The 57,671-nt window shown below is 41.8% G+C and carries 46 protein-coding genes (2 of these 46 only partly in view); 26 read left to right on the top strand and 20 right to left on the bottom strand.

Annotation, left to right across the window (positions count from 1 at the left end; genetic code table 11):
• The 7 genes from hslO to FTU77_RS01355 form a co-directional block, all read left to right on the top strand.
• On the top strand, window positions 1-836 hold the 3' portion of the coding sequence (gene hslO, locus FTU77_RS01385; RefSeq protein WP_078189788.1) for an Hsp33 family molecular chaperone HslO. It extends 40 nt beyond the left edge of the window; 836 of the gene's 876 nt are visible here — the last part of the coding sequence; its start codon lies beyond the left edge, outside the window; the stop codon is at window positions 834-836.
• Between the two features lie 245 nt (window positions 837-1,081).
• Window positions 1,082-1,534, top strand: coding sequence for a DUF2147 domain-containing protein (locus FTU77_RS01380; RefSeq protein ID WP_180048789.1), 453 nt, complete (start codon window positions 1,082-1,084; stop codon window positions 1,532-1,534).
• Window positions 1,535-1,818: 284 nt separating this feature from the next.
• On the top strand, window positions 1,819-2,283 hold the full coding sequence (locus tag FTU77_RS01375; protein ID WP_168377964.1) for a DUF2147 domain-containing protein: 465 nt from the start codon (window positions 1,819-1,821) through the stop codon (window positions 2,281-2,283).
• Window positions 2,284-2,471: 188 nt separating this feature from the next.
• Window positions 2,472-2,936: a DUF2147 domain-containing protein gene (locus FTU77_RS01370; RefSeq protein ID WP_168377965.1), complete on the top strand. Its 465-nt coding sequence runs from the start codon at window positions 2,472-2,474 to the stop codon at window positions 2,934-2,936.
• A 141-nt stretch (window positions 2,937-3,077) separates the two neighbouring features.
• Entirely contained in the window at window positions 3,078-4,040 is a 963-nt protein-coding gene (locus FTU77_RS01365; protein WP_180041045.1) for a DnaJ C-terminal domain-containing protein, read from the top strand.
• Window positions 4,041-4,050: 10 nt separating this feature from the next.
• Entirely contained in the window at window positions 4,051-4,389 is a 339-nt protein-coding gene (locus tag FTU77_RS01360) for a chaperone modulator CbpM (RefSeq protein ID WP_078189792.1), read from the top strand.
• A gap of 69 nt (window positions 4,390-4,458) precedes the next feature.
• Window positions 4,459-4,722, top strand: coding sequence for a YdcH family protein (locus FTU77_RS01355; protein ID WP_180002890.1), 264 nt, complete (start codon window positions 4,459-4,461; stop codon window positions 4,720-4,722).
• 477 nt (window positions 4,723-5,199) lie between these two features.
• Here the strand turns inward: FTU77_RS01355 and FTU77_RS01350 are convergent, their stop codons facing one another.
• From FTU77_RS01350 to FTU77_RS01325, 6 genes are all read right to left on the bottom strand, one after another.
• Window positions 5,200-6,426 (bottom strand): magnesium transporter CorA family protein, encoded by a 1,227-nt coding sequence (locus tag FTU77_RS01350; RefSeq protein WP_373685803.1) that lies wholly within the window; start codon window positions 6,424-6,426, stop codon window positions 5,200-5,202.
• 180 nt (window positions 6,427-6,606) lie between these two features.
• On the bottom strand, window positions 6,607-8,694 hold the full coding sequence (pnp, locus tag FTU77_RS01345) for a polyribonucleotide nucleotidyltransferase (RefSeq protein ID WP_171262611.1): 2,088 nt from the start codon (window positions 8,692-8,694) through the stop codon (window positions 6,607-6,609).
• A gap of 273 nt (window positions 8,695-8,967) precedes the next feature.
• Entirely contained in the window at window positions 8,968-9,237 is a 270-nt protein-coding gene (gene rpsO / locus FTU77_RS01340; RefSeq protein ID WP_005007057.1) for a 30S ribosomal protein S15, read from the bottom strand.
• 869 nt (window positions 9,238-10,106) lie between these two features.
• A complete protein-coding gene (recD, locus tag FTU77_RS01335; RefSeq protein WP_257222950.1) occupies window positions 10,107-11,834 on the bottom strand; it encodes an exodeoxyribonuclease V subunit alpha in 1,728 nt (575 codons plus the stop codon).
• Between the two features lie 194 nt (window positions 11,835-12,028).
• The gene (locus FTU77_RS01330; protein ID WP_180054280.1) at window positions 12,029-15,799 is read right to left on the bottom strand and encodes a UvrD-helicase domain-containing protein; all 3,771 of its coding nucleotides are present in this window, start codon (window positions 15,797-15,799) and stop codon (window positions 12,029-12,031) included.
• Entirely contained in the window at window positions 15,796-19,581 is a 3,786-nt protein-coding gene (locus FTU77_RS01325; RefSeq protein WP_180054278.1) for an exodeoxyribonuclease V subunit gamma, read from the bottom strand. Before FTU77_RS01325 ends, FTU77_RS01330 begins: the two co-directional genes overlap by 4 nt.
• 179 nt (window positions 19,582-19,760) lie before the next feature.
• Between FTU77_RS01325 and FTU77_RS01320 the strand changes: the two genes are divergently transcribed.
• Complete coding sequence (locus tag FTU77_RS01320) at window positions 19,761-20,282, top strand: hypothetical protein (RefSeq protein WP_168377972.1); 522 nt, start codon at window positions 19,761-19,763, stop codon at window positions 20,280-20,282.
• Window positions 20,283-20,418: 136 nt separating this feature from the next.
• Here FTU77_RS01320 and FTU77_RS01315 read toward each other — a convergent pair whose 3' ends face one another.
• The gene (locus tag FTU77_RS01315; protein WP_168377973.1) at window positions 20,419-21,837 is read right to left on the bottom strand and encodes a phosphate--AMP phosphotransferase; all 1,419 of its coding nucleotides are present in this window, start codon (window positions 21,835-21,837) and stop codon (window positions 20,419-20,421) included.
• A 205-nt stretch (window positions 21,838-22,042) separates the two neighbouring features.
• On the opposite strand from FTU77_RS01315, the gene FTU77_RS01310 reads away from it, so the two are divergent.
• From FTU77_RS01310 to FTU77_RS01280, 7 genes are all read left to right on the top strand, one after another.
• Window positions 22,043-22,756 carry a hypothetical protein gene (locus FTU77_RS01310; protein WP_168377974.1) on the top strand — a complete coding sequence of 238 codons (714 nt, stop codon included), beginning with the start codon at window positions 22,043-22,045 and terminating at the stop codon, window positions 22,754-22,756.
• A 226-nt stretch (window positions 22,757-22,982) separates the two neighbouring features.
• A complete protein-coding gene (gene ubiE / locus FTU77_RS01305; RefSeq protein WP_078192823.1) occupies window positions 22,983-23,927 on the top strand; it encodes a bifunctional demethylmenaquinone methyltransferase/2-methoxy-6-polyprenyl-1,4-benzoquinol methylase UbiE in 945 nt (314 codons plus the stop codon).
• 16 nt (window positions 23,928-23,943) lie between these two features.
• Window positions 23,944-24,612, top strand: a complete 669-nt coding sequence (locus FTU77_RS01300; protein WP_168377975.1) for an SCP2 domain-containing protein — start codon at window positions 23,944-23,946, stop codon at window positions 24,610-24,612.
• Between the two features lie 18 nt (window positions 24,613-24,630).
• Window positions 24,631-26,250 carry an AarF/ABC1/UbiB kinase family protein gene (locus FTU77_RS01295; protein ID WP_180007065.1) on the top strand — a complete coding sequence of 540 codons (1,620 nt, stop codon included), beginning with the start codon at window positions 24,631-24,633 and terminating at the stop codon, window positions 26,248-26,250.
• A gap of 113 nt (window positions 26,251-26,363) precedes the next feature.
• On the top strand, window positions 26,364-26,771 hold the full coding sequence (locus FTU77_RS01290) for a hypothetical protein (RefSeq protein ID WP_180054276.1): 408 nt from the start codon (window positions 26,364-26,366) through the stop codon (window positions 26,769-26,771).
• A 106-nt stretch (window positions 26,772-26,877) separates the two neighbouring features.
• Complete coding sequence (locus FTU77_RS01285) at window positions 26,878-27,957, top strand: patatin-like phospholipase family protein (protein ID WP_180054274.1); 1,080 nt, start codon at window positions 26,878-26,880, stop codon at window positions 27,955-27,957.
• 72 nt (window positions 27,958-28,029) lie between these two features.
• Complete coding sequence (locus tag FTU77_RS01280; protein ID WP_078189807.1) at window positions 28,030-28,344, top strand: hypothetical protein; 315 nt, start codon at window positions 28,030-28,032, stop codon at window positions 28,342-28,344.
• 70 nt (window positions 28,345-28,414) lie between these two features.
• Here the strand turns inward: FTU77_RS01280 and FTU77_RS01275 are convergent, their stop codons facing one another.
• From FTU77_RS01275 to FTU77_RS01265, 3 genes are all read right to left on the bottom strand, one after another.
• Window positions 28,415-30,595, bottom strand: coding sequence for a SulP family inorganic anion transporter (locus FTU77_RS01275; RefSeq protein WP_180054272.1), 2,181 nt, complete (start codon window positions 30,593-30,595; stop codon window positions 28,415-28,417).
• A 232-nt stretch (window positions 30,596-30,827) separates the two neighbouring features.
• Window positions 30,828-32,795, bottom strand: a complete 1,968-nt coding sequence (locus FTU77_RS01270) for a DUF2075 domain-containing protein (protein ID WP_180007251.1) — start codon at window positions 32,793-32,795, stop codon at window positions 30,828-30,830.
• An 89-nt stretch (window positions 32,796-32,884) separates the two neighbouring features.
• Entirely contained in the window at window positions 32,885-35,245 is a 2,361-nt protein-coding gene (locus FTU77_RS01265; RefSeq protein ID WP_180054270.1) for a Tex family protein, read from the bottom strand.
• 335 nt (window positions 35,246-35,580) lie between these two features.
• On the opposite strand from FTU77_RS01265, the gene ompR reads away from it, so the two are divergent.
• The 5 genes from ompR to FTU77_RS01240 all read left to right on the top strand — a co-directional run bounded on the left by ompR (window position 35,581) and on the right by FTU77_RS01240 (window position 41,196).
• The gene (ompR, locus tag FTU77_RS01260; protein ID WP_078189809.1) at window positions 35,581-36,345 is read left to right on the top strand and encodes a two-component system response regulator OmpR; all 765 of its coding nucleotides are present in this window, start codon (window positions 35,581-35,583) and stop codon (window positions 36,343-36,345) included.
• A gap of 285 nt (window positions 36,346-36,630) precedes the next feature.
• A complete protein-coding gene (locus tag FTU77_RS01255; RefSeq protein WP_180024744.1) occupies window positions 36,631-38,091 on the top strand; it encodes an ATP-binding protein in 1,461 nt (486 codons plus the stop codon).
• Window positions 38,092-38,297: 206 nt separating this feature from the next.
• Window positions 38,298-39,815: an acetyl-CoA hydrolase/transferase family protein gene (locus FTU77_RS01250; protein ID WP_180007250.1), complete on the top strand. Its 1,518-nt coding sequence runs from the start codon at window positions 38,298-38,300 to the stop codon at window positions 39,813-39,815.
• A gap of 126 nt (window positions 39,816-39,941) precedes the next feature.
• The gene (locus tag FTU77_RS01245) at window positions 39,942-40,361 is read left to right on the top strand and encodes a GNAT family acetyltransferase (protein ID WP_078189811.1); all 420 of its coding nucleotides are present in this window, start codon (window positions 39,942-39,944) and stop codon (window positions 40,359-40,361) included.
• A 148-nt stretch (window positions 40,362-40,509) separates the two neighbouring features.
• The gene (locus FTU77_RS01240; RefSeq protein WP_111885832.1) at window positions 40,510-41,196 is read left to right on the top strand and encodes a DsbA family protein; all 687 of its coding nucleotides are present in this window, start codon (window positions 40,510-40,512) and stop codon (window positions 41,194-41,196) included.
• Window positions 41,197-41,273: 77 nt separating this feature from the next.
• Here the strand turns inward: FTU77_RS01240 and FTU77_RS01235 are convergent, their stop codons facing one another.
• Window positions 41,274-41,474 carry a dodecin family protein gene (locus FTU77_RS01235; RefSeq protein WP_067761311.1) on the bottom strand — a complete coding sequence of 67 codons (201 nt, stop codon included), beginning with the start codon at window positions 41,472-41,474 and terminating at the stop codon, window positions 41,274-41,276.
• 237 nt (window positions 41,475-41,711) lie between these two features.
• Between FTU77_RS01235 and FTU77_RS01230 the strand changes: the two genes are divergently transcribed.
• The 5 genes from FTU77_RS01230 (at window position 41,712) to FTU77_RS01210 (ending at window position 45,632) form a co-directional block, all read left to right on the top strand.
• Window positions 41,712-41,960 (top strand): glycine zipper domain-containing protein, encoded by a 249-nt coding sequence (locus FTU77_RS01230; protein ID WP_218947234.1) that lies wholly within the window; start codon window positions 41,712-41,714, stop codon window positions 41,958-41,960.
• 233 nt (window positions 41,961-42,193) lie between these two features.
• Complete coding sequence (locus FTU77_RS01225; RefSeq protein WP_180022687.1) at window positions 42,194-42,382, top strand: hypothetical protein; 189 nt, start codon at window positions 42,194-42,196, stop codon at window positions 42,380-42,382.
• Between the two features lie 351 nt (window positions 42,383-42,733).
• Window positions 42,734-42,913, top strand: coding sequence for a hypothetical protein (locus FTU77_RS01220; RefSeq protein ID WP_180007056.1), 180 nt, complete (start codon window positions 42,734-42,736; stop codon window positions 42,911-42,913).
• Window positions 42,914-42,924: 11 nt separating this feature from the next.
• Window positions 42,925-44,373, top strand: coding sequence for a hypothetical protein (locus FTU77_RS01215; RefSeq protein ID WP_180054268.1), 1,449 nt, complete (start codon window positions 42,925-42,927; stop codon window positions 44,371-44,373).
• A 98-nt stretch (window positions 44,374-44,471) separates the two neighbouring features.
• Complete coding sequence (locus FTU77_RS01210; RefSeq protein WP_180054266.1) at window positions 44,472-45,632, top strand: hypothetical protein; 1,161 nt, start codon at window positions 44,472-44,474, stop codon at window positions 45,630-45,632.
• 68 nt (window positions 45,633-45,700) lie between these two features.
• Here the strand turns inward: FTU77_RS01210 and FTU77_RS01205 are convergent, their stop codons facing one another.
• From FTU77_RS01205 to FTU77_RS01180, 6 genes are all read right to left on the bottom strand, one after another.
• Window positions 45,701-45,976: a hypothetical protein gene (locus FTU77_RS01205; RefSeq protein ID WP_180054264.1), complete on the bottom strand. Its 276-nt coding sequence runs from the start codon at window positions 45,974-45,976 to the stop codon at window positions 45,701-45,703.
• A 153-nt stretch (window positions 45,977-46,129) separates the two neighbouring features.
• A complete protein-coding gene (gene htpG / locus FTU77_RS01200; protein WP_111885837.1) occupies window positions 46,130-48,049 on the bottom strand; it encodes a molecular chaperone HtpG in 1,920 nt (639 codons plus the stop codon).
• A 117-nt stretch (window positions 48,050-48,166) separates the two neighbouring features.
• Window positions 48,167-48,514: a lysozyme inhibitor LprI family protein gene (locus FTU77_RS01195; protein WP_180054262.1), complete on the bottom strand. Its 348-nt coding sequence runs from the start codon at window positions 48,512-48,514 to the stop codon at window positions 48,167-48,169.
• 156 nt (window positions 48,515-48,670) lie between these two features.
• Complete coding sequence (locus tag FTU77_RS01190; protein WP_111885838.1) at window positions 48,671-49,282, bottom strand: OmpW family protein; 612 nt, start codon at window positions 49,280-49,282, stop codon at window positions 48,671-48,673.
• A 307-nt stretch (window positions 49,283-49,589) separates the two neighbouring features.
• Entirely contained in the window at window positions 49,590-50,957 is a 1,368-nt protein-coding gene (locus FTU77_RS01185) for a Na+/H+ antiporter family protein (RefSeq protein WP_180007047.1), read from the bottom strand.
• Window positions 50,958-51,054: 97 nt separating this feature from the next.
• The gene (locus tag FTU77_RS01180; RefSeq protein ID WP_180054260.1) at window positions 51,055-51,930 is read right to left on the bottom strand and encodes an alpha/beta fold hydrolase; all 876 of its coding nucleotides are present in this window, start codon (window positions 51,928-51,930) and stop codon (window positions 51,055-51,057) included.
• 128 nt (window positions 51,931-52,058) lie between these two features.
• Here FTU77_RS01180 and FTU77_RS01175 point away from each other — a divergent pair, with 128 nt between their 5' ends.
• On the top strand, window positions 52,059-52,541 hold the full coding sequence (locus tag FTU77_RS01175) for a DUF4442 domain-containing protein (protein ID WP_180054258.1): 483 nt from the start codon (window positions 52,059-52,061) through the stop codon (window positions 52,539-52,541).
• Window positions 52,542-52,591: 50 nt separating this feature from the next.
• Here FTU77_RS01175 and FTU77_RS01170 read toward each other — a convergent pair whose 3' ends face one another.
• From FTU77_RS01170 to rpoC, 3 genes are all read right to left on the bottom strand, one after another.
• Complete coding sequence (locus FTU77_RS01170) at window positions 52,592-52,948, bottom strand: DNA transfer protein p32 (RefSeq protein ID WP_078192840.1); 357 nt, start codon at window positions 52,946-52,948, stop codon at window positions 52,592-52,594.
• A 130-nt stretch (window positions 52,949-53,078) separates the two neighbouring features.
• On the bottom strand, window positions 53,079-53,621 hold the full coding sequence (locus FTU77_RS01165) for a hypothetical protein (RefSeq protein ID WP_180002852.1): 543 nt from the start codon (window positions 53,619-53,621) through the stop codon (window positions 53,079-53,081).
• Window positions 53,622-53,781: 160 nt separating this feature from the next.
• Window positions 53,782-57,671: the 3' portion of a DNA-directed RNA polymerase subunit beta' gene (rpoC, locus tag FTU77_RS01160; RefSeq protein ID WP_180054256.1), read on the bottom strand. 310 nt of this gene lie beyond the right edge of the window; only the last 3,890 of its 4,200 coding nucleotides appear in the window; its start codon lies off the right edge, out of view; the stop codon is at window positions 53,782-53,784.

Raw genomic sequence — 57,671 nt, 5'->3', positions numbered from 1 at the left:
CTGTTCGTGGAGAAGTGGTTCATCTTGAAGAAGCCCTACAAACGATTCTTGCACAGCGTGACTATGCACCTGCTGTACAAATTCTCTTGGGTGAAATGCTCAGCGCGACTGCCTTGTTGGCCAGCACCTTAAAAATTAAAGGTCGTATTAGCTTACAAATTCAGGCTGCAGGCACTTTTAAATGGGCAATGGCGGAATGTAATCATCTCGGTGAAGTTCGCGCACTTGCAGATTATGAAGAAGACCCGCACTTTCAAACCGCTGAAGACAGCAGCACGGTACTCAAAGCCTTGGTAAACCCAGTACTTTTCATTAATATCGAGCCTGAATTTGGTGAGCGTTATCAAGGGATTGTACCTTTAGACAAACCGACTTTAGCGGGTTGCTTGATGCAATATTATGATCTATCTGCACAGATCCCGACACGCATCGTCTTAGCAAGCAGCAACAGCCGTTCAGGTGGTTTACTGATCCAGTTATTGCCGCGTAACAGCGAAGAAGAACAACGCCGAGTTGATGAAGATCTATGGCCACGTTTAACCATGCTGACCGAGACATTAAAAGCAGAAGAGTTAACGTCTTTATCTGCAAACGAAATTTTATATCGTTTATATAACGAAGAAGAAGTTCGTCTACCTGAAACTGAAGCCTTAAAATTTGGCTGCACATGTTCAAAAGAACGCTGTGCGACAGCACTTGAACAAATTGGTGTTGCTGCAGTTCGTGAAACTCTAGAGTTTCAAAACCCAATTGAAATGGACTGCCAATTCTGTAATACAAAATATACTTTTACGGCAGAAGAAGCTCTATCCCTTTTTGGTCAACACCTCAGCTAAATCATTGCATGATTAAAAGCCTAAATCTAAGCATCCCTCGGGGTGCTTTTTTGTTGTCCCCGCAAAATTTAGACCTACTACTTTCTTCCGCTTAGTCGAATGGTTGCGAACTTTAGAACCTCAATATGATCAGCTGTATTTGCGATCAATTTTTTTTAGAGTAGAATCGCGCCAGAAATAAAGTCAAAAAAACCAACAAAGCTTTATTTTTTAATAGAAAAATAATGTAAAAAACTGGATAAAATATGAAACTCAAAACACTCGCTATTCCCTTAGCCATGTTCTGCTTTGGCCCAATGACAGCACATGCAGCAGACCTCGTCGGGACATGGAAAACCATAGATGATAAAACAGGCTATGCTCGTGCTGAAGTCAAAATCACTAAATTAAAAGACGGCAGCTATAGCGGTAAAATCACCAAAGTGCATGCCATCCCCAACCGCCCTGTCACCACGATTTGTGAAAAATGCGAAGGTAAACTCAAAAATGCACCCTTAATTGGTTTACCGATATTCTCTGGCTTTAAACATAATGCAAAAGAGAATGCGTACACCGATGGCAAGGTGATCGACCCACTTTCAGGCAATACTTATCAAGGTAAAGGGCAATTGAATGCGCGCGGCAATGTCCTGACACTTCGAGGTTATGTTGGAACCACGCTTCTCGGCCGGACGGTATCTTGGATCCGCGTCAACTAAAGTCGCCATTTGGCTTTCATTGGCATGATGAACTCAACTCCAGACGAGTTCATCATGCCGATAATAATCTACTTTGAGATGAATTCCGACTATTTTACTAGTGCGTAGACGTTCAGCATAAACCTCATTTAGCGCCAACTCGTTCATGTTTTGGCTCAAAATATAAATACCAATTCTTAAAAAATCACTAGAATATTCATATTATTTCAGGCTACATTAAACCCATAATATTTTTATGCCTTTAAGTTTTAGGCATCCGCTTTTTGTGTAATGTGGGTAATTATATGGCTGTTAAATTCCTCCCTTCTATCCTGTTCGGCATGTTCTCCATCTGCAGTTTATCCTCTGCTTTTGCAGCGATTGACCCCTTAGTGGGGACATGGAAAACCATTGATGATCGAACAGGATATTCCCTTGCCGATGTGGTGATTCGTAAAGATAAGCATGACCTGTATTCGGCCACCATTATCCAAAGCCGAAGCGTACCCGGAACAGCAAATGTTTCGACATGCACGCAATGCACCGGTGCTCAGAAAAATAAACCCATGGTCGGTTTAACCACTTTAAGCGGCTTAAGCGCTGATCCAGAAAAGCCCAATGAATTTGTGGGTGGAGTGATGCTCGATCCCAAATCAGGCAAGCACTACAATGCACGCGCTCGTTTGATGAATAATGGCAAGCATTTGATCATCAATGGTCGTACTGAAGGCTCTGCAATTGGACGCAATGTCACTTGGGTCAAAAACTAAGCACGAGGCCTTTAAATCATTAAAGGCCTTTTTTAACTTAAAAATTAGAGTAAAAACTCCATATTAAAGCAGTGTTTTAAAAAAATCTGCCAAATACATCACAAACCATCACATTGATTTTGTAGGGCTTTATATATAAATTAGGCAACTTACTCTAAAAACACAATTCTGAATTTTCAGGGGATGAAATGAAAAAAATATATCAACAATTATTTGCCGGAATAGTACTTAGCACTTTGTCAGGATTGTCAATCGCTGCGGAAACCGATCCGCTAGTGGGTAAGTGGAAAACTGTCGATGACCGCACCGGATATTCACGTGCAGACGTTGAAATTCGCAAAAAAGCCGATGGAAGCTATGAAGGCATCATTGTCACCACACGCAATGTCCCTGGCACTGAAAAAATGGGCGTCTGCTCGAACTGCCCAGGTGAATTGAAAAATAAACCTTTTATCGGCTTGCCATTTATTTGGGACTTTAAACAAGATCCAAAAAATCCACGTGAATTCCAAAACGGTAAAGTTCTGGACCCGATTGGTGGAAAAATCTATAAAGGCAAAGCAAGACTTAGTGCTTCAGGAAAACATTTAACTATACGTGGGTATGTTGGTGTATCTGTGATTGGTCGTAGTGTCACTTGGATAAAATATTAATTTTAAATGTGTTTTTAAAAGCCTCCTCGTGAGGCTTTTTTATTGTCATGTTTTGAAACAATATGCTGCAGTTTGCCCCTATGACAGTTTGATGAACCCTTCTATATTGATTAAAACATGATTAATATTTATACAGAGAGTATGCCAGACAATCACTATCAAACTTTAGGGATCGCCCGAGATGCTTCGGCAGATCAAATTAAAAAAGCCTATCGAAAATTGGCGCGTAAATATCACCCTGACGTCAGCAAAGAAGCTGATGCCGAAACGCGTATGCAAGCGATTAATGTTGCATACGACACTTTAAGTGATGCCGAAAAGAAAAAACAATACGATTTTGAACTCGATCATCCTCAAGGATTTGCTGGGTTTAATGCTGGCAACCAAGGTGGTTTTGACCAATCTCAGTTTTATCGCCAATCGACGAGTGATGGTCAGCATGCGGACTTTAGTGGATTTGAAGACTTGTTTGGTCGTTTTGGGCAAGGCTTTGGTGGCGGTGACTATCAGTATCAACGTGCAAACCGCCAAACCAAGAGCTTCCGTGGTGAAGACCAACACGCCAGTTTAGAAGTGGATTTAGAAATCGCATTTCATGGTGCAACGCAGAATATCACCTTGCAGATTCCGAGCTTAAATGCCCATGGTGAGCCTGAAGTTCAACGTAAAACCCTACAAGTCAAAATTCCTGCAGGCATGAAATCAGGTCAACAAATTCGACTCTCGGGCCAAGGGCAAGCTGGCTATAACGGTGGAGCTGCTGGTAATTTATACATTGAAATTTTGTATAAACAAACCGAGCAAACCCGTGTAGAAGGTGCTGATATTTTCCAACAACTGAATATCAGTCCTTGGGAAGCAGCATTGGGTCAAAAAATTGCATTTACCAGTCCTGATGGCAAAACATTAGAGCTACAGATTCCTAAAAATGCGCGTACTGGACAGCAGCTACGATTAAAGGACAAAGGGATACCAAACAAAACACCCGGACAGCTTTACCTGGTTTTAAATATAGTGATACCAGCTGCACAAACAGAACAAGAGCAACAAGCTTATGCGGCTTTTGCTCAAGCTTTTCCGTCATTTAATCCACGACAGTCTTAAGGAGAGCACCATGACAACAATTCATTATCGTGAAATTGTCTGTGACGGATGTAAACAGACTGAAATCGTAGACGAAAAAAGTAGTTTTGATCTACAACACTTTGCCTCTGCCTGTGGGCAAAGTCCAGAATGGGTTCTGCAACTACTCGAATACGATATTCTGCCTAGCCGTTCAGAAGACAGGATTCATCAATTTTTTGGCGATGATATATCTCGCGCACGGCGTGCCTATCGGCTTCAACGAGATTTCGATGCCAGTTTTACTGCGGTCGCCATGATGCTCGACCTGATTGATGAAGTCCAACAACTACGTCGCCAAGTGAAACACCAACAGCTTCATTCGCACTAAATGTATTCGTGAACGCTCTGTCCTGCAGGGCGTTTTTCTTTTTTCTTGTAGAGGAAATGATCGACAACCATGAAAACACGAGATTGCAATAAAAAAGTCAAAAACATGTTTCCTGAGTACCGTGATTTGGTCACTCAGTTACGTGATGAAAATCCGCATTTTGCGCGGATCTTTGAAGAACATGATGAGTTGGATCGCGAAATCATTCAATTGGAATTAGATCCTGTTAATCACTACAACACGGATATTGAGACCATTAAGCGTAAGAAATTAAAGCTAAAAGATGAAATTTATCGCTTACTGAAAAGTAATGAAAATGATGATATCTCTTGAGATATCGACTCGTATAGGGGAATTTTCATGATGCATGTCGTTCGCAGTACAACCCACGAGGCTAAGCAATTGAATTGCTAAGACCATAAGGATCGGTCAAATCGCGTTGTACTGCAGATTCTTTAAAAAACAAAATGTAAAACAATTACATCATGACAAAGGATTCATCATGCACATGCATCATGTCCTATTGGGTGGCATTACTCAGTTTCAGTAGTCTATTACATGCCAGTGATAAACGAGTATTTGAAAAACCATGGATGACCAAACAGGATATTCACGCGGTGATGTGACCATCGTCAAAAATGCCGATGGGACGTATAGTGGAACACTTACTGCAATACGCCCAATGCCGTACAAGCCCTTGGTCGAAGTGTGCTTAAAACGCAAAGGCAAACTCAAATATGCACCCTTGGTGAGTCTCGAAGTTATCAAAGGATTTAAAGCAGACCCATCCATCAGAGAAGCTAACGCGAACTATTTGAGTTTCGTCAGCTTCTCAATTTCTTTCATAGTTTTAACCGTACCTTTGACTGTGCCCTTCACCGTTTGTTTAATTGGTTCATAATCCATAAACCAAAACAAATTCATGTGTTGATCGTCATGTTGCTGTGCCAGCATATCAATCACACTTTTTTCGCCACGCCCCACCAAATGCCGTCGATAAAAATAATACAGCAGTAAAATCGTGGTCATCAACATGATACCAAGCATGATCCAAAAACCGGTTGGCGATTTGAGTCCGGGAATAAACTCAAAGTTCATACCGTATATACCAGTTAATAAGGTTAATGGTGCGAAAATCGCCGTAATAATCGCTAAAATACGCATATTTTCATTGGTTTGGTTGGCAACGGCTGAAAAATGCAGATCAATGGCGGCCTGCACGGCACTGCGTAATCGTGTGGTGTGTTTTTGAATGCGTTCGATATGACTGGTTAAATCATCTACGCGAACCAGCATGATATCCTGCTTTTCACTGCGCTTTTTGCCTTTCAAATGCGGGTAATTATCCACAACTTCATCACGCAGTTCTTGCAAGGCTTCAATTTGCTCTTCACACAAGTTTTCCACTTGCTGAAAGGCCATATTTTCCTGCAACAGTTGATGCCACTTGGTAAACCGTCGATGCCCTTGTAATAACTCTTGCTGCCAAAACTCGACACGGCGCGTCAAAGGAACACGTAAATCCAAGTATCCATCCACCATATTATTCAGTAAGCGCAATGCCAAATCTAAGGGCGTCATGGCTAATTTTCGTGGTTTATTTTGTTCATCAATCGGACGAGAAATTAAGGTTTCAATCCGCTGGATATAACTTTCAATGGCTTTGTTGCCCTTTTCACGAACCGTAATCAGCACTTGGGGCGTGAGCAAAAAACTGATCGGGGTAGTCGCCAAACCAAAGACCCGCTCATGCTTTTCAAGCGCGTCGGCGCCTGCAACAATTTGGTCATCGGGGGTGACCATTTTTCTAAAAATTAATAAATCGTAATCATCGAGTGTGTCAAAGGCACACGGATGCTCTAGATTTAAAATATCCCACAGATGATATTCATTGACCCGTAGATCACACGCCTGAATAATCTCACGCTGCCATTGCTCAGGGCGGTTGACGACATCTTCACGGGTACAATCAATCCAAATAAACTCAGGCTCAAGTTCAGGATGATGCTCACATTGCACTTGGTCTTGCACATAGATATGCGCGGCTGTTGGATGCTAAAAAAAATAATAGGTTTGCATATCTCATTTATTATTGTGTTTACTTTTTGCATGATGCCATAAAAAAAGCCTTGAGCAAGTCAAAGTTCATACTCTGACTGCACTCAAGGCTTTTTAGAATCCATTCACAGAGCCGAAACCCTGTGAATCAACAAACCATTAAGCTTGTTCGATGTCTTTCATGGTTAATTTGATACGACCGCGGTTGTCGACATCAGCAACTTGTACTTTGATCTCTTGACCTTCAGATAATACGTCTGAAACGTTCGCAATGCGTTCGTTAGAAATTTGAGAGATGTGAAGTAAGCCATCAGTACCTGGAAGGATGTTTACAAACGCACCAAATTCAACGATACGAATCACTTTACCAGTGTAGATTGTACCTGGTTCGATTTCAGCAGTAAGCGCTTGGATTTTCGCAACAGCAGCAGAAGCAGCCGCTTTAGTTTCACCAAATACGCGAACTGTACCGTTATCTTCGATATCGATTGCTGCTTTAGTTTCTTCAGTGATCGCACGAATCGTTGCGCCGCCTTTACCAATCACATCACGGATCTTATCAGGGTTGATGTTGATCACTTGGAATGTAGGCGCGTGCATAGAGATTTCAGGACGAGCGCGTGAAATCACTTGGTTCATTGCATTTAAGATGTGCATACGACCTGCATACGCTTGGTTCAATGCAACTTCCATGATCTCTTCAGTAATACCTTCGATCTTGATGTCCATTTGAAGTGCAGTAATACCGTTTGCAGAACCTGCTACTTTAAAGTCCATGTCGCCAAGGTGGTCTTCGTCACCCAAGATGTCAGAAAGAACTGCGAAACGCTCGCCTTCTTTGACTAGACCCATTGCGATACCCGCAACTGGCGCTTTAAGTGGAACACCTGCGTCCATAAGTGATAGAGAAGCACCACATACAGAAGCCATTGAAGATGAACCGTTAGATTCAGTGATGTCCGATACGATACGGATCACGTACGGGAAGCGGTCAGCTGCTGGAAGTACAGCTTGTACACCACGACGCGCTAAACGACCGTGACCGATTTCACGACGTTTAGGACCAGATTCACGACCAGTTTCACCTACAGAGTATGCAGGGAAGTTGTAGTGCAACATGAAGTTGTCAGTTTTCGTACCCGCTAATGTATCTACCATTAACGCATCACGTGTATTACCCAAAGTTGTTGTTACCAACGCCTGAGTTTCACCACGTGTGAATAATGCAGAACCGTGAGCACGGTCTAACACGCCAACTTGTACGTCAAGCGCACGAACTGTTTTAGTATCACGGCCATCAATACGTGGTTTACCTGACAAGATGTTGTCACGTACTGTACGGTATTTCAGGTCTTCGAATAATTCAGCTAAGTCGTCAGCGATACCGTCAACGTCTTCTTCTGGAACGAATTGAGCAACAGCTTCAGCTTGAAGCGCATCAAGTGCTGCATAACGATCGTGTTTAACAGCGATTGTGTATGCTTCAGAGATTTTCGCTTCAAACGCTTCTTTTAATTTTGCACGAAGGTCTTCGTTTTTCGCAGGTGCAGTCCAAGTAGACTCTGTTGCACCAGCAGCCGCAGCAAATTCTTTAATCGCTTGGATCGCGATTTGCATTTCGTCATGACCGAACAATACAGCGCCAAGCATTTGGTCTTCAGAAAGTTCTTTCGCTTCTGATTCAACCATCAATACTGCAGATTCTGTACCTGCAACCACAAGGTCAAGGTCAGATTCTTTAAGCTGTTCGTGGTTCGGGTTAAGGATGTATTCACCGTTGATTAAACCAACGCGCGCACCACCGATTGGACCACGGAAAGGCGTACCCGCAATTGCAAGTGCAGCAGATGTACCTAACATTGCAGCAATGTCAGCATCCATCGTTTTGTCAGAAGAAATCACAGTCGCAGTCACTTGGATTTCGTTGTAGTAACCTTCTGGGAACAACGGACGGATTGGACGGTCGATTAAGCGTGAAATAAGAGTTTCAGCTTCAGACGCGCGGCCTTCACGTTTACCGTAACCGCCCGGGATACGACCTGCAGCATATTGTTTTTCTTGGTAGTTAACAGTCAATGGGAAGAAGTCTTGACCTGCTTTAGCTGTTGGTTGAGCAACAACGGCAACAAGAACTTGTACACCACCCATAGTGATGATTACAGTGTTCGCTTGACGCGCAACACGACCTGTTTCTAGGACAACTTGATGCTGACCGTATTGGAATTCTTTACGAATAATATTAAACATCGACATGTTTTATTTTTTCCTGATTTTATTCTAGTGGAGACCCCTAAGGTTTGGCATTCACTCAACGCCCCAAACGCTGCAACATAAATGACAAAGCTTAGAAGCCGACCTCACTAGATATTAAAAACATTAATTAAAAATGCTAATTTGAGACACAAAGAAGGAGCGAATCATCGCCCCTTCCCCATTATCCAACCAAGGTTGGATAGACTTTAGTTTTCAGTAATACAGCACTAAGCATGCAATAGTCCGAAAATAAAAGTTTAAATCGAATTAACGACGTAAACCTAAAGCAGCAATCAATGCGCTGTAACGAGTAGCGTCTTTACCTTTAAGGTAGTCAAGAAGCTTACGACGTTGGTTAACCATACGGATAAGACCGCGACGGCTATGGTGGTCGTGTTTGTGCTCTTTGAAGTGACCTTGTAAATCATTGATTTGAGCAGTTAAAAGAGCTACTTGAACTTCTGGTGAACCAGTGTCGTTTTCAGCGCGAGCGAATTTTGCAACGATCTCTGCGCGATCTGCGTTTGTTAAAGCCATTCGATTTCTCCGAGATGCTTATAAAGTTAACTTTTGATACGAATCAACTGATAAATCAGCTGACTGCCGTGCATCACTACAGCAAGTGCATTATATTAAGGGAAAATCGTCCCAATTGCAAAAAGAGATGGCCGACTTCGTCAGGTTTTCATGACGATAATAGCGCCTTTTTTTTCACATCGATTCCATTATAAATTTTTTATATGTTTCGATACTTTATGCGACACAAAACCGCATATTTCTAACATGTTGAATGCGATGTCATTGAATGAATTTTAAACTGATTTTTTGATATATTTTGCCACTCGATGTTTAGCATGCAAAACTCAAAGTGGAATGATTAAAAAAAAAGCCCGAGCTAGGCTCGGGCTTTTTTGCGCTGTAGTTTCTTCTTTTTTAGTTATTGTTTTATTATTTATTGTTTTATGTGGCGCTTTTCCGCGTCCTTATGTCAAACATTCCATGTTTTAACTTGCACTTCCTTATGTGGTAGATTTTGCCACAACGGCTATTAGATAAAAGTCGTATTTTTCGTATCTATATGTAAGCTTTTTCGTACATCAGTTAAGCTCTATTTCTTTTCTGTTACAGCGTATAGGCATTTCTTATTTTCCAGACATAAAAAAGCCCTGTAGTCTCTCCCAAAACTACAAGGCTTAGCGGCTGTAAGTTTCCTATTTCCTTACTTCACTGTAAGTTCGCTGTCTTTTGACGTTATTCTTATACTTTTGCGATTTTACTCAACCATCCGTGTTGAGTTCTTTTTCTGTGAAGTCATCTTCTCAAAAAGCTCTAAAAAGCTCTATGCGCAAATCTCCTGAATCGATGTAAGCCATTTCTTACAAAATACGGTACATTTTGCCTAGGCTTTACAAAGGTAGGTGATTGTTAATTTTTTCTAACAGACCACTAACTCGCGCTGTTCTTTTTATAAGCGCTTTTGCCAATGCATCTTTTGCAACAAGCAAACTCACCACTTTTTTGGCACGAGTGATGGCGGTATAAATCAGCTCTTTACTCATCATTTCGGTAGCATGATTTTCCAAAACTACCGCCGTATGGGTAAATTCAGAACCTTGAGACTTATGTATGGTCAAGGCATAGGCGGTTTCTATACTTTTAGGTAACCGTGTTGCCACCACCCATTTATCCAAACTTGGAAAATAAACCTCAAACTGCGACTTTTCCGTCATCGGTCGTTTTAAGCAAATCCCGATATCACCATTTGATAGTCCAAGTTGATAATCGTTATAGGTCATCATGACTGGACGACCGACATACCAATCCCCTTGTTTCAACACACCCAAGGTATTTAAGACCCGAAGTTCAATCTGCTGATTGAGTTCGTGTAAGCCTAATTTTCCATGTCGAATGGCCGATAGAATCCGATAATCATCAAAATAGCGAATCAATTGGGCTGACCAATTTGCATATTCAGCGGGTTGCTCTGGCCATTGTTTTAACCACGCCACATAGGGCTGAAAACCATACATCAGTTGATCATAATATTTTGCCCAATGTGCCGCACTGTTCGTAGCGTCGGGGAGATATTGCAACTGAATCACATCGCTCATATTCGGTGTCAGTTGAATCGGCTGAAGTTCGGATGCAGATACCACCTGATGTTCGAATTTCGCCAGAACTTCAGTGGTTGTTTGCTGTTGTTCTTGTTGTTGAATAAAACGAGCAAACTCACCAATGGCTGCACCCTGTACAAAACGGCGGCTGGTCTGTAAATGGGTACGGTTGGCTTGTAAGGCATCGACATCCTGAAGGTTGGCCAAAACAGCGCCAACATCGACCGAAGCCAACTGTTCTGCATCCCCTAAGAGAATCAGCTTGCTGTGTTGAGGGATTGCCGCGAATAGCATCTGCGCCAAACTTAAATCCAACATGGAGGCTTCATCGACCACAATGACGTCATAGGGTAAGCGTTGGCGCTCATTAAACCGCGGGATAGCGCGCGTCCCTAAACCCAATAGACGATGCAAAGTTACGGGTTTCAAATGTTTGTGAATAATCGAATAATGCTGCAATGCAGGATCTTTAAACGCTGCTTGTAAGGCTTCTTCCATTCGCTGCGCCGCTTTTCCTGTCGGCGCTGCCATCGCAATTCTTAAATTTGGATTTTGCTCATTCAACACGGCAATAATCCGAGCCAAGGTATAGGTTTTACCTGTCCCAGGCCCACCGGTAATGATATTAAAATTGTGCTGACACACCATGTGCAGTGCTTGGATCTGATGGGGATCGGTCAGTAAATCCTTTTCGATATTAAGCATCTGCGTTTGATTGAGATTTTGCTCTGTTTGCTGTTTTAAACGTGCAACTTGCTTGGCTAAAGCATTTTCTAATGCCCAATAGCGATAAAGATAAAGTCGCTGTGAATCAAAAATAAAAGGCGCAACAGGTGTTTTTTCAGCTTGCTCATGCTGAACCATCTGAGCCAAACATTGAATCTGCGCATCTTCGGCCAAAATACAACTATCGCCTTTTTCCACGGCTTGCATCAATTGTTGAATTAACTGATTTGCAGCAGGATGACTGGCCTGATTGGGTAAATAATGTTGGATTAAATAGTCAATCCAATCCGGCAAAACCGCATCTAAATCAGCTTTTTCTTGGGTATTTTGGGGAACTAAAACCTGTTTTTCTACAGTATTTTCTTGTCTCGCGTGCAAAGGCTGTGCTGATAAGGCTTTTTGATCATTTTCCACACAGTTATCCTCAAACTTATCCACAATGCAACTTATTGTTTCAGCGTGAATATTTTTATCTTTTTCGTGCTTATTCACGTTTTAGCCACAACCTTTTCGCTCAATATTGCATCGAGGTTTTGAATGAATGTATCCGCCGGCTTCCAGTGATATACCCCACGATCGGACTGTCCATCCATACCGCGAAGATACAAATAACTCGCCCCACCCAAATGCTGCTTCATGTCATAGTCTTTCATCACGGCTTTCAAATAACGATGTAGGGCCACCAAATATAAAGCCGCCTGCAACCAGTAACTAGAATGACTCATACTTTCTCGAATATAGGCATGATTATAATGTGCGGTCTGATCGCCTAAGAAATTACTTTTATAATCGGCAATGTGATAACGCTGACCATCATAATATACCAAGTCAATCGACCCCGTCAGATAGCGTGCTGTAAACACATCATTCAAATCTTGTATCCGTAAATCTGGCTCATTTAGGCTTTCAAATAGCATGCGTATTTTACGTATTGCCAATGCACGATCTGCCATACTTAAATGAAAGTCCATTTCTGAACGATATTCACCATCGTTTAACTGATGCAGGCTAAAACCATCATGCAACGGTGTATGAATGATTTGACTGTACCATTCCTGCATTTCTTCAATCAGTTCAGCTTCGTCTTGTTCAGGGTTCGCCGTTTGCCCAAACTGTTTAATCAAATTTTGCAATATTTGCGGCGAATCAAACTCAACATCACTATGAAAACGCGTTGCGATGGCTTTGGCCAACTTATCTTCTGGGGTGCTAAATCGAACTTTTTCCATCAACTTGTGCAAGAAACTTCCGGGCTTGGTTCCCTTTGGAAAGTGCCGTTTAATCCAACTAATTTTCTCTGCAGTTTCTGCTTCAATAATTTCAAGCTGTTCCACTTCATCGGCAGCACTGTCTTCTGGCTCGGTCACAACCGCTGCCAATTGGTCACGTTGTATATGTGTCTTATGTGCCGTACGCGTGAGCGCGGTAAAACTGGTGGTTTCCCGTGGATAAAAATGGCTGTTGGGAATTTCTTCCGCGTCTAATACAACAGTTTCAACCTGAGTCTGAGTCAAAATTGGTGGTGCTGCACGCAAAACATCAGCATCCACACTTTCTGTATGTTGGAACAGATCAGGTTCGCTTCCACGCCAAAAAGTCAGTCCTGAACGCGCTTCTGCCATTTGTTTCTTTTCTACTTCATGATGACGTAGCACGGCATAGACACGATAACTGGCACGGGTCAACGCCACGTACCACAAGCGATGATGCTCTGCTTCATTGCGCGCATCATTTTGTTGAATATCATCTTCGGGTAAGTCCGAAGACTTCACGGCAATCACACGTTCTAACCCAAGGCTTTTTTGCTGATTGTCTTTAAGGGAAAAATTCAAATTGCCTTTTTCACTTAAGCCTGCATTTGCTCCCAATAAAAATACACAACCAAACTCTAAGCCTTTGGATGCATGAATCGTCATCAGTTGCACCCCCAATTGCCCAGTCAATTTTCGCTCTTGGGTACTTTCATTATTGATGCCTAAATTGATTTGGCGAATAAACCATTGATAAAGCTTATGTGCACCTGTGTAATGTTCACTTTGCTGACTTAATAATTCTGCGATATGGCGTAAATTCACCACTGTGCGTTCATTATCTCGACTTTGCCTAGCCACCAAACGCGTCCACACCTGAAAGACCGTCATGCAGCTATTCCACGCGCTGCGGAATCCTTGCTCATTCCAAATTTGTCGGATCTGTTCGAGTTTTTCGATAATTTCGCTCAGCCCATCTGCCTGCTGTTCGAGTGCGACCAGTTGTTTCAGATCAAAACCCAATAAACGGCTCAGCAGCGCACGTTTCACCTTGGCTTCTTGATAAGGATTTAAAATTGCGGTCAGCAAAGCGGCAACGTCTTGTGCGACGGAACTTTTATAGACGCTGTCCCGTGATGCTTTATAACAAGGAACACCCAGTTGCAATAAACATTGTTGCACTTGCTCTAAGTCGAAATGGTTTTGCCCTAAGACCGCAATATCGTTTGTTGTCAGTGCTCGCTGGGTATTGTTGTCTTGAAAATATAAATGTCCTTGCTGCGCTTGGTTGAGCAATGACTGAATCTGCCAAGCCACTTGCTCAGCTTCATTCAGCGTTTCATCCAAAGCCAACCAACGCAGAGGTTGTGGATTGACTTGATCATGATCAATCAACGGCGGATGCTCACGCTCACCTGCTTGAATCGGGGTGTATTCAACTTGCTCACCAAAGTCCGTTTGCCGATGAAACAAGGCATCCACCACTTCAACCAAGTTTTTGACTGAACGATGGTTTTTGTTCAAGGTATAACAACGTCCACCCTTGGTTTGAATATCATGACGCGCTTTACGATAGGTCAGCATGTCACCGCCACGGAATCCATAAATCGCCTGTTTGGGGTCGCCAACCATAATCATACAGCCCTGATGTAAGCGCTCCTTGACCCGCCAAATACTGGATAGCATGTCATCTTGATCTTGGTTGGTGTCTTGAAATTCATCGACTAAAATCAGCGGATATCGTGCCAAAACATGAGCGGCAAAACTGTCTTTCCCTGCGGCTGAGCTTTGCTGTAAGGCTTCCGACAAGGTCCGAATTTGTTGTGAAAAGGTGGTTTCCCCAGCGTGGGACAACACTTGAGGCAAACGCTTTTTAACTTCCTGTGCCAAATAAAAGTTTAGAAATTGTTCTGCTTGATTGATATGTTCATAAGCATTGAGCACCGCTCGGAGTTGTTGAACAAAAGCATGTTGATAAAATTCTTTTGAGATATCCGGCTGTTCTTCAACGACTTTGTCTTTAAAGACACGTGGCTTAAATTCAGTTTTATTCGGATCATAAAACAATGAACGAATGGCTTTCATTGTCTGTTGTAACACATCGGACTGAGTCAAAACCCCTTGGCTACCCGCAGCTTCAAAGTGCTGTAAAAACTCGGGAATGCGTGTGTTAAAGGTGACAAAAAATGCCCCTTTATTAAAACGTCGAGCATCCACCAGGTTTTTATAATGACTTGTGGCATCAAAACACGCTGCAAGCTCTACACGAGCGGCAGGCAGCATTTGCGCAAGCTGATGACACATCGCTTCAAAATGCGCCAAGGCATTTTCGGGTAATTCAGGGACGCGCAAATCCACCGATGGGAAGTTTAGACTTTCCTTTACTGCGCCCAGATAGTATTCAGGGCCTTTCAACTGATGATTCAACATCAAATATTCAATCAAATGTGCAGGCTGCTGCTGGATCCAATCTCTTAATAAATCATGAATGATCCGTTCAATATGCAGGTCTTCATCATCACTGATTTGCACCTGTTCGATACGACCACTTTCAAAGGCAAATTCACGTAATAACTTTTGACTAAAGCTGTCTAAAGTTCCGACAAAGAGTTCTTCATATTGTTGTAAGACCACGTTCAGACGATTGTAGGCATAATCTAAGTGATGCCCATGATCTTTCAGCACTTGCTGATACAAGGGGTCACTCAAACTTTGCTGAAGTTCGGCCAACTCACCTTGAGATGCCGCGAGCAGGCCATAAATAAAGTCACGGGTTTCTTCAATCCGCAGTCGTACCCGCGCTTTGAGTTCCGCTGTGGCTTTACGTGTAAAGGTGGTGGCAATGACCTGATTTGGCATATAGCGATCGAGAAAAATCCGCACCATCAGACTGGAAAGCGTATAGGTTTTCCCAGTACCCGCAGAGGCTTCAATCCAGTGCAGTCCGGTAAAGCTCATGTCTGCAATCGGGTTGGTGGACATTTTCATCGCTTGCTGTGGCATATTCATTTTTTCACCTCAGGCTTGATGACATTAAGTTTTTTTAGGCCGTCATCCGCCTCGGTATCCATCACATGATATAAACGTTCTGCATAATAACGACAGGACAATGCCAGAAGTTCATCTGCCGCTTGTTGCTGTAAAATAAAGCTCCAATCACGATGGTGGCTATTGGCTTCATTCGACTCCAACTCCACTCCACCAAAACTATGATTTTTCAGCCATTCCTCTTGAAGCTTTGCAAAATTATCAGGCATGAGTTGGCCTGTTTCATTTTCCACCCAAGTGCATTTTTCTTGGCGAATTAAGGCAGCAGGCAGCACCACAGGACGTTTTTGTGCATGTTTCCACATCGCCACCCATTCACTGAGCTGCAGCTTGGCTTGTGCAGAGCTTAATCCACAACAGACTATGCTTTTATCATTACAAATCACTTCACGACGATACGTCGCGCCCTCATCGCCTAAGTCTAAATAGCTCAACCACAATAGATATTCGAGCCAGGTTTGCGTCTGACGCTTAGGCTTTGCCCCAGACGCCATACAGCTTAACCAATGCATACTCTGAGAGTCTTCAGGCACGGTGATACTCAGTATCAAATGCGGTTCAAGCTGTAAGTTTTGTAAGGTGGTCGCGGTTACACGGCGTCCATCCAAACGCTCTAATAACTGTGCCTGCTCTTGCAAACTGAGCTTCCAAGTCGCTATTTGGCTATGTCCCACAGGCAGTACATCTTGGAACAAGGCCATATCGGGTTCAGCTGAGGTCGTAGAGTTCTGATCCTCTGTTTGATCGACACGAGAGGCAGGCTGCACATAATGCTTTTGCAATAAGTCACGGACATGATATTGCTGTAAACGGTCCAGCAACAAAGGCTCTTGCTGCGGCAATTGGTCACCAGTATAGACACTGGCCACGCCAAGCGTTTTCAAATATGCACGGGCAGGAAACACCACATCTTTAATCCATTCCTGACCATCTAATACCCGTACTTCTTGCTCATCATGCACAGGATAATCACGGTTAATCCACGATTGGCGTTGTCCCGACTGATCTAAAATATGTTCCGCCACAGCAAACCATTGATCTTTATATCGTAAGTTTTTCGACTGCTGAAAACCCATCGGGTCAAAAGGCTGCAAAGGATAAATATGGTATAGCGGCTCGAGCTGCTGTGGAATGCGTAAGCCATCCAAATCCAGCATGGCATCATGGGGTTGGTTCAATTGCTGCGGCTGAATCATCCGTGCGAGGAACTGGCTAAATTCATATATCACGGATGATGGCTCCCGACTTTCACCATCATTGACATCAAAGCCATTATAGAAAATCCACAAGGACTGTCGGGCAAATAACAAGGCATCTAAAAATGCACCTTTATCATCTTCCAAACGAGAGCGATCACCCAAAACCGGTTTAAACACATCCATCAAATCAAAAGGCACTTGCTGATCACGACGCGGAAATTTGCCGCTATCCATGTTCATTAACACCACCAATGAAAATGGGACTTGGCGGATTTTCCCCATGTCCGCAAAGGTCACTGATCCTGTCGGTTCGATCTGATCGGCAGAGCTATCGATGCCTTGTTGTATTTCTTTGAGCAGCAAAGATAATGGCAAATTAAAGCTGTTTGGGAGCGACTCAACTTTATCACTTTGGGCATTATGCAGACGTTGCGTCATCGCACGCATCACACTGCGAATGGTTTCAAATGCTCGACCACTGGCTTCCACAAAAGGCTTTAAATCTGCATCTAATTGTTGCAACCACACTTTGACAGTCTGTGTGCTGAGATTCGGATTGAGCCAATCTCGACGCGCACTGATATCTCGGTAGATCTGAATTAAAGTTTGAACCAACTCAAAATCACTACTCGACACCCCTGCAAAACTTAAGGTGTCCTCAAATACGGCATGTTGTGGTATCGCAATTCCTAAAGCTAAACGGTCTAATGCAAATTTAAAGGTATAACGATAATCTCGGTCTTGCTCGGACAAATAAGCCAACATGTGCTGTTCGTCTAAACCACGACGGAAACCGGCTTGAATCAGCAGTTCCATCATACGTTCCATTTGCACATGGTCGAGCTGATACAGTTCTTGCACCGCATTCAAATTCAGCCAATCATGAAAATCTTCTGCGGTAAAACGACCTTGGCTAATTTCAATGCGTCCAACGAAAGCTTGCCATGCATTTTGAATATCTTGGCTGACCACCCCTGCAATTTTGACTGGGATATAAGGTAAATCCACCGCACTGCGTCCCATGCCACGAGTCGTCGAAAAGACCGTCCGAATATGCGGTTCCAGTTCTTTTAAATTTGGCACCAATACCAAGATATCACCCGGATGGCGTGGCTCTTGTTCCGAGCCTTCGGCCAACCAATATACCAACTGCTCACGTAAAACTTCTAACTGACGCAGGCTAGAATGACAGACATGAAATTGAATCGATTCATCTGCCCCCGCGAGTGCATATTGATGCTGCTCGGGTTCTTCTAAGGTCATGATGTCATATTGAATTTGAGCGAGCAGTGTTGTCGGCTCGGTGTCTGGAAAAATATCTTCCCAGCCTTCGCCACCAGACATATTCACCAATAATGCAAAGTTATCCCGCGCACGCTTGCCTAAACGCGTCAGTAATGAATGCTGTGATTCACGAAATTCGGCATTGGTCGTACTCAGATAGGCCTGAATTTGCGCTGTGCTGACATTGGGATTTCGCTCAATATAACGCTGTTGTAATTTCAAGTTATAACGATCTTTCCAAACTGGATCGACCATGTCTGCCCAATACTCACGCGATGGGTTGAAATACAACAAATGTACTTTGGTATACGCCGCCAAGCGATATAAAAATTTCAGTTGTGCAGGTGGTAATTCTAAGGTCGTAAAAACAAAAATTTGTTCAGGCAAACCGTTATAGGTTTGATGACGCTCATCATCATCGCGTTCATCATCCTCAGCATCCAAATCAAACTGCTGCTGCCGATTTTGCTCAGCACGCGCCAAGGCAAACCAAAATTTATTGTCTATTTCCTGACGGTCATTAAAGTCTTTTTGGAATACTTGATGCCATAACCAACGCTGCCAATGCTCCAGTTGTCGAGCCTGCGTCGGTAGATATTCATCGGCTTGTTCAGGTTTCAGACCTGTGAGTTGCATGATATTTAAAGGCTGATTGTGACTCCACGCCTTCAACCAATCGGTATCGCAATGTGGACAAATCCAGTGCTCAACACCTTCATCTGGGGTATGAATACAACTGCCACGAAAGGCCATGTAGTTGGTAAAAAGCCGAGTGACTTGAGCAGCGATCCAGTACAACATTTCTTGCCGCTTTTGCTCACGTTTTTTTCGATCTGAGAGCTGTGCTGTGCTGTCAAAAATACGCTGAACTAAGGGCTGAACATCTGTCGGAATCTGTGCTGCATCAAACTGATCAGCTGCAATAAAAACCGCTAAAGCATTATAAATACGCCATTGCATAATCAACGGCGGCATGTTGATACCTTTAATCCGCTCTCGGTCTTGTTTATTCGGCAAGGCCCAATCGTAGGCTTTCCACTGCAACCCTAAAATTTTACGATGATGCTTAATATTGGCACTAATACTGATTTTTTCAGCAATTTGTTTTTCTAACCATGCAGCAATGGCTTGATCGGGCACCACGATATGTCGTTCTTGCAAGACGGACAAAGCATTGGTCGATTGATTCGATTTCAATTTTTCTATTAGACAATCCACCAAAACTTCGATTCGTTGACTTTGAATTACATGTATTGCCATGGATTACCTTTACAGCCTGAGTGACCAACTACTACAAAACAACAATGATTATTTACTATACATCTTGGGCTGTCTATGCGACTTTGACAAGAGAATAGATTGCAAAAAATGCTTTTAAACAAGTATCTTAATGATACTTTATGAGAAAAAAACCAATCCAGTATCAAGGGTATCTGCTTATGAAAATTGATAACATTCCTGATTCCATCGACCCTAACTTAAATCTGGACATTATTCGCGCTGAATGCTTAGAGCTCGTCAAAAAACGTGCTTATTTTTCAGCAGGTGCAGCTATTATTCCTGTGCCATTTTTGGATGTGGTGATTGACGTCGGAATTTTGTCACAGCTCATTCCAGAAATTAATGCGCGTTTTGGTTTAGCGCCAGATCAAATTAGTGTGTATGATCCAAAAACCAAACAAATTCATTGGACAGAACTGCGTAAACGTGGTGTCGAATTTTCTGGTTTAGTGGTTGCACGAACCGCGATGAAAAAATCGCTAAATAACATTGCAGCAAAATATATTACCAAACAAGTCACTAAATTTATTCCATTAGGTGGACAATTGGTGGCAGCCAGTTTGGGTTATATTGTGATGAAAAAAGTCGCTGAAACCCATGTAGAAGAAAGCTACCAATTGGCGAAGCGTATTCAACAGAAATTTCCGAACCAACCTGTCCCAACGCCGAACAATGTTTAACGGCGATATCTAGCGCATCAACATCGTTTATAAATCAAAGTGATCTAAACCATAGATCTAAAGATGAAGTAGATCTGAAAATGAGCTAGTTTTGAAAATGAAAAAAGCCACGAATATCGTGGCTTTTTTCATGCATTCAATCTGCTTTCAATTGCGCTAAGATCGTCTCTAATACCTGTAAGCGCGCACTATGTTTGTCATTGGTCGCGATCACATGCCACGGCGCATATTCTGTATCCGTACGTTGCAACATATCTGCGGCAGCTTTGAGATAGTCATCCCAACGGTCACGATTCCGCCAGTCATCTGGAGTAATTTTAAAACGCTTATGCGCGGTTTCTTCTCGAGCTTTAAACCGTGCAGCTTGCTCATCCTTTCCTATGGCTAACCAGAACTTGATAACGACCGTTTGACTGTCATATAAGTCCTTTTCAAAACGGTTGATTTCATCATAGGCCCTCTGCCATTCAACCGTATTGGCAAAGCCTTCAATCCGCTCAACCAAGACGCGACCATACCAACTGCGGTCAAAAATCGTGATTTTCTCTTCAGGGACAATTTTATTCCAAAAGCGCCATAAGTAAGGACGGCGTAGTTCATATTTTTCAGGTGCTGCTATGGTATGAATTTCATATTCGCGTGGGTCTAACTTTTTAACAATACGTTTAATTGCTCCGCCTTTCCCTGCGGCATCCATCCCTTCAAACACGATCACCACGTTGCGTGAATCAAAACGTAAAGCTTCAGCCACCTTACGGCTTAATTTTTTTAATTCTTTTTTATAATCGGCTTCATCAGCGACGGCTGTACTTGGCTCCAATAAAGCCTGTGGTGTTTTGGCTTGTTTCCAACGCCCTACCGCTTTAGTTTCATGTGTTGGACAATGTTTTAAAGTGCGTAAAATATACTGTGCAAATTGCTGATCACGGACTTGCTCATCTTCACAGTCGATAATGATCCAGTCATGACTAAAACGCTGACGTAAACGTTGCAAGTTGTCATATTGTTTTTTATTGCGCCAATCTAAACCATGCAATTTATGCCAACGCGCTTCACTCGGGTCCATTTCATCCAAACGTTTTTGTAAAGATTTCCAAGATAAATCGAACCAGACCTTAATCACATCGACATGATTATTTTTTAGGTCTTGTTCATAGGCTCGCATGTTCTCGACATATTCATCAAATAAGGTTTCATCCAAAGGCTTCGACACATGCATGGCGGTACTGAGCAAATCACTGTACCAGTTTCCAAACATCACCATGATTTGCCCTTCGGCAGGAATAAACCGTGCATAAGACTGCCAAAACGTTTGTTTTTGATTAAACATGATAGGGGCATCCGCTTTCACCATTAAGTAGCGTGGATCGACCCATTCGCGGAGCTGTTTGACAGCCTCTCCCTTACCCGCAAGCTCGATTCCACTCACTAAAATCAACATGCTTTTGGCATTGGGCTGACGGCTGGTATTTTTCAGTTGATACTGCGCTTCAATCAGCTCAACCGAGAGTTGTTCTTCATCCATCAATTGAAATTCTGTTTCTTTTAAGCTCATGGCGGACCCTTGGTTTTATTCTGTTTTGAGTATAACCATGCCCTTCACCCCACAACAATGCTTTCATGTATATGCTGAAATGGAAAATATGACCGTTTCTGCAACAAACTGACTCAGATTGACCTGTAATTTCGTCACTTTGTCATAGCCCTAAGCTCCAACACCCACTAAGATTCAAACATCTAAAAAATAATTGAGACACTCAATGTCCAAACTTGCAGTATTAGATGATTTACTTGAACTGTATTACCAGTTGAACTACCACAAAAAGCCAGAAATTTTACAGCGTTTACAAGATGTCCAGCAGTGGCAAAAACAACGTATGCAACGCACACATGCCGTACAATTTGCTGAAAAACACTATGTGCTGATGTCTGAATATTTTATTAATCGTTTATATGGCGGTCCTGATTTTGATGCATTAGCAGCACAAATTGCTCGTCTCACGCGCTATGCACACAAAGCTGAAAAATTGATTCCAGACAATGCCATAAAGACTGGTACTTCGGGCGTACAACTTGCCATTTTAGCCGTACAGCTTGATGAACAAGTGGCCATGCAATTATTAGAAGATTATCCATCCAATCTGCCCTTAACCGATGAAATGATGCGCCAGACTTATCTTAAGCTCGATCAGGGCAAGGACCGTATGTTACAGCTGCAACTATTGGACGATTTAGGTCGTAATTTAGATAAATATATGCGCTCATTTATGGTCTATACCGCCTTTAAGATGTGCAAAGGTGCAGCAATAAAATATAACTTCGAAGTGATGTATGACTTTATGCAAGATGGCTTTCTCGCAATGAAACCACTTAAGTCAGCAGAAAAATTTGTGCGTGAATTTACCACTGTAGAACGTCAAATCATTGACCGTGTACATGCTGGAGACCCGAACCCGTTTCAGCCTGCGACCTAACAAAATTATCATCCCCATTCAGCCCACATTTGATATAAAACAAACAGGGCGTTCAAGGCTGAATTCAGATTTTTTATAGGGGTTTTGCAAAGCAATTACAGCAGCCCCTTATTTTTTCTGTATATTATTCACAACAAATGCAAATGACTGCTGTATAACAACAGAGAATCTGTCATCATGCTTACAAAGTAACATTAACCCTATTTATAAGTTAGGAGTGACTCTAATGTCTAACGAGAATCAAACGCCTGTCCCTACACCTGAGTCGGCACAAAATACAGACAAAGCGAGTCCATTCTTAACTGAACCTTTACCACAAGGGACAGCGCAAGGTCAGCAACAATCTTTAGAACAACGTCTGACCGACACACCTGTGACAGGTTCAGTACCCAAATATAATCTGCCACGTGGCGCGAACACAGGTAATGTTGGGCCAACCACACACTTTGGTTATCAGACCGTGAGCAGCGAAGACAAAGCGCAAAAAGTCGCGGAAGTTTTCCACTCAGTGGCTGCAAAATACGACATCATGAATGATTTAATGTCATTTGGTATTCACCGTCTATGGAAACGTTTTGCCATTAACATGTCAGGTGTTCGTCGCGGTCAGCACGTACTGGATATTGCAGGCGGTACAGGTGACCTTGCTAAAGTGTTCAGTCGTGAAGTTGGTCCGACAGGTCATGTGGTGCTTTCAGACATTAACGAATCGATGCTCAATGTCGGTCGTGACCGCCTCATTGATGCTGGTTGTACCAATGTCGATTTCGTTTTGGCCAATGCTGAAACTTTAGAACCTTTTGCAGACAACAGTTTTGACCTATTAACCATTTCATTTGGTCTACGCAACGTGACTGACAAAGATGCTGCTCTTGCTGCAATGTACCGCGTTCTTAAGCCAGGTGGTCGTTTACTGATTTTAGAATTCTCTAAACCGGTATTTGAACCATTCTCAAAACTGTATGACTTATACTCATTCACTGCATTACCAATTATGGGAAAAATCGTAGCAAATGACTCTGAAAGTTATAAATACCTTGCAGAATCAATTCGTATGCACCCAGACCAACGTACTCTTAAAGGTATGATGGAAAATGCGGGCTTCCAAAACTGTGATTACCACAACTTAACGGGTGGTATCGTGGCTGTACACCGTGGTTTCAAACTTTAATACTGCAGGCTGAACTATGTGGTCGATTCTCGCACTTGGTGCAGTTGAACGCTTAATTCATCATGTCATTGATTTGGATGCTATTACTCGCATCCAACTGAATGAATTGCAAGGCAAAATGCTTCGTGTGGTGATCGACTCACCACAGTTGTCGGTGGATGTGTTTTTTGACGATCAGAAAGTTCGCTTAGAACCGACGCCAACAGGACATACTGAAACCGCATCCATCTTTGAGCAACGCCCTTTCGAGCAGCAGTTAAACATAACTGAAGCAACGGCGACCTTACATGTCAAAACGGTCGTCGAGCTCCTCAAACTGCTGTTGGCTGAAGATGTCGGCAATATTCCATTGCAAGGTGATTATCACTTATTGCAGGATATCCAGCGCATTATGCAGCAAGCTGAGCCTGATTTAGCTTCGCATCTAAGCCCTTGGATTGGTCCAAGCCTTGCGCATGAAATTGGTAAGTTACAACTTGCACCCAAACATCTCAAACGTACTTTACAAAGCCATTTGTTCTTTGCTGAAGACGCGTTAAAAGAAGATTCAGGCTTGCTTGCCCCACGCTGGCAAATGGATGACCTGAATCAAGACACCCGAATTTTGAATCAAAATCTGGACCGTGCAGAAGCAAAAATTCAGCAGCTGCACAGCCAAATTGACTCATTACAAGACAACACTTAAGACTAGGTAATTGCATATATGATTCCGCACGTTTCACGTTTACTCGACCTTTGGCGCATTGCTGCGCACTATAGACTCGACACGTTGTTTCCTGCGGAAGAATTACCGGAAAAAGCCCGTCATATTATTTCCCTCATTCGTATACATCCTGCAGCACGTTTAAGCAAAGAACGTAAAAATCCACTGAAGCTAAAACAAGCTTTAGAAGATATGGGACCTTTGGCCATTAAACTCGGTCAATTACTGTCTACCCGTCGTGACTTGATTCCACCTGAAGTTTTACAGCAATTGGTGCTTTTACAAGACCGTGTAAAACCTTTTTCAAATGACGTTGCCAAAATGCGCATTCAGGAATCACTCAAAGCCGATGTTAATACCTTATTTGCACGCTTTGACGAGCAACCTTTAGCCGCAGCATCTATCGCACAAGTGCATACTGCTGCACTGCATGATGGTCGCGAAGTCGTAGTGAAAGTGGCTCGCCCGAATATTCGCAATCAAATTCTGCATGATTTTGAAATATTAGAGTGGCTTGGTCAGTTCCTTGAAAAACGCCTAGAAGCCGCTCGTGCCCTGCATCTGTCTGAAATTATTCAAGACTACCGTCAAATTATTCTCAATGAATTGGATTTGACTTTAGAAGCGGATAACACGCGTCGTATGCGTCATTACTTCACCGGTTCAAGCATGATGTACGTGCCTGAAGTCTATATGGACAGCCGTGATGTCATGGTCGAAGAGCGTATTACGGGTGTACCAATTTCAGATATTGCGACCTTTGATCGCTTGGGCATGGATCGTAAAGATTTAGCCGAAAAAGGGCTCACCATTTTCTTTACCCAAGTGTTCCGCGACAACTTCTTTCATGCAGACATGCATCCGGGGAATGTCTTCGTCGAAACCATCAATCCAAGCAATCCACGCTTTATTGCCTTGGACTGCGCGATTATGGGTGAGCTTTCAAAGCACGACCAAATGACCGTAGCACGCATGCTGCTTGCGGTTATGAACAGCGACTTTATGCAGCTGATTCAAATCGTGCATCAAGCGGGTTGGATTCCACCGGGTACAGATCAAGATGCATTAGCACGTGAAATGCGTCGTACGGTTGGCCCGATGGTCTCTAAACCAATGCATGAATTGGACTTCGCCGGCATCCTGATTCAAGTGATGGATATTGCGCGTCGTTTCCATTTAGAGATTCCGCCACAACTGATGTTGCTGCTCAAAACCTTGGTCCATGTCGAAGGTTTAGGAACTGATCTCTATCCTGAATTGGATATTTGGAGTTTGGCAAAACCAATCCTCACCGATTGGATTAAAGCGCAAATGAATCCGCAGAAAAACTTAAAAGAACTCGGACAAAAAATTCCTGACTTACTTTTAGGTGCGCAAGATTTACCAACGCTGATGATCGACAGTCTGAATGGTTTAAAAAATCAGTCGGCTTGGCATGCCAAACAACTGAATGAACTGCAAAGCATGCGCTTGCAAATGGAACATCAGCAAAAACGTAGTTGGGTTTTTGGCAGTATTATGGCCATCTTCCTCTCCATCGCGATAATTGCGCCATGGTATGTTTCCATCGTATTAATTGCACTTTCAAGCTTACTTGCCATTTGGCGTGTGTTTAAATAATCTTTGTATTTAAATAATATGTTGTATCCATAGCTCCTTTAAGCCTTTTGACAATAAAGGGCTTAAAGCTATAAAAACAAAAAAATTCAAAAATTTGAATAAGGCTGAACGCCATGTCATACAGTTATTTAGGGGTACTGTATAGTCGAAATCCACTCCGAGCATGTGCAACGGCCTTGCTGTATAGTTTTTCGACCCTGCTCGATGTGCTAGTTCAATTAAATATGCACATGCCTTTCCTAAACTGGCAACCGCCAGCCAACACCACTCTGTATCGGATGCAGCATAGCGCTGCATTTTGGTGGATTATTTTCTTCAATGCACTTCCCTGTTTATTCCTACTTTGTTTACCACAGCAAAAGCTGATGGCAGGGTTAAATTATTGGTTATTTGTTGAGGCCGTGATTTTTATCATTAACTTTTTTGCGTGGGCGGTCTTTCCAATGGCAACATGGGCAATCGTCTGCCTCAGTTTGTTTCAATTGCATCGGCATAATGAACAATTATTACAGCATTCCTGAGCGACGCCCTGATATGACTGAGAAGTCATTTGTCGTAAGTTTCAGCCATTGGGTCTGTGCAAAAACACACTAGAATAATTCTACGACTGTATTTTAAGCGACTGCCATGACTCAAATTTTGCAAAAAAGACCGCCTGCGCTCAATATCCGTGCTGGCCATTTAGCCCGCCAACTGATTGAACAAGAGGGTTTAAACGCTGCTCAAGTGGATATCCTGCCCGGTGCTGCGGGTGGTCCGAAAGGCATTGGTATTCAAGGTTTAGATCAGGCGATTTTTGCTGACTTTTTGCCACGCGCGCAACAAAAGCGTACTTTAATTGGTTCATCGATTGGCAGTTGGCGCTTTGCCAGTATTGCTGCTGGGGGAGCCATTGAAGGGACGAAACGCCTCTCTGAGCTGTATACCAATCTGAGCTTTCATAAAAAGATGAGCCGTCAAGAAGTCAGCGATGTGTGTCGTGGCATGCTGATCGATTTGATTCAAGGTCAAGAAGCGGCACTGGTTAATCACCCGGATTATCACCTCACTGTGCTTTCAGTCAAAGCTCAGCATATTTTCCAAAGTGATAAAGCCCTGCCTCTGTTAGCCTCTGTCGCAGGGATCGTGGGCACGACAGCGCTCGCACGTAAACACAGTCGTTATTTCATGCAGCGTGTAATTAGTCAGCCTGTGTCAGGTCATCAATTTACCGTGGCGGATGATGGCTTTACCACGCATTACCATGCATTGACTCAAGACAGTGTCATGCCGTGGCTTATGGCTTCTGCATCTATTCCCGGTGTCATGGCCGCGATACGTGATATCCCTGATGCGCCACAAGGCAGTTACCGCGATGGCGGCCTGATTGACTATCATATTGACCTACCCTTCCAAAGTCAGGGCATCGTGCTGTATCCACATTTCACGGATAGCATCACCCCAGGTTGGTTTGATAAATTATTTAAACGCCAAGCCAATCCTGAAAATCAGGCGCGTACCCTGTTACTGTCACCTTCACAAGAATACCTTGCAAGCTTGCCGCTTGGCCGACTGCCTGACCGTAAAGACTTTACCCTCAAAGGCTTAGACAACCAACAACGCATTAAAATGTGGAATCAATGTGTGGCTGAAAGTCAGCGTATGGGCGATGAGTTTTTGGAGTTGGTTGAAAAGCAACATTTCCCAGCAGTCATGCAAGCACTCTGAGCGTTACAGTAATCTCTTGCGAGGGACGCTATAATCCTATTTCAAAATTTTGAGCTTATTTAGTATAGATTTATGCGGATATTTTTAACTGTTTTGCAGTATGCCTGCATCGCTTTTGCACTTTTCCTTGTTTATCAAGTGTCAACCGCCTTGATCAGCGGCCAATACGATTTAATGGAAGTGGTGGCAGATGTTGGTACGATTTTAATTTGTATCGATTTGGCGGTGTTTTTATTTACCAGTAATGCAAAACAAGGCATTAGCATCGAAGACTATGCGAAACAATTGGAACAAAAGCCGTCAAAATTGGTATATGTGACCCGTAAATTGGGACATTTCGGTATTTTGCTGATCATTACCAGTTGGATCGTACCGATGATTCGCTAGTGTATTTTAGTTCAATAAAAAGGATCATCATGTGTTCATGATGATCCTTTTTTATGTCATCAGATTTTATTTATCCGAAGAAATTAACCCGTCCAGTTCTTACATCATACACTGCACCAACAATCGCCACTTTACCTTCTTGCACCAATTGCTGTAGCACTTCACTATTTTGCAAAATATAGCGGATGTTGTAATGCACATTCATTTGCGTCACTTGCTCTAAAAATGCCGGACTCAGCGTTTGTGGTTGCATCAATTCGGCAACACGCGATACAGACTCATTGAGTGGCCCCAGCACATATTGAATATGCGGCATACGCGTCAGGCTCTGTATCGATTGACCAGCTAAATACAACTGACAAGCACTGCTAACCGCACCACAGTCCGTATGACCAAGCACTACGATCACTTTGGCGCCTTTGGCTTCGCAGGCAAATTCCAATGAACCCAAAACTTTTTGCCCCGCGACATTCCCCGCTATGCGCAAACTAAATAAATCACCAATTCCAACATCAAAAATCATTTCAGTCGGCGCACGAGAATCCATACAACCTAACACTGCCGCAATCGGATGCTGCCCTTCTTCTGCGGTCACCCGCAGTTGACGATAGATATCTCGTTGCAAACGCTCATTTTGTACAAAACGTTCATTGCCTGCTTTGAGCAAAGCGAGCACGGCCTCTGGCGTCAAACGTTGCTGTAAAGCTGCGGTACTGATATCTATATCTAATGCCGCCTCCTGCGCATCGGCATAGTGTGCCTTGAAACCAATCAACTGTACTTGCACTTTACGCTGCACAGCCTTTTCCTGTTGGTACTCTTGAATGAGTTGGAAAATATCAGCATCCATATCACTCACATGTGTGGCATCAATCACCACTTGTTCACCGCGATGGATATGTTCCAATGCCGAGATTAATGCCGACCGGTTGAGAAAACTGACTTGTGAAGGCAATTCAATCCGTGTAATCACCCCATGTAAATGATGCTCTTTATACACCTTCAGCCCCTTATTAAAATTGGCGTATAAAATGAAGGCCGCACTACTGGCTAAACCAATCAAGATTCCGAGCAATAAGTCTGTGAATAAAATCGCCAATAAGGTAATAATAAAAGGAATAAATTGTTTCCAACCTTTTAAATACAGCTGTTTAAACAATTTGGGATGTGTCAGTTTAAAACCTGTGAGGATTAAAATTGCAGCTAATGCTGAAAGCGGAATCATGTTCATCAAAGGCACTAAACACAGCACGGCAAACAAGAGCAACACGCCATGAAAGATAGCAGAACATTTACTTTTAGCTCCGGCACTGGCATTGACCGAACTACGGACAATTACTGAAGTTAGCGGCATCCCGCCTATAGCGCCCGAAACGACATTACCGATGCCTTGCGCCCATAACTCTCGATTGGGGGGTGAAGAGCGCTTATGCGGATCTAATTTATCTGCTGCTTCTAAATTTAATAAAGTTTCTAATGACGCCACAACCGCCAAAGTGATAGCACCCGTGTAAATCAGTGGATTATTTAAAGCGGTCCAATCTGGAAAGATCATCACATTTTGTAGTTGATCCCAAAGATTTGGAAGTTGGATGAGGTTCGATGGATGAACTGCATAAGACGAACCACTGAGTACCAACACAGCATTGCACAGTGCAGCGAGGACTACAGCAACTAAAGCAGAAGGCAGAACCCACTTTTTGCATGGGCTCTGCTCCCATAGCAACATCAGCACAAGGCTACCGATACCGATCAGAACGGCACCGATATCCCATTGCAAATCGAGCGGCTGTGACTGCCACAGCACAGACCATGAAAATTGGTTCAAGCCAAATAGATAAGGTATTTGACTCCCAATCAAGATCAGTCCGATGGCTGCCAATAAACCCAATATGACATTGTTTGGAATAAAGTTGGCAAAGAAACCGAGCCGAAATATGCCAAATCCAATATGTAAGATACCGGCAAAAACAATACACAATAAAAAGGCGGCATAGTTGCCACCGAGTAGTTCAAGCTGTACCAAAATGACTGCTGTTAAACCTGCTGCTGGCCCTGCAACACTGATATGTGAGCCACTCAATGCTCCGACTAAAATACCACCGACAATGCCGGCAATAATGCCAGAGAGAATCGGTGCGCCAGAAGCCAATGCAATGCCTAGGCATAGCGGTAAAGCTACGAGAAATACCACTGTTCCAGATAAAAAGTCGTGAATATGAAATCGATGTCGTTCAATTTTAGATGTCATCATTTTACCGTTTATAATAAATATCAAATAATTAGATGTAAGTATGTAAAGCCTAAAGTTTGTGACCACTTTATGGCGTGACTTATATTGTCTGACAATCGAACGATTCTATAGTGTGTTTTGATACGTGATTTGTGTGATTTTTACACTTTATTGCGAAGTTTAAGATTCAGCTCATTTATCTTTGATAGGCCTTAAAAGAAATAAAAAAACCTCCCAAATGGGAGGTTTTTTATAGCGTATTGAAACCACATTGCTTCAAAAAATTATACGTCGAATCATAATATTTCTTGGGACGAGTCCAGTCACTGTCATCTACAGATGGTATATACAACACCATACCTTGTCGCGCCCGAGTCAGTAGCACTCGATATGCATTTAACAGGTATTTCTGCTTTTCAGTTTGCCTTATATTTTGCCATCGACTACCTTTAAAGGCTTGAAATTGCCAATCTTGATCAAAATAAAAATTAATATCCCATGCCACGCAACTGTAATCTATTTCCAAGCCTTGCACATCAAACTCAGTTGCAATATCTTCCAAATAATACGCAGAACGTACATCTGTATTTGAATTCAAAAACCAATCTGCAGGTGTTATTTTATTCTTTACATCAATACCTTCGGCTTTTAAACGTCTGGCACCCGAACTAGCAATAACCCCAAAGCGCTCTGAACCCTTAGCCTTTCTTTTTAACCACTGTTTAGCAACATTAAAATCACGACAAAGCAGAATAGGATAATCTTGGGACATCATATGGTAAGTTTCTTTCGCGGACTTTGCATCACCATCTAATACATGTTGAATCAAATGTGAAACTTGTTCGCTGCGAAATGACCGGACAGAAACAGCAAGATGTAAATCTTCCTCATTTTTTCCATTTTTTTGAACCCAGAATTGTTGTTTAGGATCAGTTAAATAGACTTTATCCTGCAAAATTTTGTTAGAAAAGTAGATCTTCCATTTCGGGTATTTATGTTCTAATGCTGATAGCCATTCAGAAACACCTGCTTCTCCAGTGTTAATCTCCTGCCCACCACCAATCAGGCAAACAACGACACACCAATCAGCGTGGCGATCCATAACACTAATGAGAAACTCTGGTTCAGACATCGAAAAATTATCAATACCTTTTTTCTGTTTCATAAAGTTTGAAACCTGATCCTTTTGCCAGGCCCTTTGAGCTTCATCAAAAATAACGACTTTTTCGATTGGCACCTCATTTGATTTCAAATAATGATCTCTAAAATGATGAATATTTTGTATAAAGGCTTTGGCTTCACGTTCTGCCTCAGATCGCGTCTTTTTTTCTGTTTGTTGCTTAGCAAGTTCCACGGTATTTCGAACCAATGCTTCACGTAAAACATCAACTAAAGGACCATTTCCAGATAAAAATACAGAATGTTCTTGTTCATTTGTTTTTAAACGCTGGTTCGCAATATTAAGACCGGCCAATGTCTTTCCTGCACCAGGTACACCCGTTAAAAAACAAATCGTTTTTTTATTTGTTAATTTTGCATCTTCAATAATTTGTTCGATTTTTTTCGAAGTGATCGCTAAATTTTTTGCACCGGCATCACTTCTAGAAATTTCATCCACTGTATGACCTTGATATAACGCCTGAGCTGCTTCAATAATTGTGGGTGTTGGTTTATATCGAGACTCAACCCACTGTTTGATATTAAGTTGCGTAAGACCTGCAAATTGATAAAGCGCTTGTTCGATTACAATCCGTAAATTATGGGTGTTACAGCATAAAGTATCTTGATAAGTGGATACCGCTGACCATGACTGTTCACAACTTTGAGCTTGGGTTGAAATTAAAAGTGGTATGACCTTTTGCTGATGACTACCTTCATGAAAATTCAACAAATCCAAACAATAATCTATGACCTGAGTCTTAGCATATTGTGGGTAACTCTTTTCACCTACTTTAAATTCAATAACAAAAATTAAATTACGTATCAAAAGAATGTTATCTACGCGCTTACCCATCCGTGGAATAGAGAATTCAAAAAAGATTTCTCCCTCATCTAAAAAATCCAACTGTTGTTTTAAAATCTCAATTTGTTTTAACCAAGCGTTCTTTTGTAAATCTTCCAATGCAAATTCATGCTGTAGTGCCAAAGCCCCCATAATTTCTTGTTCATTTGTATGTATGAATTGTTGCACTGAACCCTGATAATAACTACGTAACATTATGGTCTTCTAAGTTTATTTAAGCTTTGATTGTTTTAATCTTATATAAAAAAACCTCCCATATGGGAGGTTTTTTTAACAGTTAAAGATTACTTCGAACCTTTAATCCCTGCTTGTAATAACAACGCACCTAAACCACCGATTTTATTTTCTTGTGGTTTCGCTGCTTGAGGTTTTTTATGACCTTGTGGGCGGTCGCCTTGCGGACGGGCATGCTGTGGACGTTTCGCATGTGGCTTACGCTCACCTCGTTGTTCTTGCTGCGTATTGTCACGACGTGGTTGACGTTGTGGTTTCGCTGCAGCAGCACCTTCTGCACGCATAGACAAGTTGACACGGTTACGTTCAACATCGACATTCAAGACGCGAACTTGAACAATTTGACCAGGCTTCACAACTTTGTGCGGATCTGCAACAAATTCATTTGCAAGTTCAGAAATATGCACTAAGCCGTCTTGGTGTACACCCACATCCACGAATGCACCGAAGTTCGTCACATTTGTAACCACACCTTCAAGCTGTAAACCTTCAGTCAACTGAGCCACTTCAGTGATGTCTTCACGGAATTTTGCCGTACGGAACTCTGGACGCGGGTCACGACCTGGTTTTTCAAGTTCAGATAAAACGTCCTGAATCGTTGGCAAACCAAATTGGTCATTTACAAATGCTGCTGCATCGACCTGACGGATAATTTCAGTATTACCAATAATATCTTTTACAGTCGTTGCTTTAGCTTCCACAATTTTTGCCACCAAGTCATATGACTCTGGGTGAACTGCAGATGCATCCAATGGTTCAGAACCATCTTGAATACGTAAGAAACCTGCTGCTTGTTCAAAGGTACGTTCGCCTAAACGAGGTACTTTCTTCAAACTTTGACGGTTATCAAAACGACCATTTTCTTTGCGGAATTCAACGATTTGCTGTGCAATCGATTTGTTTAGACCCGCGATATAACCCAAAATAGCAGATGATGCAGTGTTGACATCAACACCTACTGAGTTCACACAGTCTTCCACAACCGCTTCTAGCGTTTTTGCCAAACCGGTTTGGTTCACATCATGTTGATATTGACCCACACCAATCGATTTAGGATCAATCTTCACAAGTTCAGCCAATGGATCTTGTAAACGACGTGCAATCGATACAGCACCGCGGATCGATACATCTAAATCTGGCAATTCATTTGACGCCAATTCAGATGCTGAATAAACAGATGCACCCGCTTCAGAGACAGACACACGAATCAAATTCAAATCCGTATTCGCAGCCATCATTTCAGCCACAACCGCTTCAGTTTCACGGCTTGCAGTACCATTACCAATCGCAATTAATTCAACATTGAATTCGCGGCAAAGGCGCGCAAGTTCAGCAACTGAACCTGCTTTATCTTCTTTCGGGGCAAACGGGTAAATAGTGCTGTGTGCAAGAACATCACCTGATGCATTCACAACAGCCAATTTCACACCCGTACGGATGCCAGGGTCTACACCCAATGTGCAACGCGCCCCTGCAGGAGCAGAAAGTAATAAATGACGTAGGTTTTCAGCAAAGACATCCATCGCTTCAGCTTCAGCAGCCAAACGTTTTTCAGTCAATAATGAATGTTCAATCGCAGGGCGAACTTTACCAAGCCAGAATAATTTTGCAGTTTGTTTTAAGAAATCTGCACGCGCTTGTGGTTGTGCTGTTTCTAAATTGTATTCAGTATCAATACGAGCCAATGGTGCATCATCTTCACCATCGACTTTTAAGCCCAAGACATTTTCTTGACGGCCACGGAGCATCGCCAATAAACGGTGTGAAGGGACTTTATTTAAGCTTTCAGAGAAATCAAAGTAATCACGGAATTTTTTACCGACTTCTTTTTTCTCATCGCTTGCAACTAAACTTTTCAACACTGCAGTTTTCGCAAATGTCGCTTTTAGCTCAGTGGTTAATGCAATATTTTGTGCCCAGTCATCAATTAAAATGTGTTGAATCGCATCTAATTGGCTTTCAACATCAGCATAATCTTCATGACTAAAACCAGCTAAAGCTTCGGTTGGGTCAACCGCTTCATTAAAGATTTTTTCAGCGATTGGGCCTAAACCCGCTTCTTTGGCTTTAAATGATTTACTGGTACGTTTTGGACGGTACGGTGCGTAAATCTCTTCTAAAGCATTTTTAGTTTCTGCTGCATTTACGCGAGCAAGTAAGTCATCAGATAACTTGTTTTGTTCTTTTAGAGATTCGATTACCTTTTCACGGCGCTCAAATAAATCACGCAGGTAAGTCAGACGTGTATCGAGCTGACGTAATTGAGTATCGTCCAGACCTTGCGTCACTTCTTTACGGTAACGTGCGATAAATGGAACACTGGCACCTTCATCAATGAGCTTGATGGCAGCTTCAATTTGATTTGGACGTACGGCAATTTCTTTTGCCAACTGCTGAACTAAGTCAGTCATCGTATTAGATCCCTGCAAGGATAAGTTCTAAAAGCCATGATTATAAAGACCAAGACCATAAAATCCACAATTGTTTTTATAAATTTATTCGTGGTTTTTAATGCCAATTCATCTCAAATACACATTTTTTTACGAAACTGACTATGAAACAGCAAATTAGCGAGACTTAGACAAGCAAACTGATTCGAACAACATGTATACATTTGGTATCTATGTCTTGATTTTAACTGCAATATTTGTTGCTTTAGAGCATAGTAAATTTATATAAATGAATCGTATACTCAAGTGAAATCGACTTTTTGTTTACGATGACAATAAAGAATAAGGAGCACGTCATGAGTTTAGTTGTACCTGCTGAAAAAACAGATGCCGTACAAGCCGAAACCGACCGAGTCGAACGCATTCTGGTTGTCGATGATGATGTGCGTCTACGCACCCTCTTACAACGCTTCCTAGAAGATAAAGGTTTTGTGGTCAAAACCGCACATGATGCGACTCAGATGGATCGTCTGTTGCAGCGGGAACTCTTTTCCCTGATTGTGCTCGACTTTATGTTGCCTGTTGAAGATGGCTTGAGTATTTGCCGCCGTCTGCGCCAATCTAGCATCGACACCCCGATCATTATGCTGACCGCTCGTGGTAGCGATTCAGACCGTATTGCTGGACTTGAAGCCGGTGCAGATGACTATTTACCAAAACCATTTAACCCGAATGAGCTATTAGCTCGTATTCGTGCAGTACTACGTCGCCAAGTGCGTGAAGTACCTGGCGCACCAAGCCAACAAATGGAAGTGGTGTCTTTTGGTCCTTGGTCACTCGACCTATCTACACGTACCTTAACTCGTGAAGGTCAAGTCGTCACATTGACGACAGGTGAATTTGCCGTACTCAAAGCATTAGTTCAACACCCACGTGAACCACTGACACGCGACAAGTTAATGAATCTTGCTCGTGGTCGTGAATGGGGTGCTATGGAACGTTCAATTGACGTTCAAGTTTCTCGCCTGCGTCGTTTGGTTGAAGAAAACCCAGCACGTGCGCGCTATATCCAAACTGTTTGGGGCGTGGGTTATGTCTTTGTTCCAGATGGTGCTGAATAAGCCAAATAAATAGTAATAAAAAATTCCGCCGTTCATGAGGCGGAGTCTTTTCATTGAACATTAAATTTATCCAATAACCTGCGGTTCGCCTTACTTTTGTTTCGGCAAAAGTAAGCAAAACCATTGTCATACGCAAAACTCGTCTCATTTCTGCTTCATATCAGAATCATCGCAGAAACATAATCTATTCCATGCTTCCTGCCTCGAACAGTTGCGTATGACCTGAACGCGTATCCAACAGGGTTAATTGATCTCACACTCTAAAATTTACTCTAGGGATATAGCGTGAAACTCGAACCCATCGACCCACAGGAATTTACCGACTACGTTACCTACTCCGAAAAAAAACGGACACCTTGGGAACGCTTCCTCGATAAAATCAAACCCCGCTCTGCAGCCATGCGGACCACCGTATTGGTCTTATTTGTGGTGTTTTTTAGCCTGTTTATGTCCTTATGGTTCTTTTGGCGCACACTCTATTTACCCGAAATTCAACAACATGCTCGTTACCTCGCGGTCGAGCTTGAAATCATTAACAATCCTGATTTACGGATTTTTCATAACAATGCCGAAGTGGATGTCGACGACTGGATGCGCAACCGTGTCGGGATCGAATATGTGACCGATCCGAAAGAATTCCCCAATGTCAAAGACAAAGTCATTGCAGAGTTCTTTACCAATCAAATTGAAAAGAAACTGGCCAAAGAAATGCGCATTGATAATGCGACCGTGTATTTCCAATTTAAACCTGACCCACGCATCTGGATTCAAACTCCAGAAATGAATGGCAACTGGGTTCGCGAGCCTTTAAAAACCTATGCCAACTATAGCGCAGAGCTGATTTTAGGCTGGTTATTGGGTATTCCGCTGATTGCTGGCATCATTATCTTAACCTTGGTTCGTCAGCTCAACCGTCCACTAAAACGTTTACAAGATGCGGCAAACAACTATAGTAAACAAGGCACTGCTCCTTATTTAGAAACCAACCATGGGCCACAAGAAATCCGTGAAGTAAACCAAGCCTTTAACCACATGGTCTACACGCTGGAACAAACTGAACGTGATCGCCGCATCATGTTGGCCGGTATTTCCCACGATTTGCGTACTCCGCTGACCCGTATTCGACTCAGCGCAGAAATGATGCCTGATGATGACTTCCTAAAAGAAGGTCTGATTTACGATGTTGAAGATATGGATGCAATTCTGAATCAGTTCATTTCGTATATGCGAGATGGCTCTGATGAGGTTCCGCAAGATACTGATTTAAATGCGCTATTGCAGGAATTAGTGATTCAATTTAAACCTTTAGATATTCGCTTTGAACCTCAAGACTTACCGATTATTCAAGCACGTAGCCTGTCCTTAAAACGATTAATAGGCAACTTAATCAATAACTCAAAACGCTATGGTGCCGAGCCGATTGAACTGTCTACCGAATATGAAGGTGATCATATTCAAATTCGCGTTGCCGATAATGGCGAAGGGATTCCTGAAGACCAAATTGAAGACCTGATGCAACCTTTTGTACGTGGTAATGATGCACGTACCATTCAAGGCAGTGGACTCGGTTTAGCCATTGTAAAACGTATTGTGGATATTCACGAAGGTCAACTTTCAATTCACAATCGAGCAGAAGGTGGACTCGAAGCGATCATTTCTTTACCACTGCAAAAACTCGAAAATGATGAAATATTAAACAACAGCCCATTGGAAAAAATTAAGCAAAGTTTAACTGAACGCTTTTAACAAGCGTTCAAAAAAGCAACGAACAGTTTTGTTTAAGCTTTAACCATTGATATTTTTAACTTTATTATTCAGTAGTTTAAAAAACATAATAAAATCTTATACCCACATTTTTTCAAAAAATTAGACCTTAGCCTAACAGGTATGCAAAATGGCTTTTTTGATCGGTACAATCCGTATCAGTTTTGAGAATTTCACGAGAGTATATGATGTCTTTAGATCGCATCCGTTTAGCTGCCCTTCACGACAAAGTTATCAGCGCAGAAAAAGCTGCTGAATTCATTCAGGATGGTATGACGGTAGGTATGAGTGGTTTCACACGCGCAGGTGAAGCGAAAGCTGTACCTTTAGCGTTGGTTCAACAGGCTCATGCTAATCCTCTTAAAATTACCCTAATTACTGGCGCGAGCTTGGGTAACGATTTGGACAAAAAATTGACTGAAGCAGGTGTTCTTGCTCGTCGTTTACCGTTCCAAGTAGACAATACATTACGTAAAGCCATCAACAAAGGCGAAGTGATGTTCATCGATCAGCATTTGTCTGAAACAGTTGAACAAATGCGTAACCTTCAGCTTAAAAAGCCTGATGTGGCAATTATTGAAGCTGTTGCGATCACTGAAGATGGTGGCATCATCCCTACAACTTCTGTAGGTAACTCTGCAAGCTTCGCAATTTTTGCTGAAAAAGTGATTGTTGAAATCAACACCAACTTAAGCCCAGCATTCGAAGGCTTACACGATATTTATATCCCAACGTATCGTCCAACACGTCAAGCGATTCCATTGACTCAAGTTGACGAACGTATTGGTACACATGCAATCAACATCGATCCTTCAAAAATCGTAGGTATCGTATTTAACAACGAATTGCATGACTCTCCATCTACAGTGACTGCACCTGATGATGAAACTCAAGGTATTGCAAACCACCTGATCGCTTTCTTTGAAAAAGAAGTAGAAGAAGGTCGTTTACCGAAAAACCTTGGTCCATTACAAGCAGGTATCGGTTCAATTGCAAACGCAGTATTGACTGGTCTTAAAGATTCAAACTTTGAAGACTTGATCATGTACTCTGAAGTACTTCAAGACTGTACATTTGAATTGATCGACGCAGGCAAAATGAAATTTGCTTCAGGTTCTTCTATTACGCTTTCTGCTAAATATGGCGAAAAAGTATTTAATAACCTTGAACAATACAAAGACAAACTTGTATTACGTCCACAAGAAATTTCGAACCATCCAGAACTTGTACGTCGTTTAGGTATCATCGGTATCAACACTGCGCTTGAGTTTGATATCTACGGTAACGTGAACTCAACTCACGTTTGCGGTACAAAAATGATGAACGGTATCGGTGGTTCAGGTGACTTCGCACGTAATGCACACTTGGCGATCTTCGTGACTAAATCAATTGCAAAAGGCGGCGACATTTCTTCTGTTGTTCCATTTGCTTCTCACATTGACCATGCTGAACACGACGTTGACATCTTAGTTACTGAACAAGGTCTTGCTGACTTACGTGGTCTTGCTCCACGTGAACGTGCTCGTGCAGTAATCGACAACTGTGCTCACCCTATGTACCGTGATGCGCTAAATGATTACTTCGACCGTGCATGTGCGAAAGGTGGTCAAACACCTCACCTTCTACGTGAAGCATTGTCTTGGCACATCAACTTCGAAGAGAACGGCCACATGTTAGCTGCTCAACCTGAAGTGAAAACTGCTTAATTGACAGTGAAATGAAAAACGCTCTTCGGAGCGTTTTTTTATGGCTTTTATTTTTCAATATGACTTATCAAGTCTGCAAAACTCGACTAATCTAAATTGGTCAAAATACATGCTAAAACAAAAATTATGTTTATTATCCGCCCCTATCTCGAATCTGATTTAGATGATGTGATTGCACTTTGGGAACTGTGTGATCTGACCCGCCCATGGAATAACCCTGAAATTGATATATTTCGAAAATTGGCTCAACGTGATCAATTATTCTTGTTGGCGGTCAAAGATGATCAACTGATTGCAACTGTCATGGGTGGCTATGATGGACACCGAGGCTGGGTCAATTATCTTGCCGTACATCCACATTTTCAACGTAATGGCGTCGCTACCGCCCTCATTCAACAATTAGAAAAACGCTTAATTGCTTTAGGCTGCCCAAAACTTCAATTACTGATTCGCCAAGACAACATTGACGTACAAAATTTTTATGAACAATTGGGCTATGAAGAGGTTGAAGTGATTTGTTTGGGTAAACGTTTAATCACGGATTAATCGTTCGACAAATCTTCATTCAATCCTTGTAACAAAATCAAAAAAAACCGACATTGCGCCATCGAAACAAAAATGGATTGCATTGCTTGGCTTTAAATTTTAGGATTTGCCCCCATCATTTTCCCAGAACATAGAAAAGAGATTTCCCATGCGTGTAGATATCTGGTCAGACGTGGTTTGCCCATTTTGTTATATTGCGAAAAAACGCCTTGAAGCTGCTGCCGAAGAATCGGGTGTAGAGCTTGAAGTGTTTTGGCATAGCTATCAACTTGACGCAGATGCGCCCGCTCGCCTAGAAATTTCTAATACTGAACGTCTAGCTCAAAAATATGGCCGCAGTATTGAAGAAGTTGAAGAAATGCAGCGCAATATTGCCGAAATGGCAAAAGCTGAAGGTATTGAATTTAACTGGCAAAAAGCCAATTCAGGCAATACTTTCAACGCGCACCGCTTGATTCATCTTGCACAAAGCAAAGGTCTCGGCAGTGAAGCCAAAGAAGCTTTCTTCTATAGCTATATGACGCAAGGCTTGGCCATTGGTGAACGTGAAACCTTAGAAGACGTTGCATCTCGTATTGGTCTAAACCCTGTTGAAGTCGATGACTTATTAGACTCAGATGAATTTGCTGATTTCGTCAAATACGACGAAGAAGTAGCACGCGATCAACTTAAAGTTACGGGTGTACCGTTCTTTGTGTTTGAGCAACGCATTGCTTTAGCAGGCGCTCAACCGAAAGATGTATTTAAAAAAGTGATGGACAAAGCTGCGGAACTCCCTGAGCTTGCTCCTACACCTGTCTGTAATGATGAAAGCTGTGAAACACCTGAAAAATAATTCAGCGTGTTCAAACAAAAATCCCCGAACTTCGGGGATTTTTTTTGATCAGTTTTTAACATCAATAAAATTAAAACTTATTCAACCAAGAAGCTGATTTTTAAGTTCACTCGATATTCCGCAATTTTATTGTCTTTCACCACAACTTTCTGTTCATTAATCCATGCACCCTGAACGTTTTTCACGGTTTCAGTGACTTTATTAATTCCCGTTTGAATTGCATCTTCAAAACTTTTTGTGCTACTTGCATTTACTTCAACGACTTTAGCAACAGACATTGTATTTATCCTCATTGTTATGATTTTGAAACTTCATCATATGATTAAGTCGCTTATTTTGGTTATTTTTTAAACATCAAAACAGCAAAATATTACATGTCTTACACAGGAGTGAATTCCACTTCGAGGGATTACAAACTGACCATCATTTATTACATGCTTTCTGTTTAAGCAGTGGTCGCTTCCGATTAGGCTAAAAGCTTCATTCTTCTAATGATCATGCTCGGGAGTAATGTTATGACAATTGAACCTCAAGCAACTTCTGCTGAAACCGAACTATCTACCAATACACCCCCTCAATCAACCACCAACGAGTCCCAAACAGGGAAGAATAGCTTTCTCTCACGTTTTTCTCCGACCGTCAAAGGTGCTGCAATCGGTGCTGTTGCAGGCAGTATTTTGCCCGTTTTTGGTACGATCAGCGGTGCCATTATTGGTGGTATCGCAGGCAAAGTCTATGAAAAGAAATGTGCCAAACATTCATAGATTTTTCATCTATATCTGAGTGATACAACGCTGTCACTCAGCCCCTAAAAGCTCTAGAGCAATAACTCTAATAGACTGTTTTATATAAATATTAATTCATACCGTTTATCTTGCGTTGCCGAATCGATCATTTTTAATTGATTATTTTTTGATATTATTTTCACATAAATTCAAGTGATTAATTTTCTCCCTGACTCAATTTTGAGTCACTAATGATTGATAGGAATACACAAATGAACGCAATCAAATATGCTATGGCTGTTGCTGTGATGGCGCTTTCTGCAACTGTTTCTGCACAAATCGTTTATGTACCAGATTTTCCAGTAAAAAAAGCTGTGACTGCTGAAACTGCCAATGCAGAGAGCCAAGCTCCAGCTGCTGATACAACTGAAGTTGTAACAAATACAGAAAAAAAAGCTTAATTTTTAGCTGATTTTTCTATAAAAAAACCGATGGCTCCCACCATCGGTTTTTTATTTTATGTGCCTTTACTTTGGGCTTTATTCTTTACTTAACATTAAAAATGAACTTCTAAAAGCGCTCGATCGCTGATGATGACTTCAAAAAAATTGATCAAACCATACCGCTATATCTTTTGCAAAACCTATCTTTAAGCTAATGATTTGGTATTATTTTTAAACAAAATGCGCATTAATTGTCATATTTAACGCTTAATTTGTAGAAGCTGACATTTATTTCCATGTTTTTTTTAATGAAATCTCTATAATCAAATGAACTAATCGACTTCTTTATTTTTAAATTTACATTGTCCTATGCAAGAACTTCAGGCACTGATACAAGGAAAAATTTCACCGCAGGTCATAGATATTGAGCACCTGATTGAATTGGCCAATACATATCGAAACCCGAATTCGGCTGAATATAAATTAGTAGAACTTGCAACCAATATTGTATTGGCTAAATATTTAGAAAAAGCACAAAAAGTCCTTTAGGAAGTGGACAAATGAATTTACAAGACAAAGTACAATTAATAAAAGAAATCCATGTACTGACCCATCAACTTGAACATCGTGCTTTGAGTTTTTATGAAACTGCGCTTTCTAAACGTCGGATTCATGAAATTTTTGCCTTATGCGATGAACCGATTTTTCAAAAGCAAATATTAAGTTATCGTGCATTAACTAAGCCACAAATGGCTGCCACTGAATTTTCCAAACAAACGCCATATTCATTGTTATTTCGTGGCTATTTTAACCATGATGCTGCACTTGAAAATGCTTTATATCAATATCCAGAGATGGGTTGGGCCTTGCTGCATGACCATGAATTAGGTTGGCAAGTGTGGATGATTCCAGCCAAACAGCGCACGGCTTTACTCAGTGAATGGGGCAATTTTAACGAATGCTATGATTGGTTAATTGAACAACAACAGCTATATAAATGTTTAATCAGTGATACCGATCTAAGTCTACATACCTTACGCCTAAAGGATGAAATCATCACAGCGCCAAGCTGTGTTGCCGCAAGTGTGGACGACCTACTGCCAATTGAAGCGATAAATAAAGACGGTTCTGTCGATCTAGATCATTGCGATAAGCAAATCAATGAAGCGGATACGTTGCTTGATAACTCAAATACAAATAAACCGGAGCTTTCTGCACCTGATACCGTTCCTCTTGTTCTAATTGAGCAGCCAACACATGCGCCATCGGAGGAACATCTCAACTCGACAATGGCAGGCGTTGAACTTCCTGAACAGGTTCAAATCGCTCAATATGCCGCTCGCGTTCAAACGCTGCAAAACATCGATGCGCAATTGGCCTTGTATGAATTGCAGTTTATAGATCAGCCTGAACTCACAACGCAACTTGATGTTCTATTGCATACGACAGATGGTACAGATTGGAAAAACCAGCCACTGTATTTAGCAGAGCAAATCAATACCGAAGGTCGCTTCATCAAATATCTCTTGTTGTTTGGTGCGCAAACGCAAATGGAAGCCATTCGACTCTCTCAGCTGTTTTGCCAACAACATCAACATGAACTTGCTGCGATTAAAGTCATGACCTGGGACAATCTAGAACAACTATGTGCTGAACCTGATCAGCTCTATCAACAGTCTCAGCAGGCTGAAATGATTTGGTCGCAAAACGACTATTACCCCTTTATCCCGGCACAATTAATTCATACGCAAAAATTCATTCATTTTGATGAACCTGAACCGACGCTACATACCCCGTTGTTATTATTACAAGAACGTCAAAAAATACGGTTAATCCACGGTCAAAAACGCATGGCACTCTTGCGTACCGAACAAGCCCTTCCCTATTTGATCCTCCATCGACAGCAAGGTTTAAATTGGCAGAGCATCCAAAATTTGATCCAACAATTGCCTCAACCCATTGATGTGATTTCGCTTTATCAAGCACTTAAGCAAATGACCGAAGAATAATTGCATTTATTTTGTAGTTTGGCTTGCATTTATCCGACAAAAATAACAAAACTACAGATGCAGGATACTCAGATGATAATTAAATAGAGCCAAAACATATGCATAAAAAACAACAGTACTTTATTCGGACTTTGCTTTTTTCCGCATCAATGAGCTTGATGTATCAAGTTGCTTGGGCCAATGAAACTGATGCTGTCGTCAATGAAACTGAGGGTGAACATTCGCAGGATGTGCCTGTAACTGACCAAAATTCACCGTATATCACGCCAAAGACCTATGATTTTTTAGATCAAATTCCACGTTGGATTGATGCAACACCGACCTTCTTACCTGAACAATCAGATCACCCCATTGTTCCGACAACAGAACAAACGGAAAGTAATAGCTGGACCGATAAGCAACAAAAAAAAGTTCGTCAATGGGCAGATCGCACTGCAGTCAAAATGGACCATTGGTTTGGGAAAAGTGAGCCAGAAAAGCCTGCCAATGCAACCCTACGGGTCATTTTAGATAACAGCTGGGATAAACATGACGGTTACGAAATTAAGCCACGTATACGAGGAAAAATTAAACTCCCGACCTTGGAGAAAAAGTTAAGCGTCGTGTTTGGTGATGACTCTTTGGATAATGAGCTTGAAAATAATGCCGCGATTACCAATGAAAATCCGGATGGACGAAACGATAAACATTATGACAATAAGCAAGCGCGGGATGACAACAGTTCGCTCGCGTTACGTTGGTCTGAAATTTCAGATCGGCTTCCATTTGAAACCGATGTCGATCTCGGCTTACGATCTGGAGATGACCTATATGTCCGCTTAAAAGCAGCTAAAAAATGGCAACTCGACAACGACTTTAGCTTTTTAGCCGAACAAATTTATCGCTATGGCATCGACAGTGAAAATTATCTAAGAACCAATTTAGAATTAACCCATGCCCGTCCAGGCCAACCCTTTATCTCAAACCAATTCAACCTGACTTATGCAGATGCACAGGATGATGATCTGAAATGGGATAACTTCAGTTACCGCCAACACCAATTTTTTAAAGGTAACCGATTCAACTACGGCCTATATACAGGTGGTTTTTACAATAACGATCAACTGCGTTTAAACAGTTGGGGACCCTATGTATCATGGCGACAGCCCTTTCTACGTGAATGGTTTTATATCCAAGGTGATCTCAACTACCTCAACAACCATCGTGACGATAAAAGCCACTTTGTGGGCGCTTTAGTGCGCCTTGAAGCCCTGTTTTAAAACCTCTTTAAACACAGCGAATAAAAAGCCCATCTCAACAGGATGGGCTTTTTTTAAATAACTCAGCTTCAATTTTTCTTAATCACACGCACACGATCATTACGTAGAATACTCGGCTGTTTTTCAGCGACTTTTTTCACTTTAGAAAAACTATACTGAACACGATCATTTCGCATCACACGGCGACTATCTACAAAAGGATTAATATCATATTGTGCGATTTGTTTTGAAACCTGCACACGGTCATTACGCACCATTTTTTGCTTAGCGCTATCTGCCTGAGCAGATTGCATGAGACCCATAGAGAGCAGCGAGCCCACTGCAGCGATCACTAAAATTTTCATCTTAAGATTCCCAACACTTAATGATCGTTATTATAGATTAATTATTTATTTTTAATTTATTTTAAAGATTAAAACATGGACGTTTTTATTCATGTGCTCTATCGAAAAACCAAATAAAAAACCTCCCGAAGGAGGTTCATTTCATATCTACCGTTACTTCAGCAATAAGCTGTTAATCCGTTTGATGTATTGGGCAGGATCTTCGGGTAAACCGCCTTCAGCAATCAACGCTTGATCGAAGATCACATTCGCCAAATCATCAAATTGCGCTGAACCTTCTAATTTTTGTACCAACGGATGGGATGGATTGATTTCCAAGACTGGTTTTGACTCGGGAACCGCTTGTCCTGCTTGTTTTAGCATACGGACCAGTTGCGGTGATAACTCACCCTCAGCCACCACCAAACACGCAGGAGAGTCCACTAAACGTGTTGTTACACGCACTTCAGAGGTCTTATCTTTTAACGCATCCGACAGTTTTTCAACAACAGGTTTAAACTGCTCAGCAGCTTCCTCAAGTGCTTTCTTCTCTTCAGCATCTTGTAGATCACCCAAATCAACTGCACCTTTTGATACATTCTGTAATGGTGTTCCATCAAACTCAAAAACAAATTCCATCGCCCACTCATCCACTCGTTCAGTCATGAGCAGCACTTCGATACCTTTTTTCTTGAACAATTCAAGTTGTGGTGAGTTTTTCGCAGCATTTAAACTATCAGCAGTCACATAGTAAATTGCCTTTTGGCCTTCTTTCATATTGGCTTTATAGTCTGCAAATGATGTTTTCACTTCATCATTATTTGACGAAGCAAAGCGTAATAATTTTAGAATACGCTCACGATTCGCCATGTCTTCGCCTAAGCCTTCTTTTAAGACTGAACCAAACTCAGCGTAGAATTTTGCAAACTTCTCTTGATCAGCAACATCTTCAGATTTCGCCAAACCATCTAGCACCGTTAAAATACGGCGGGCGTTACCTTCACGAATCGTTTTCACGTCGCGACTTTCTTGTAATAATTCACGGCTTACATTAAGTGGTAAGTCTGCGCTATCCACCACACCTTGAACAAAACGTAAATAATTTGGAATCAAATTATCCGCATCATCCATGATAAATACACGTTTCACATAGAGCTTAATTCCTGCTTTAGCTTCACGTGTGAAAATATTGCTTGGTGCGCGAGATGGAATATAAAGTAACTGTGTATATTCCGTACTTCCCTCTACACGGTTGTGTGTCCATGCAAGCGGGGCTTCAAAATCATGGCTCAGGTTTTTATAAAACTCAGTATATTGTTCTTCACTGATCTCATTTTTATTACGCGTCCATAATGCACTTGCTGAGTTAATCGCTTCCCACTCATCCGTCAGTACATATTGACCAGGTTTTGCTTCTTCGCCTTCGGCAGCTTCCTCTTGTTGCCAAACTTCTTTCTGCATCTCAATTGGCAAACTAATATGATCAGAGTATTTATTAATAATCTGCTTAACTTTGTAACGATCTAAATAATCTAAAGCATCCTCGCGTAAATGCAAAATGATGTCGGTTCCACGTGAAGCCTTATCAATTGGCTCTACATCAAACTCACCTGTACCATTACTAACCCAACGTACCCCTTCAGCGGCATTTACCCCAGCACGACGTGATTCCACTGTAATTTTTTCAGCAACAATAAAACCTGAATAGAAGCCCACACCAAATTGACCAATCAATTGTGCATCTGACTTTTGATCACCCGTAAGCTTCGACATAAAATCTTTAGTGCCAGACTTGGCAATCGTACCCAAATGATCAATCGCTTCTTGTTGTGTCATACCAATACCATTATCCGAAATGGTAATTGTCTTCTGCTCTTTATTTAAATGAATACGCACATGTAAATCTGGATCATTTTCATAATATTCAGGATGGTTAATCCCTTCAAAACGTAATTTATCACAGGCATCAGATGCGTTTGATACCAACTCACGAAGGAAAATTTCAGGATTTGAATATAAAGAATGTGTTACTAAATGCAGTAACTGAGCCACTTCCGCTTGGAAGCTGTGTTTTTGAGATTGTTGTTCGCTCATCAGTCTCTCCGTTCATACTGAGTAAAATTATCAATTGCCTATATGAATGGAGGGACTTCACTATTTTTCAATAGTGTGAATGGAAAATTTTTATTCTATCGCACTAAATTTTAAGGTTTAAAAAGGTCCTTGTTTATAAACGCGGTCCATGTAGAGATCCAGTTTTTGCTGCCGCATTTTATATACATCACTTAAACAACTGACATTGTCACGGCACTGATCGCGTAGTTGTAGCCATTTTATTTGTTGATCTTGAATTGCACCACGTGTCCCCATGGGAACCAAATGCCGAATAATCGTATAGGTTGTTGCCATTTTGACATCGGCATCATTAATACTACGGTTATCACAAACCGCATGTTCGGTAATGGTTTTCGCCTTTGTACAGTCAAAACTTGCGGCATAACTTGTCGAAGTAAGATGAGCAATGCCCAAGACCAGCATACCTTGCATAATTTTTTTCATCGTCTTTTCTCTTCATCCAACTTGCTGATTTATTTTGACTCTAACAGTTCCACCTTAATTTTCTATTGCCTATTTGTTCAATTCGATCAACTGATGAATGGAATATTCTGCATAAAAAACCCTGCCTAATGGCAGGGTTTTAAGATCAGTTACAGCTTAGAATTTGTAGCTATAACCAATTGTATACACCATAGGATCGATATCTAAATCAAAAGTTTCGACAACTGTTTGAACTTCAGGCTGGATTTGAGCATAACGTGCATCAAAGAATACGCCCCAGTTTTTAGCATCAGCTGGTTGGTAGTTAAAACCAACTTGGCCAGCAAAACCATAAGACTCTTTCACTTTAACCTTTGTGCCTTCTAGCACACCTGAACCATCTTCATCCCAAGCAACAAATGCTGTACCACCCACACCAATGTAAGGTGTAAAGCCAGTTGAATTTTTAAAGTTATATTTCGCAGTAATTGTTGGTGGAAGATGTTTCAATTTAACACCAGCAACTTTTGAACCCGCAGCTGTTACATCCACATCATGACTAATTGGTGTAGCTAATAGTAATTCAGCTGAAATGTTGTCATTAAAGAAATATTCTACAGACGGTGTAAATGCAAACTCATGATCTGCTTTTACATTTAAAGCACCATTAGCAATATCAGTATCTGCAGTTGGAGCAATTACAGAAGCACCAACTTTAACCTGCCATTGACCAGCCATCGCTGAAGCAGACATACCCAATAATGCAATAAGAGCAGCTTGTTTTAACATTTTAAAGCAACCTTCTAGAATGAATAATTAATATTAAACATTAGTATTAAAATTATGCAACATTATTATTTTATAAATTTTTACATTATTATATAAGTCATTATTAATTATATATATTTATTTTAATCATAGTGCAATGCTTGGTTTTATATTTTCACCGTTATAATTAATTTATTATTCATAATATACCAACCTTTTTAATCAGAATTAATAAAATGAATTATTTTAATCCAACCAAAATCCTCAGGATTAAATAACAAAAAAGGCGATTATATAATCGCCTTTTTTATTTATCTTTGAAAATTTTTTAGAGTACCATTGCGGCAATCCAACCAAAGATCATTAATGGAATATTGTAGTGAATGAAGGTCGGGACCACACTGTCTTTCATGTGGTCATGCTGACCATCCATATTAAGGCCTGATGTTGGGCCTAAAGTTGAGTCTGATGCCGGAGAACCTGCATCTCCTAAAGCTGCTGCTGTACCAATAATGGCAATCGTTGCCGCTGGGCTAAAACCAAATTGAATACAAAGTGGTACATAAATAATGGCCAAAATTGGGATTGTTGAGAATGAAGAACCAATACCTAAGGTAATTAATAGCCCTATCAATAGCATCCAAAATGCAGCTAAACCTCGGCTGTTTCCAATCCATTCAACCGAAGCTTGTACCAGTATTGGTACTTGATTCGTAGCCTCAATCACAGATGCAAAGCCCTGCGCAGAAATCATAATGAAACCAACCAGTGCCATCATGCGCATACCACTGATAATGACATCATCGGCTTCTTTCCACTTAAAAATACCTGCACAGCTTAAGATCGCAACACCAACCAGACCCGCCAAAATCATCGACTCAGATATGACTTGAACAGAAAGCGTAGCAACCACTGCAACCGCAGCCATAATCAAAGTAAATTTAGCGACTTGTGGTTTACCATTTTCATCTGCTTTTACATCAGATGAGATGGTGTGCTGTGATTCCTTAACCTGAACGTCAGCATACTCTCGTGGTTTACGGTAGCTATAAAAAACAGCAATTAATAAGCCAACAAACATCCCAAATACTGGAATTGCCATAGCAGTTGGAATTTGATCATAGCTGATGTTGAAACCGTATGGCTTACCAAAGGTATTGATGTTTTGACCTAAAATATCATTAAGGAAAATAGCACCAAAACCAAAAGGTACCAGCATATAAGTCGCCACAAGACCAAAAGTCAGAACACAAGCAATCAAACGACGGTCAAGTTTTAAATGATTAAATACGCTGAGTAATGGTGGAATTAATACTGGAATAAATGCAATGTGCACTGGAATCACGTTTTGTGAACATACGGCGGCTAAAGCGATAGTAGCGAAAATTACGTATTTCACGCGATTCTGGGCTTTCACATTACTGTTACCTTTGAGTTTAGTAATGAGTTGATAAGCCAGTAAATCTGGCAAACCTGAACGCGCAAGTGCCAAAGCAAATGCCCCCAACACGCCATAAGCAAGTGCGATTTGAGCACCGTTGCCTAAGCCACTATTAAACGCTTCGATGGTGCCATGAATACCAAGACCAGCTAACAAGCCACCTGTTACTGCACCAATGATCAGCGCAAATACAACAGGCACGCGTGCCAGCGACAGTCCAAACATGACTGTAATTGCGGCAAGAATAGCAAACATAAGAAAAAAGGGAGTCTGACAAAAAAACCGTATTTTATCAGAATTTGCTCGCTATTTAGCCCCCTATCGATGAAACTGCCACTGTTGAACGATTTACTTAAAACTGCTGTGATTGCGCAAATTGAGCGATGTAACTTGCAATTTTTTCGGGTTGGCTCAGCACGGCCCAATGATTGGCATTGACTTCAACTACAGATAAATCTTCAACCCAATTAGGTAATTCTTTAATGTAATCTGGACTGACAAAATTATCATGTTTCAACACAATCGCTTGTACAGGACAGACGGCATGACGTTGTCTAGGCTGAGTTAAGCGGGGAATAAAATTAGCACGGTAAAGCGCAATACCGTGTTTACCATCATGCTGAATATTATGATTCAAAGGCAATTCTTGAGTACGTTCTAAATCATTCACAATTTTTCCCCAACGTTCAGCATTCAAAAAATGCCACGCGGTCGGTGCCAAAAATGGTAATTGGAATACCCCGATGTACCATGACTTACTTAATAATTTGAGTAATTTTTTCTGCTGATGCTTAAAGCTATTTCTGAGCAAAAATGCCGCATGATCCAAACATGGCCCAGAAATAGTTGAATAAGACAAAATACGTGAGCGAAATTTTGGCTCAGTCACCGATTCCCAAGATTGGATAGAGCCCCAATCATGCGCGGCCAAATGAAAACTACGCTCGCCTAATACCGCTTGCGTCACACTATCTAAATCAAGTGAAAGTTGTTCTAAACGGTAATCTCGTACTTTACGGGGCACAGATGACTGCCCTGCACCTCGCACGTCATAGCACACAATATAAAATTCAGAACCAAGATGTTCAATAACCGGTTCCCATACTTCCTGATTATCAGGATAACCATGAACCAAAACCAATGCCGGCTTAGTTTCATCACCCCATGTCTTCACATAGAGCCGTTGTTGATCTGCGGTATTCACCCATTGCGTATTTAGTGGTTGCATTCTTCTTGTCCTTTTATCGATTCCATCGAATTGACGTTTTATTTGTGAACATGGGCAATGTGATCAATGCCGCAGTTTGGAAACTCATTTAGTATGCAAAGTTCAGCATAAAAAAAAATTGACCCAGTATGAGCATAATCCAGAAAATAATGACAATGCCTATTGTCTCTAAATTCTTACTCAATCATTATGCCCCTTATAAAGGTGCTGGCATTTCGATTGATAAAATTGATCTCGCCAATTATCACATTCGCGTCAAAATGCCATTAACTCGAAAAAATCAAAATATTGTCGGTGTACATTTTGGCGGTAGTCTATATTCAATGGTTGACCCATTTTATATGTTGATTTTGATGCATCACCTTGGCTCACGTTATATCGTGTGGGACAAAGCGGCAAATATCCAATTTTTATCTCCCGGGCGTGGAACGGTATACGCCGACATCCAGCTCGACCCAAATGAAATCAATCATATTAAAAACTTAGCAGATAACCACGCACCTGTTTTACGGAACTATAGCTTAAATATTTTTGATGAAGCAGGCTTACGTATCGCTGAAATTCAAAAAACGCTATACATTCGTCGCAAACAACCCCGTCCACGCAAATAAAAAAGGCGCTTATCTTTAAGCGCCTTTTCATTCAATTTTAGCGGATTGGATTAGCGATTTTGCTCAATTGCAGCACCTGCGCCACCACCGATTGCACCACCAATCGCAGCACCGGTGTTACCACCAAAGATACTTTTACCGACTGCAGAACCAATCGCACCACCTACACCACTATATGTGGCATTTCGGTTTGAACCGTTTTGAGTTTTACTACCGACAGCTGCACCAGCACCACCACCAACGGCTGCACCTACACCACCACCGACGTTATTACCCACACCACCACCAATGGCACCACCTAAAGCTGCAGCACCAATACGTTGTTCATTTGGCGACATGCTTTCACAACCAGCAAGCATTAGGGTCGACATCATCGCGACTGCGCATACGCTCATTACTTTTTTCATTGTGATGTACCTTGTCTTCTTCAATACCTATGATTCTAAAACCATTATATGAAACAATTAAACATAGCTTGTTACGGCTTGGAGCATAAATGCTGCATTTTGTAAAAAACCACGCCTAATCGCTCACGAATCACTCAGGGTTTTCATCCAAAATCATCAAATCTTTTGTTGTTTCACCATTTTCAGTCAGCACAGCATGAGAGAGTTTGGCTTTGCTTTCTGGATCTGTTACCTGATCTAGTTTTAGCGTGCGTTTAATCGGTTCCTGCCCTTTCTTAAACTCTACACCTTCTGCATCAATATTGGTGTTTTGACGAATAATCTGACCGTCCTGCTTCACCGTAGTCTTGGTTTCAATTTTAGAAGTCGGGATGATGACACCACCACGTTGTACTACTGGAATCGATAATTTCTTTTCAGAAAAATCACTTTGGTGATCTGAAAGTTCAATTTCACGTGCCACGATATCCTGACCTTTATTGGTCATTTCTAACACTGTTGCAGTTACTTGGCGTACAGGTTCTTGACCTGCAACACGGCGAATCACTTCTGTTTTTAGTACTGGAACTACAGCTTTATCTTCTACCACAATCGAATTGGGCATAGGTGCAGCAATCGCTGTCAATGAGCTGAATAATGCAGAAACTGCGAATAATTGCTGTGTGAATTTCATCAAAAGACCCCGTTATGTTTAAGTTTAAAAATCAAGAGATTTGTTATGTTCTATTTTTACTATAGGAAATATTTCAATATTAGGAAAGCTTTAATTTTCAATTCATCCACATAAAAAAAGCCACCCGAAGGTGGCTTTTTTGGAATGATTTAAGGGCTAATTAAAGACCGTTAAATTCATCGCTAAATGCTTGGCTTAACGCTTGATCTACATCAGAGAAGTCATTGTGAAGCTCAAGCTCTGCAGCTTCAGACTCTTGACGACGACGTTCTAAGTGGTATGCCAAACCTGTACCCGCTGGGATCAGACGGCCTACAACCACGTTTTCTTTCAGACCACGTAATTCATCTTCTTTACCTGTTACAGCAGCTTCAGTTAACACACGAGTTGTTTCCTGGAACGATGCAGCAGAAATGAACGAGTCAGTAGAAAGCGACGCTTTGGTAATACCCATCAATTGACGTTCAAACTTCGCTGGGAACTTGTTCTGAGCTGCCACAGCTTGGTTTTCTTGAACAACGCGGATGTATTCCACTTGCTCGCCTTTGATGAAGCTTGTATCACCACCGTCAGTGATTTCAACTTTACGAAGCATTTGACGTACGATCACTTCAATGTGCTTGTCGTTGATTTTTACACCTTGCAGACGGTATACGTCCTGAACTTCGTTCACGATGTAGTTTGTCAGTGCAACTTCGCCTTTCAAACGTAAGATGTCGTGTGGGTTTTGCGGACCATCAGAAATGGTTTCACCACGGTTCACATGCTCGCCTTCGAACACGTTAATCGTACGCCATTTCGGAATTAGCTCTTCGTAAATCTCAGAGCCATCATCCGGAGTAATCACAAGACGGTTCTTACCTTTGGTCTCTTTACCGAAGCTTACGATACCTGAAATTTCAGCAAGGATCGCGTGTTCTTTCGGTTTACGTGCTTCGAACAAGTCAGCTACGCGTGGAAGACCACCGGTAATATCACGAGTACGTGAAGATTCTTGTGGTACACGACCAATTACGTCACCGACACCAATTGTTTCGCCATCACGAACAGTCAGAATCGTATTTTGTGGCAAGAAGTAGAACTGTTCGCCACCATCAGTTGTATCCAATACAACCGCTGGACGCATATCTTTACCTGACGCAGGACGTGAAGTCACTGGTAAGATTTCGATTGTAGTCATACCTGTTGCATCATCAGTTTTCGATGTCACAGTTACGCCATCAGCGATTTGGCTGAAACGCACTTTACCTGCAACTTCGGTAACAAGTGGATGTGTATGCGGATCCCAAGTCGCTACGATACCGCTAGCTTCCACAGCTTCGCCATCTTTAATGATGATTGAAGCACCGTATGGAATTTTGTAACGTTCGCGTTCACGACCGATGTCATCTGCGATACCGATTTCACCTGAACGTGAAGTTGATACCAAGTGACCTTTAGCGTGTTGTACTGTTTTCACATTGTGGAAACGTACTGTACCTTTGTTACGAACTTGTACGCTGTTAGCAGCAGAAGTTCGGCTCGCAGCACCACCTACGTGGAACGTACGCATTGTTAACTGTGTACCTGGCTCGCCAATTGATTGAGCAGCCATTACACCCACAGATTCACCTGGATTCACCAAGTGACCGCGAGCAAGGTCACGACCGTAACATTTCGCACATACACCGAAAGTAGATTCACAGTTTACAACTGAACGTACTTTCACTTCATCGACACCTTGCTCTTCTAAGTAGTTTGCAAGTTTTTCGTCGATTAAAGTATTACGTGGAAGAATCACATCATCCGAACCTGGTTTCTTCGCATCTTCAGCAAGTACACGACCCAATACTCGAGTACCTAAGTTCTCGATGACATCGCCACCTTGAATGAACGGAGTCATTACAAGACCGTCGAAAGTACCACAATCTGGCTCAGTAATTACCAAGTCTTGTGCAACGTCAACCAAACGACGAGTCAAGTAACCTGAGTTCGCAGTTTTCAATGCAGTATCGGCCAAACCTTTACGTGCACCGTGTGTTGAAATGAAGTACTGAAGTACAGTCAAACCTTCACGGAAGTTTGCTTTAATTGGTGTTTCAATGATCGAACCATCTGGTTTCGCCATCAAACCACGCATACCCGCTAACTGACGAATCTGAGCTGCCGAACCACGGGCACCTGAGTCAGACATCATATAGATCGAGTTGAATGATTTTTGTTTCTCGTCTTCACCCTGTTTGTTTTTAACAGTAGTGAAAGATAAGTTGTCCATCATCGCTTTCGCTACTTGGTCGTTTGTACGCGCCCAAATATCGACAACTTTGTTATAACGTTCGCCGGCAGTTACGAAACCTTGTTCAAATTGTTGTTCAATTTCGCGAACTTCAACTTCAGCTTTTTCGATAATTGCTTGTTTTTGTGGCGGAATCAACATGTCTTCCATACCAACAGACACACCTGAGTGAGTCGCTTGACGGAAGCCCAAGTACATCAATTGGTCAGCGAAGATAACAGTATCTTTTAGACCTAATTTACGATAGCAAGAGTTGATCAATTTAGAGATGTTCTTTTTCGTCATCTCAACGTTGATTTGTTGGAAATCCATACCTTCAGGTACAACTTCCCAAAGTAAACAACGACCTGGAGTTGTGTCTACAACAATGGTTTGTTGTTCACGGTTACCATTTTCGTCAATGACAGTTTGGTGTACACGTGCTTTTACGCGAGCGTGTAAATCAACTTGACCTGTTGCAAGTGCACGGTTTACTTCGTCAGTATCCGCAAACACCATGCCTTCACCTTTGGCATTGATCGCATCACGAGTGATGTAGTACAAGCCTAAGACAACGTCCTGAGAAGGTACGATGATTGGCTCACCGTTCGCAGGAGAAAGAATGTTGTTTGTTGACATCATTAACGCACGAGCTTCTAACTGAGCTTCAAGTGTTAATGGTACGTGTACCGCCATTTGGTCACCGTCGAAGTCGGCGTTAAATGCCGCACAAACTAACGGATGAAGACGGATTGCTTTACCTTCAATCAGGGTTGGTTCAAATGCTTGAAGACCCAAACGGTGAAGTGTAGGCGCACGGTTCAACATCACTGGATGTTGACGAATTACGTGAGCAAGTACATCCCAAACTTCTGGAGTTTCACGCTCAACCATTTTTTTCGCAGCTTTAATGGTTGTCGCTTGGCCAGACGCTTGTAGTTTCGCGAAAATGAATGGTTTGAATAATTCAAGCGCCATTTTTTTCGGAAGACCACATTGGTGCAGACGTAAAGTTGGACCTACAGTAATTACCGAACGACCAGAGTAATCGACACGTTTACCCAATAAGTTTTGACGGAAACGACCTTGTTTACCTTTGATCATGTCTGCCAAAGATTTAAGAGGACGTTTGTTCGAACCGGTAATTGCGCGACCACGACGACCGTTATCAAGCAATGCATCTACAGACTCTTGTAACATACGTTTTTCGTTACGTACGATAATGTCTGGTGCTGCAAGGTCTAGAAGACGTTTTAAACGGTTGTTACGGTTGATTACACGACGGTAAAGATCGTTCAAGTCAGAAGTCGCAAAACGACCACCTTCTAGAGGAACCAACGGACGAAGATCAGGTGGAAGTACTGGAAGTACATTCATCACCATCCATTCTGGCTTGTTGTTCGACTCTTTGAACGCTTCCATCAATTTCAGACGTTTAGAGGCTTTTTTCAGCTTCGTTTCTGAAGTTGTATTTGGAATTTCTTCACGAAGACGTGAAATTTCAGCTTCAAGATCGATGTCTTTCAACAAATCTTGAACTGCTTCTGCACCCATTTTCGCAGTGAATTCATCACCGTGTTCTTCTAAAGCCGTGAAGTATTCTTCATCGTTTAGAAGTTGGTATTTCTCAAGTGGAGTCATACCTGGGTCAGTTACAACGTATGATTCGAAATACAATACACGTTCGATATCACGTAAAGTCATGTCTAAAAGCAGACCAATACGGCTAGGAAGTGATTTTAAGAACCAAATATGCGCAACTGGAGAAGCAAGGTCAATATGACCCATACGCTCAC

The sequence above is a fragment of the Acinetobacter sp. YH12142 genome, assembly GCF_013418435.1.
GTDB classification, from domain to species: Bacteria; Pseudomonadota; Gammaproteobacteria; order Pseudomonadales; family Moraxellaceae; genus Acinetobacter; species Acinetobacter amyesii.
This window is presented reverse-complemented; position numbering and strand designations above follow the sequence as displayed.

Excerpts from the sequence above, each read along its gene's own strand:
- FTU77_RS01380 (WP_180048789.1), top strand. The coding sequence starts at position 1,082 with ATGAAACTCAAAACACTCGCTATTCCCTTAGCCATGTTCTGCTTTGGC.
- FTU77_RS01375 (WP_168377964.1), top strand. The coding sequence starts at position 1,819 with ATGGCTGTTAAATTCCTCCCTTCTATCCTGTTCGGCATGTTCTCCATC.
- FTU77_RS01370 (WP_168377965.1), top strand. The coding sequence starts at position 2,472 with ATGAAAAAAATATATCAACAATTATTTGCCGGAATAGTACTTAGCACT.
- FTU77_RS01365 (WP_180041045.1), top strand. The coding sequence starts at position 3,078 with ATGCCAGACAATCACTATCAAACTTTAGGGATCGCCCGAGATGCTTCG.
- FTU77_RS01360 (WP_078189792.1), top strand. The coding sequence starts at position 4,051 with ATGACAACAATTCATTATCGTGAAATTGTCTGTGACGGATGTAAACAG.
- FTU77_RS01355 (WP_180002890.1), top strand. The coding sequence starts at position 4,459 with ATGAAAACACGAGATTGCAATAAAAAAGTCAAAAACATGTTTCCTGAG.
- pnp (WP_171262611.1), bottom strand. The coding sequence starts at position 8,694 with ATGTTTAATATTATTCGTAAAGAATTCCAATACGGTCAGCATCAAGTT.
- rpsO (WP_005007057.1), bottom strand. The coding sequence starts at position 9,237 with ATGGCTTTAACAAACGCAGATCGCGCAGAGATCGTTGCAAAATTCGCT.
- FTU77_RS01330 (WP_180054280.1), bottom strand. The coding sequence starts at position 15,799 with ATGAATATGCCACAGCAAGCGATGAAAATGTCCACCAACCCGATTGCA.
- FTU77_RS01325 (WP_180054278.1), bottom strand. The coding sequence starts at position 19,581 with ATGGCAATACATGTAATTCAAAGTCAACGAATCGAAGTTTTGGTGGAT.
- FTU77_RS01320 (WP_168377972.1), top strand. The coding sequence starts at position 19,761 with ATGAAAATTGATAACATTCCTGATTCCATCGACCCTAACTTAAATCTG.
- FTU77_RS01315 (WP_168377973.1), bottom strand. The coding sequence starts at position 21,837 with ATGAGCTTAAAAGAAACAGAATTTCAATTGATGGATGAAGAACAACTC.
- FTU77_RS01310 (WP_168377974.1), top strand. The coding sequence starts at position 22,043 with ATGTCCAAACTTGCAGTATTAGATGATTTACTTGAACTGTATTACCAG.
- ubiE (WP_078192823.1), top strand. The coding sequence starts at position 22,983 with ATGTCTAACGAGAATCAAACGCCTGTCCCTACACCTGAGTCGGCACAA.
- FTU77_RS01300 (WP_168377975.1), top strand. The coding sequence starts at position 23,944 with ATGTGGTCGATTCTCGCACTTGGTGCAGTTGAACGCTTAATTCATCAT.
- FTU77_RS01295 (WP_180007065.1), top strand. The coding sequence starts at position 24,631 with ATGATTCCGCACGTTTCACGTTTACTCGACCTTTGGCGCATTGCTGCG.
- FTU77_RS01290 (WP_180054276.1), top strand. The coding sequence starts at position 26,364 with ATGTCATACAGTTATTTAGGGGTACTGTATAGTCGAAATCCACTCCGA.
- FTU77_RS01285 (WP_180054274.1), top strand. The coding sequence starts at position 26,878 with ATGACTCAAATTTTGCAAAAAAGACCGCCTGCGCTCAATATCCGTGCT.
- FTU77_RS01280 (WP_078189807.1), top strand. The coding sequence starts at position 28,030 with ATGCGGATATTTTTAACTGTTTTGCAGTATGCCTGCATCGCTTTTGCA.
- FTU77_RS01275 (WP_180054272.1), bottom strand. The coding sequence starts at position 30,595 with ATGACATCTAAAATTGAACGACATCGATTTCATATTCACGACTTTTTA.
- FTU77_RS01270 (WP_180007251.1), bottom strand. The coding sequence starts at position 32,795 with ATGTTACGTAGTTATTATCAGGGTTCAGTGCAACAATTCATACATACA.
- FTU77_RS01265 (WP_180054270.1), bottom strand. The coding sequence starts at position 35,245 with ATGACTGACTTAGTTCAGCAGTTGGCAAAAGAAATTGCCGTACGTCCA.
- ompR (WP_078189809.1), top strand. The coding sequence starts at position 35,581 with ATGAGTTTAGTTGTACCTGCTGAAAAAACAGATGCCGTACAAGCCGAA.
- FTU77_RS01250 (WP_180007250.1), top strand. The coding sequence starts at position 38,298 with ATGTCTTTAGATCGCATCCGTTTAGCTGCCCTTCACGACAAAGTTATC.
- FTU77_RS01245 (WP_078189811.1), top strand. The coding sequence starts at position 39,942 with ATGTTTATTATCCGCCCCTATCTCGAATCTGATTTAGATGATGTGATT.
- FTU77_RS01240 (WP_111885832.1), top strand. The coding sequence starts at position 40,510 with ATGCGTGTAGATATCTGGTCAGACGTGGTTTGCCCATTTTGTTATATT.
- FTU77_RS01235 (WP_067761311.1), bottom strand. The coding sequence starts at position 41,474 with ATGTCTGTTGCTAAAGTCGTTGAAGTAAATGCAAGTAGCACAAAAAGT.
- FTU77_RS01230 (WP_218947234.1), top strand. The coding sequence starts at position 41,712 with ATGACAATTGAACCTCAAGCAACTTCTGCTGAAACCGAACTATCTACC.
- FTU77_RS01225 (WP_180022687.1), top strand. The coding sequence starts at position 42,194 with ATGAACGCAATCAAATATGCTATGGCTGTTGCTGTGATGGCGCTTTCT.
- FTU77_RS01220 (WP_180007056.1), top strand. The coding sequence starts at position 42,734 with ATGCAAGAACTTCAGGCACTGATACAAGGAAAAATTTCACCGCAGGTC.
- FTU77_RS01215 (WP_180054268.1), top strand. The coding sequence starts at position 42,925 with ATGAATTTACAAGACAAAGTACAATTAATAAAAGAAATCCATGTACTG.
- FTU77_RS01210 (WP_180054266.1), top strand. The coding sequence starts at position 44,472 with ATGCATAAAAAACAACAGTACTTTATTCGGACTTTGCTTTTTTCCGCA.
- FTU77_RS01205 (WP_180054264.1), bottom strand. The coding sequence starts at position 45,976 with ATGAAAATTTTAGTGATCGCTGCAGTGGGCTCGCTGCTCTCTATGGGT.
- htpG (WP_111885837.1), bottom strand. The coding sequence starts at position 48,049 with ATGAGCGAACAACAATCTCAAAAACACAGCTTCCAAGCGGAAGTGGCT.
- FTU77_RS01195 (WP_180054262.1), bottom strand. The coding sequence starts at position 48,514 with ATGAAAAAAATTATGCAAGGTATGCTGGTCTTGGGCATTGCTCATCTT.
- FTU77_RS01190 (WP_111885838.1), bottom strand. The coding sequence starts at position 49,282 with ATGTTAAAACAAGCTGCTCTTATTGCATTATTGGGTATGTCTGCTTCA.
- FTU77_RS01185 (WP_180007047.1), bottom strand. The coding sequence starts at position 50,957 with ATGTTTGCTATTCTTGCCGCAATTACAGTCATGTTTGGACTGTCGCTG.
- FTU77_RS01180 (WP_180054260.1), bottom strand. The coding sequence starts at position 51,930 with ATGCAACCACTAAATACGCAATGGGTGAATACCGCAGATCAACAACGG.
- FTU77_RS01175 (WP_180054258.1), top strand. The coding sequence starts at position 52,059 with ATGAGCATAATCCAGAAAATAATGACAATGCCTATTGTCTCTAAATTC.
- FTU77_RS01170 (WP_078192840.1), bottom strand. The coding sequence starts at position 52,948 with ATGAAAAAAGTAATGAGCGTATGCGCAGTCGCGATGATGTCGACCCTA.
- FTU77_RS01165 (WP_180002852.1), bottom strand. The coding sequence starts at position 53,621 with ATGAAATTCACACAGCAATTATTCGCAGTTTCTGCATTATTCAGCTCA.